Origin of the sequence: Methylobacter sp. Wu8 (assembly GCF_036440755.1) — a bacterium.
In the GTDB taxonomy this organism is placed as follows: domain Bacteria; phylum Pseudomonadota; class Gammaproteobacteria; order Methylococcales; family Methylomonadaceae; genus Methylobacter_A; species Methylobacter_A tundripaludum_A.
Genome location: NZ_JAZGVT010000038.1, coordinates 1 through 52,375, shown reverse-complemented (window position 1 = coordinate 52,375; position 52,375 = coordinate 1). Strand labels below are relative to the sequence as shown.

General features: G+C 50.7%; 43 protein-coding genes and 1 pseudogene. 17 read left to right on the top strand and 27 right to left on the bottom strand.

Features of this window, described 5'->3' with window-relative positions; genetic code table 11:
- Positions 1 to 633: 633 nt before the first annotated feature.
- Positions 634 to 1,311, top strand: a pseudogene (locus V3O24_RS03070) (IS1 family transposase).
- A gap of 21 nt (positions 1,312 to 1,332) precedes the next feature.
- Here the strand turns inward: V3O24_RS03070 and V3O24_RS03065 are convergent.
- The 7 genes from V3O24_RS03065 to V3O24_RS03035 form a co-directional block, all read right to left on the bottom strand.
- Positions 1,333 to 1,530: a (2Fe-2S)-binding protein gene (locus V3O24_RS03065; protein WP_104423438.1), complete on the bottom strand. Its 198-nt coding sequence runs from the start codon at positions 1,528 to 1,530 to the stop codon at positions 1,333 to 1,335.
- 156 nt (positions 1,531 to 1,686) lie between these two features.
- Positions 1,687 to 2,154 carry a bacterioferritin gene (gene bfr, locus V3O24_RS03060; RefSeq protein WP_331306147.1) on the bottom strand — a complete coding sequence of 156 codons (468 nt, stop codon included), beginning with the start codon at positions 2,152 to 2,154 and terminating at the stop codon, positions 1,687 to 1,689.
- 16 nt (positions 2,155 to 2,170) lie between these two features.
- Positions 2,171 to 2,650: a bacterioferritin gene (gene bfr, locus V3O24_RS03055; protein WP_331306146.1), complete on the bottom strand. Its 480-nt coding sequence runs from the start codon at positions 2,648 to 2,650 to the stop codon at positions 2,171 to 2,173.
- A gap of 352 nt (positions 2,651 to 3,002) precedes the next feature.
- Positions 3,003 to 3,863, bottom strand: coding sequence for an ion transporter (locus tag V3O24_RS03050; protein ID WP_331306145.1), 861 nt, complete (start codon positions 3,861 to 3,863; stop codon positions 3,003 to 3,005).
- 143 nt (positions 3,864 to 4,006) lie between these two features.
- A complete protein-coding gene (locus tag V3O24_RS03045) occupies positions 4,007 to 6,058 on the bottom strand; it encodes a C4-dicarboxylate ABC transporter (protein ID WP_331306144.1) in 2,052 nt (683 codons plus the stop codon).
- An 87-nt stretch (positions 6,059 to 6,145) separates the two neighbouring features.
- Positions 6,146 to 7,054: a cysteine synthase CysM gene (gene cysM, locus V3O24_RS03040; RefSeq protein WP_331306143.1), complete on the bottom strand. Its 909-nt coding sequence runs from the start codon at positions 7,052 to 7,054 to the stop codon at positions 6,146 to 6,148.
- 219 nt (positions 7,055 to 7,273) lie between these two features.
- Entirely contained in the window at positions 7,274 to 7,960 is a 687-nt protein-coding gene (locus V3O24_RS03035) for an HAD family hydrolase (protein ID WP_331306142.1), read from the bottom strand.
- A 161-nt stretch (positions 7,961 to 8,121) separates the two neighbouring features.
- On the opposite strand from V3O24_RS03035, the gene V3O24_RS03030 reads away from it, so the two are divergent.
- On the top strand, positions 8,122 to 8,670 hold the full coding sequence (locus V3O24_RS03030) for an RNA pyrophosphohydrolase (RefSeq protein ID WP_331306141.1): 549 nt from the start codon (positions 8,122 to 8,124) through the stop codon (positions 8,668 to 8,670).
- A 6-nt stretch (positions 8,671 to 8,676) separates the two neighbouring features.
- On the opposite strand, the gene V3O24_RS03025 is transcribed toward V3O24_RS03030, so the two are convergent.
- Entirely contained in the window at positions 8,677 to 9,552 is an 876-nt protein-coding gene (locus V3O24_RS03025) for a metallophosphoesterase (protein WP_331306140.1), read from the bottom strand.
- Between the two features lie 9 nt (positions 9,553 to 9,561).
- Positions 9,562 to 10,878 carry an amino-acid N-acetyltransferase gene (gene argA, locus V3O24_RS03020; protein WP_331306139.1) on the bottom strand — a complete coding sequence of 439 codons (1,317 nt, stop codon included), beginning with the start codon at positions 10,876 to 10,878 and terminating at the stop codon, positions 9,562 to 9,564.
- Between the two features lie 475 nt (positions 10,879 to 11,353).
- Between argA and V3O24_RS03015 the strand changes: the two genes are divergently transcribed.
- Positions 11,354 to 12,058 carry a Crp/Fnr family transcriptional regulator gene (locus V3O24_RS03015; RefSeq protein WP_331306138.1) on the top strand — a complete coding sequence of 235 codons (705 nt, stop codon included), beginning with the start codon at positions 11,354 to 11,356 and terminating at the stop codon, positions 12,056 to 12,058.
- A gap of 103 nt (positions 12,059 to 12,161) precedes the next feature.
- A complete protein-coding gene (locus V3O24_RS03010) occupies positions 12,162 to 12,575 on the top strand; it encodes a carboxypeptidase-like regulatory domain-containing protein (RefSeq protein WP_331306137.1) in 414 nt (137 codons plus the stop codon).
- Between the two features lie 36 nt (positions 12,576 to 12,611).
- Here V3O24_RS03010 and V3O24_RS03005 read toward each other — a convergent pair whose 3' ends face one another.
- The 3 genes from V3O24_RS03005 to V3O24_RS02995 form a co-directional block, all read right to left on the bottom strand.
- A complete protein-coding gene (locus tag V3O24_RS03005; protein ID WP_331306136.1) occupies positions 12,612 to 13,616 on the bottom strand; it encodes a DUF4105 domain-containing protein in 1,005 nt (334 codons plus the stop codon).
- A gap of 58 nt (positions 13,617 to 13,674) precedes the next feature.
- Positions 13,675 to 14,649: a hypothetical protein gene (locus tag V3O24_RS03000; protein ID WP_331306135.1), complete on the bottom strand. Its 975-nt coding sequence runs from the start codon at positions 14,647 to 14,649 to the stop codon at positions 13,675 to 13,677.
- Positions 14,650 to 14,936: 287 nt separating this feature from the next.
- Entirely contained in the window at positions 14,937 to 23,474 is an 8,538-nt protein-coding gene (locus V3O24_RS02995; RefSeq protein ID WP_331306133.1) for a glucoamylase family protein, read from the bottom strand.
- Positions 23,475 to 24,141: 667 nt separating this feature from the next.
- On the opposite strand from V3O24_RS02995, the gene V3O24_RS02990 reads away from it, so the two are divergent.
- From V3O24_RS02990 to V3O24_RS02970, 5 genes are read left to right on the top strand one after another with little or no spacing between them, the layout of a single operon-like run.
- A complete protein-coding gene (locus tag V3O24_RS02990; RefSeq protein ID WP_104423453.1) occupies positions 24,142 to 24,456 on the top strand; it encodes a BON domain-containing protein in 315 nt (104 codons plus the stop codon).
- 14 nt (positions 24,457 to 24,470) lie between these two features.
- Positions 24,471 to 24,713 carry a DUF883 domain-containing protein gene (locus V3O24_RS02985; protein WP_331306132.1) on the top strand — a complete coding sequence of 81 codons (243 nt, stop codon included), beginning with the start codon at positions 24,471 to 24,473 and terminating at the stop codon, positions 24,711 to 24,713.
- A gap of 30 nt (positions 24,714 to 24,743) precedes the next feature.
- Positions 24,744 to 24,974, top strand: a complete 231-nt coding sequence (locus tag V3O24_RS02980; protein WP_331306131.1) for a DUF883 domain-containing protein — start codon at positions 24,744 to 24,746, stop codon at positions 24,972 to 24,974.
- A 13-nt stretch (positions 24,975 to 24,987) separates the two neighbouring features.
- Positions 24,988 to 25,431 carry a phage holin family protein gene (locus tag V3O24_RS02975; protein ID WP_331306130.1) on the top strand — a complete coding sequence of 148 codons (444 nt, stop codon included), beginning with the start codon at positions 24,988 to 24,990 and terminating at the stop codon, positions 25,429 to 25,431.
- Positions 25,428 to 25,871, top strand: a complete 444-nt coding sequence (locus tag V3O24_RS02970; RefSeq protein ID WP_331306129.1) for a hypothetical protein — start codon at positions 25,428 to 25,430, stop codon at positions 25,869 to 25,871. Before V3O24_RS02975 ends, V3O24_RS02970 begins: the two co-directional genes overlap by 4 nt.
- Positions 25,872 to 26,361: 490 nt before the next feature.
- Here the strand turns inward: V3O24_RS02970 and V3O24_RS02965 are convergent, their stop codons facing one another.
- The 8 genes from V3O24_RS02965 to shc form a co-directional block, all read right to left on the bottom strand.
- Positions 26,362 to 26,583, bottom strand: coding sequence for a hypothetical protein (locus tag V3O24_RS02965; protein ID WP_331306128.1), 222 nt, complete (start codon positions 26,581 to 26,583; stop codon positions 26,362 to 26,364).
- 315 nt (positions 26,584 to 26,898) lie between these two features.
- Positions 26,899 to 27,048: a lmo0937 family membrane protein gene (locus tag V3O24_RS02960; RefSeq protein WP_104423459.1), complete on the bottom strand. Its 150-nt coding sequence runs from the start codon at positions 27,046 to 27,048 to the stop codon at positions 26,899 to 26,901.
- A gap of 190 nt (positions 27,049 to 27,238) precedes the next feature.
- The gene (locus V3O24_RS02955) at positions 27,239 to 27,421 is read right to left on the bottom strand and encodes a CsbD family protein (RefSeq protein ID WP_104423460.1); all 183 of its coding nucleotides are present in this window, start codon (positions 27,419 to 27,421) and stop codon (positions 27,239 to 27,241) included.
- 131 nt (positions 27,422 to 27,552) lie between these two features.
- Positions 27,553 to 27,705 carry a DUF3309 family protein gene (locus V3O24_RS02950; RefSeq protein ID WP_219820810.1) on the bottom strand — a complete coding sequence of 51 codons (153 nt, stop codon included), beginning with the start codon at positions 27,703 to 27,705 and terminating at the stop codon, positions 27,553 to 27,555.
- Positions 27,706 to 27,776: 71 nt separating this feature from the next.
- Positions 27,777 to 27,917 (bottom strand): DUF3096 domain-containing protein, encoded by a 141-nt coding sequence (locus tag V3O24_RS02945; protein WP_006889773.1) that lies wholly within the window; start codon positions 27,915 to 27,917, stop codon positions 27,777 to 27,779.
- A 105-nt stretch (positions 27,918 to 28,022) separates the two neighbouring features.
- Positions 28,023 to 28,913 carry an OmpA family protein gene (locus tag V3O24_RS02940; protein ID WP_104423462.1) on the bottom strand — a complete coding sequence of 297 codons (891 nt, stop codon included), beginning with the start codon at positions 28,911 to 28,913 and terminating at the stop codon, positions 28,023 to 28,025.
- Between the two features lie 18 nt (positions 28,914 to 28,931).
- A complete protein-coding gene (locus V3O24_RS02935; RefSeq protein ID WP_331306127.1) occupies positions 28,932 to 29,324 on the bottom strand; it encodes a DUF4398 domain-containing protein in 393 nt (130 codons plus the stop codon).
- Between the two features lie 229 nt (positions 29,325 to 29,553).
- Entirely contained in the window at positions 29,554 to 31,530 is a 1,977-nt protein-coding gene (gene shc, locus V3O24_RS02930) for a squalene--hopene cyclase (protein ID WP_331306126.1), read from the bottom strand.
- 546 nt (positions 31,531 to 32,076) lie between these two features.
- On the opposite strand from shc, the gene V3O24_RS02925 reads away from it, so the two are divergent.
- Positions 32,077 to 32,868, top strand: coding sequence for a Crp/Fnr family transcriptional regulator (locus V3O24_RS02925; protein ID WP_331306125.1), 792 nt, complete (start codon positions 32,077 to 32,079; stop codon positions 32,866 to 32,868).
- Between the two features lie 248 nt (positions 32,869 to 33,116).
- On the opposite strand, the gene V3O24_RS02920 is transcribed toward V3O24_RS02925, so the two are convergent.
- Both V3O24_RS02920 and V3O24_RS02915 read right to left on the bottom strand, forming a co-directional pair.
- Positions 33,117 to 35,765 carry an MMPL family transporter gene (locus V3O24_RS02920; RefSeq protein WP_331306124.1) on the bottom strand — a complete coding sequence of 883 codons (2,649 nt, stop codon included), beginning with the start codon at positions 35,763 to 35,765 and terminating at the stop codon, positions 33,117 to 33,119.
- Between the two features lie 17 nt (positions 35,766 to 35,782).
- Positions 35,783 to 36,838, bottom strand: coding sequence for an FAD:protein FMN transferase (locus V3O24_RS02915; protein WP_331306122.1), 1,056 nt, complete (start codon positions 36,836 to 36,838; stop codon positions 35,783 to 35,785).
- A 648-nt stretch (positions 36,839 to 37,486) separates the two neighbouring features.
- Here V3O24_RS02915 and V3O24_RS02910 point away from each other — a divergent pair.
- The 3 genes from V3O24_RS02910 to V3O24_RS02900 all read left to right on the top strand — a co-directional run bounded on the left by V3O24_RS02910 (position 37,487) and on the right by V3O24_RS02900 (position 40,428).
- Positions 37,487 to 37,909 (top strand): MarR family transcriptional regulator, encoded by a 423-nt coding sequence (locus V3O24_RS02910; protein ID WP_331306120.1) that lies wholly within the window; start codon positions 37,487 to 37,489, stop codon positions 37,907 to 37,909.
- 156 nt (positions 37,910 to 38,065) lie between these two features.
- Positions 38,066 to 39,559, top strand: a complete 1,494-nt coding sequence (locus V3O24_RS02905; protein WP_331306119.1) for a SulP family inorganic anion transporter — start codon at positions 38,066 to 38,068, stop codon at positions 39,557 to 39,559.
- Positions 39,559 to 40,428 (top strand): universal stress protein, encoded by an 870-nt coding sequence (locus V3O24_RS02900; protein ID WP_331306118.1) that lies wholly within the window; start codon positions 39,559 to 39,561, stop codon positions 40,426 to 40,428. Before V3O24_RS02905 ends, V3O24_RS02900 begins: the two co-directional genes overlap by 1 nt.
- A 58-nt stretch (positions 40,429 to 40,486) precedes the next feature.
- Here V3O24_RS02900 and V3O24_RS02895 read toward each other — a convergent pair whose 3' ends face one another.
- The 5 genes from V3O24_RS02895 to V3O24_RS02875 all read right to left on the bottom strand — a co-directional run bounded on the left by V3O24_RS02895 (position 40,487) and on the right by V3O24_RS02875 (position 47,321).
- Positions 40,487 to 40,618, bottom strand: a complete 132-nt coding sequence (locus V3O24_RS02895; RefSeq protein WP_331306116.1) for a hypothetical protein — start codon at positions 40,616 to 40,618, stop codon at positions 40,487 to 40,489.
- A 38-nt stretch (positions 40,619 to 40,656) separates the two neighbouring features.
- A complete protein-coding gene (locus V3O24_RS02890; RefSeq protein WP_104423470.1) occupies positions 40,657 to 41,427 on the bottom strand; it encodes a dihydrodipicolinate reductase C-terminal domain-containing protein in 771 nt (256 codons plus the stop codon).
- 482 nt (positions 41,428 to 41,909) lie between these two features.
- A complete protein-coding gene (locus V3O24_RS02885; protein WP_331306114.1) occupies positions 41,910 to 43,865 on the bottom strand; it encodes an alpha-amylase family glycosyl hydrolase in 1,956 nt (651 codons plus the stop codon).
- 462 nt (positions 43,866 to 44,327) lie between these two features.
- Positions 44,328 to 45,167 carry an HAD-IIB family hydrolase gene (locus V3O24_RS02880; protein WP_331306113.1) on the bottom strand — a complete coding sequence of 280 codons (840 nt, stop codon included), beginning with the start codon at positions 45,165 to 45,167 and terminating at the stop codon, positions 44,328 to 44,330.
- Positions 45,168 to 45,182: 15 nt separating this feature from the next.
- On the bottom strand, positions 45,183 to 47,321 hold the full coding sequence (locus V3O24_RS02875; protein WP_331306111.1) for an HAD-IIB family hydrolase: 2,139 nt from the start codon (positions 47,319 to 47,321) through the stop codon (positions 45,183 to 45,185).
- A 366-nt stretch (positions 47,322 to 47,687) separates the two neighbouring features.
- Between V3O24_RS02875 and V3O24_RS02870 the strand changes: the two genes are divergently transcribed.
- The 4 genes from V3O24_RS02870 to V3O24_RS02855 all read left to right on the top strand — a co-directional run bounded on the left by V3O24_RS02870 (position 47,688) and on the right by V3O24_RS02855 (position 52,155).
- Positions 47,688 to 48,863 (top strand): cation:proton antiporter, encoded by a 1,176-nt coding sequence (locus tag V3O24_RS02870; protein WP_331306110.1) that lies wholly within the window; start codon positions 47,688 to 47,690, stop codon positions 48,861 to 48,863.
- A gap of 54 nt (positions 48,864 to 48,917) precedes the next feature.
- Positions 48,918 to 50,204: a chloride channel protein gene (locus tag V3O24_RS02865; RefSeq protein WP_331306109.1), complete on the top strand. Its 1,287-nt coding sequence runs from the start codon at positions 48,918 to 48,920 to the stop codon at positions 50,202 to 50,204.
- Between the two features lie 31 nt (positions 50,205 to 50,235).
- A complete protein-coding gene (locus V3O24_RS02860) occupies positions 50,236 to 50,547 on the top strand; it encodes a DUF190 domain-containing protein (RefSeq protein ID WP_104423476.1) in 312 nt (103 codons plus the stop codon).
- A gap of 132 nt (positions 50,548 to 50,679) precedes the next feature.
- Positions 50,680 to 52,155 (top strand): cellulase family glycosylhydrolase, encoded by a 1,476-nt coding sequence (locus V3O24_RS02855; protein WP_331306107.1) that lies wholly within the window; start codon positions 50,680 to 50,682, stop codon positions 52,153 to 52,155.
- Positions 52,156 to 52,375: the final 220 nt, after the last annotated feature.

Below are 52,375 nucleotides of genomic sequence, written 5' to 3'. Positions count from 1 at the left end.
TCTTTGTTCTTGGCTTAGCTGTTTATAGTTTCTCATGCGCTTTCTCGTCTTTGGTCGGATTGAAAAAAGCGTGAAACTATATCAGCTAACCTTTTTCTTTTCCGATTAGTGCCGATTGCACTTATGAGTTAAATCTAAGTAGCAATAATATAGACAAATATTGCTATGGGATCGGATTGATCTTGTTTTTTCATTCACTGTTTCTCATTGGGCTTTCCATCATCGTTCAATCCTCATTCCGCATTCCTCATCGGTTTTGATTAATCAATTGGATTGATATTCTGTCCTGCATTGTTATATTTGGCTGCTCGCTGGTGTGGATATTGGTATTGCGGATTTCTGGCCTCTAAATCACTGGAAATTAATCTAGCTTTGCAAGTAAGCCGACTAAAGCGAGATTTTGCCTTCCAACATGTTCAATGTCCATGCCTTTGTAAGGGTAATCAAATTTTTGTGATAATAATCAGATTTTTAGTACCTCTATCCCGATATAGCCCGTAAACATAACTGCCATTAGATTGGAATCGAAAATGGCGTTTATTTACTAAAAAGACGCCATACCCAAAAGGAGATTGACATTGTTAAAATAATATAGTCTATACTTATTCAATTTACATTGAATGGGAGCTATGTATGAATTGCCCAAAATGTGGTTCAGTTGACTGTACTAAAGATGGCATTATAAAAGAAAGACAGCGGTATAAGTGCAAATCATGCGGCTATAGACATACTGTCAGCTATTTAGGAATCAGTCCTGCCATCAAACGGCAAGCTCTCCAGCTTTACCTTGAAGGGCTTGGTTTTCGTTCAATTGGCCGGTTTCTGAAATGCAGTCATGTTGCTGTATATAACTGGATCAAGGCGCACGGCGAGTCAATTGAGTCAATTCGCTCTGCTGCGGGTGTTGATGTCGTCGAAATGGATGAGATGCATGCCTACATTGGTTCCAAAAAAACTATTGCTGGATCTGGATTGCTGTTGATCGAAATGGGAAACGATTTCTCCACTGCGAAGTGGGTTCCCGCGACACAGAAACAGGGCGAAAGCTATGGGACGCCGTTAAAAATAAAGACATAACCCAGGTTATGAGTGACTACTGGAGCCCGTATGAGAATCGTTCCGAAGGAGTTGCATAGTCAATCAAAAGCCGAAACCTATACGGTAGAAGGATATAACAGCTTGTTCAGACATTTTCTTGCTCGGTTACGCCGAAAGTCTAAATGCTATAGCAAAAGCCAAGACATGCTGAAATATTCTGTCATGCTTTTGATGTTGAAATGGAATGGCGAACTGGACGCTATACTTAATTAACAATGCCCTTTTTCGATGGGGTTAATTGCCTTCTGTTTGCAGATTTTCCAGAAAATCCTCGTTGGCGGCTTTTAGACACTTGCGCGCGCAACTGGCGCAAAGGCCGCAGTCGATACTCACTCCCAAATCGCGGCGTAAATCCCTGAGTGTTTTGGCTCCGTTTTTGGCGGCTTGATGAATCTCCCGATCCGTCACTGCTTGGCAAACGCATATATACATGAAATGAACTCCTCTATAGTGCAACAACATGCAATTATCAAGAAGCATTCTCATTTAGTTCTCAGCGTCTGTCAATACCTCTTTTGTTTTAATGATAAAAACCGCAACATAGGTTGCGGCTATTAGGCATATCGCATTAATATCTACGTCACCCAGCTATATATGTGACTGTAAATAATTAGGCAGGGTGACATCCTTTATCAGCGATTTCTGGGTTTCCAGCCAATCGATGGCTTGTTCGCATTGTTCCAGTAATTCCGTCAGCAAATCGCGGCTGACGTAATCCTGCAATTCCTCGCATAATGCCACGGCTTCTACTAACAGCGGCCGCTGCACATTTTTTTCGTATTCCAAATCGCCGTTTAAACATTCGACGACATTTTCACCGATCAACAGCTTGCCGAGATTTTGCAGATTGGGCAGGCCTTCCAAAAACAGGATGCGCTCAATCAGTTCATCGGCTTCCTTCATCACTCGAATTGATTGCTTGTACTGATAGTCGTTAAGTTTTTCCAGCCCCCAGTTACGGAACATACGGGCATGCAGGAAATACTGGTTGATCGAGGTCAGCTCGTTTTTGAGCACCTTGTTGAGAATTTCGATGATTTTTTTATTGCCTTTCATGTTGCAGTCCTCGCTCTTAAATGCCCGGTTTCATTTGACTTTGCTGATAATTTTCCAGACCCACCAGGCTGATCAGCTGCAATTGCCGCTCTAACCAATAAGCATGATCCATTTCCGTATCGTCCAGTTGCACGACCAGCATCTCCCGGGTCACATAATCTCCGGCTTTTTCGCAAGCGGCGATGGCTTTCTTCAGTTCGCCAACGACATGATATTCAACGTCCAGATCGGCTTTCAGCATTTCCGGCACCGTGCCGCCGATAGTCAAAACCTCGCGTTTAACTAAGTTGGGCTTGCCTTCGAGAAACAGAATGCGTTGAATCAAGGCGCGGGCGTGCAGTCGTTCATGCTCCGACTCGTGCAGGCTTTTTTCGGACAAATGGTTTAGGCCGAAATCGGCGTACATCTCGCCATGGATCAGGTACTGATCTGATGCGCTCAGCTCTCCGGCGAGCAGGCCGTTGAGAATTTCCAGAATTTTCTTGTCGCCTTTCATAATAACCCCCCTCAATAAATTAAATGTAAACCCATCCGATAGCTTACGGCAAGTTGATAAGCCTTCACAGTGATTTTATCCCCTACAGCCTTGGCGTCAAACTAATCCTTACGATTGATAGTGATTTTTTTGAACACAGCTATTTGGAAGCTTGATTGCGCCGACTGAAAACAGGACGCGCCTGGAACATAATTTTGTCTACGCCAGACATCAAAAATATCTCGTTTAAATCAGAGTCTGTTTTGTAAAGAGAGTCTGATATTTCCTTAGCCCGTTCCAATAAAGTTAGTTGCGCGGCCGGGCAGCGCGCTTTTTTCCGCTGACGAAATAACCTGAGTAATATTATTTGCCGTCAAAAGTCATCCAACTGATGACCGCAATATTTGCAAAACGCCGCATCGAAATCGTGCCCGGTTTCTCCACAATCAGGGCAGGCATCGTTTCTTATTTTTCCCCGGCTATAGGTCTTAATCAATTCGGCGCTATAGATGCCGGTCGGCACGGCAATAATTCCGTAGCCGACAATCATGATGGTGGACGCCAGCAACTGGCCTAACGGCGTTTGCGGGGAAATGTCGCCATAACCGACCGTAGTCAAAGTCACAACGGCCCAATAAATCGACACCGGAATACTGGTGAAACCGGCCTCGCCGCTTTCGACCACATACATCAGCGAACCGAAAACAACCACCAACATTAAAATGGCATACAGAAACACTGTTATCTTGCGGGCGCTTTTGGTTAATGCCTCCACCATAATATGAGCTTCGGCTAAGTATTCCGATAATTTGAAAATACGAAAAATCCTAAGCAACCGCAGTACGCGTATGGCCATTAGCCCCTGTCCGCCGGGAATCAGGACAATCAAGTAAGTCGGTAAAATCGCCAACAAATCCACCATCCCGAAAAAACTTTTAGCATAGAGCCAGGGTCTTCGCACGCTGATCAGGCGCAGGCCGTATTCAACGGTAAATAACACGGTAAAAATCCATTCGGCGCTATCCAATATCCGGGTGTACTGCTGGTGTATCGCATCAATGCTCTCCAGCATCACGACCGACACGCTGAGTATAATGCAAACGCTCAAAACGGTATCGAACGCTTTTCCCTTGCGCGTTTCAGAACCAAAAATAATGTCATTCAGCGACTCCCGCCAGGGCGACAAGGATTCACCCTGGTTATAATGGGGCTTTATTTTTGCCGTTTTTCTCATGTTCATAACGCTATGACTTTATGTAGATATTCAAAGATCTTTTAACACGCAAGCAAATCGTTTCCCGTAGCACGTAGCTAACTGAGCAGCCGAAAATTTATTCGTGTCCTTCTTGATATTTTGCCGGGCTCAAATAACAGACCTTATTCAATGATGACTTCGTCCGATGACGAAATACGCTCTAATCGCTCCATCAACACGTTCCAGTCAACGCGGGAATTATAGCCGAGCACCTCGATCCTGGGCAGGCCGCCGCCGGTGATAATGGCATAGCCTGATTCCCTTGCCTCCACGCCCATCAACTGGCACACGCCGTCATGTAAATAACAGCCCAGACCCAGCTTGTCGTAGCCGAAAGTTTCAAAAAAACTTAAAAAGCTTCTGGACAGAATATCCGAGGCGCCACCGCCGCCGATACTGGCGATATTTTTGACCGCTTTTTGGCTGATCCTGTGCCGTGAATCATCGTTTTCCGGCGTACCCAGCCAAGCAAAAAAACTGACCGGATGCCAGTTTTCCATGTACAGCTGCCGGACGTATCCCGATAGCTTGCCGGTAATGCCGCCGAATTCAAATTTGCCGGTCAGCTGATCCAGATCCAGGTTGTTAATTTCCACATCGCAGAAAAACTTGGGGAAATCGGTAAACAATCCCGAAGAGGCCAGGTTACTGACCTTAACTTCACCGTCAAAAACCTTGACGATCAATTCGCCGCCCAGACTCAGGGTTTTATTGCTGTATTCGACTCGGGGAATGTGTCCGCTGATGGTACCCGACAAGGGCGTCCAGTTTAGGGCCAAGGACAGTTGTTCAAGCGATAAGCCGCTTGAATCGCCTTCAAACGACACCTCGGCTTCCTGTTGTTTTTTTGCCTGCCAACTGAATTGATTGATGGCGATTTCGCCGCCCAAAAAAGGCAGCTGGGTCTTTTTTAACAGCCGGATGCTGTCGCCCCGGCTCAGAAACGAGAGACTGGCCGGGCCTATCGGCAAGGCGCGCAGTTGCAAGTGTTTCCAGGCCAATTCCGATGGCTTGTTAAAGGCTTCGTCATTCGCCCAGTTAAGTGTGCCGACGCCGCCCTGAACCTCGCCACGCCCTGTAGCATCAATAATGTCGAGGCTATCAAAGCGTGCCGACAAGGCGGTTAAGGATTGTTGATTAATGGAAAAATCGGCTTTTAAACGGCCTGCGAGCGAGACGCCTTGCAGTACAGTCTGTTCAAAAAACGGTTTCAGGTAAATTGCGGACAAGTCCTGCAAGTTACCGCTGTTCAACGAGAGTTCGGCCTTTTCAATATTTACGCCGTTACCATACCGAACGATTGCGCTGCCGCTTAACATCCCGACTTTTTCATGCCGGTAACTGGCGACATCAATTCCGACGCGTTGCTTCGATGCGTCCCAATCGCCCTGCGCATCCAAAACTATAGTTTGTCCGGCCGCCTCCATATACAGGGGTTCGACATATAACGCACCGCCGTTCACATCGAAATGACTTTGCCATTGCCACAAGCCGTTATTGTTTTGAGCATTCAAAGTTGACTGCAATGCCAATGCCTCGGCGGCAAACTTCCCGTCTTTGGTCTGCCCGGTCAAATCCTTAAGTCCGGTTGTTAGGGTAAACTCATGCACCTGGGCATGACTGCCGGATGCATGTAACTTAATATCGACTTTACCGGTTTTCAGTTTGAACCGATCCTGCGGCAATAGCTGTTGAATCAACTTGCCGTCGACAGTTTTGGCGTCAATCTGCAACTGCCACAGCTCGCCCCGCTCTTCGCCATCAACCGCAACGGTTCCGCCGGCCAGATGCAAATCGCTTAACTTGAACGAACTGCGCTTTTCGGTGACATGAAAAGAAAAGTTGGCGGCCGGCGATTGCCAGCGTTTTGAACGCATCTGGGCTCTGCCTTGTTCGCACAACAGTTCCTTGTTTTGCCAGGTGAATGAAGTACAGCGGATATTGACCAGATTGAGGTCGTTGAAAGGCTTGGGCAGGGTTAACCGCTTGATCGTTAACGCCAGTTTTTGCGGGCTTTGCGGCAGGTCGGTCAAGGCGATATTGACGCCTTCCAATTGCCATTGATCGCCTGCGAGAGTGCCGACATTTAGCGATACGCTGTCCAGTGCGTAGGCAATCGGTGTTGTTGAAACAGCGATGATGACCCAGATCATCTTGGCAAAGCGCGCCCACATTAACTTGGCTCAACGCGGTGCTGGAGCGTCAAAGACTGCATTCCCACGACGGAGCGTGGGAATGATAATAAGGGCGACCGGCTTTCATTAGCCGGGAAAAATACCCGTAGACAAATACCGGTCGCCCCGATCGCAGATGATCACCACAATTACCGCATTCTCAACTTCTTCCGACAAGTTCAAGGCCGCATGAACAGCGCCGCCGGATGAAACACCGGCAAAAATGCCCTCTTTTGCGGCCAACGCGCGGGTGACGTTTTCAGCCGATTCCTGATCGACGTCGATAATCCGGTCAACCCGGTCAGCCATGTAGATTTTCGGCAAATATTCCTTAGGCCAGCGCCGGATGCCGGGGATCTTGGACTCGCCTTCCGGCTGCACGCCGATAATCTGGATACCGGCATTCTGTTCCTTCAGGAATTTTGAAGTCCCCATGATCGTGCCGGTCGTGCCCATGGAACTGACGAAATGGGTTATTTGTCCACGGGTATCGCGCCATATCTCAGGCCCGGTGCCTTCATAATGGGCGCGCGGATTATCGGGATTTGAAAACTGATCCAGCACCCTGCCCTGTCCCGCCGCTTCCATTTCCCTGGCCAGATCAATCGCCGCTTCCATGCTGCCTGCGGCAGGCGTCAGGATAATTTCGGCGCCATAGGCTTTCATCGAAGCCCGGCGTTCTTCGCTCATGTTATCCGGCATGATCAAGGTCATTTTATAGCCTTTGATCGCCGCCGCCATCGCCAACGCAATGCCGGTATTGCCGCTGGTCGCTTCAATCAGCCGGTCGCCGGGTTTGATCTCGCCTCTTAATTCTGCATGTTTAATCATGCTCAGTGCAGGCCGGTCTTTGACCGAACCGGCCGGGTTATTGCCTTCCAGCTTAACCAGGATGGTATTGCCGGTATTGCCGGTATTGCCGGGCAAACGTTGCAACCTGACCAGAGGTGTGTTGCCGACGAAAGATTCAATGGTTGGAAAAGTCATGGTAGTCATAGGCTCGGTTGTGGGTGACGAGTAAGTTTGCAAATTTCATAATAGAACACGGATAAGGCGGATTAACGAATATGCATAATTTAATATAAGCAATTACCACGAAGAGCATGAAGGACATGAAGACTTAAATCCTTCATGCTTTTCATGTTCTTCATGGTTTAAAAATAAAATCCGTTTAAATCCGTCTCATCTGCGTCATCCGTGTTCTATTTAACCTTCTTATTTATGAAAATGATGCGTCGGACATTGGCCGTTCCTAAGGCTGATGATCGGCCAATTGGCGGCACTCGCAAATTCGCTCAGTTTTTCATCGGGATCGACGGCGACGGGATTATCTACCAGCTTAAGCAGCGGCAGGTCGTTGTGGGAGTCGCTGTAAAACCAGCTGTCCTGCATGGTTTCGTTTGAATTTTCCAGCCATGCTTCAAGCAATTTAACCTTGCCTTCCCGAAAACAGGGAATGCCGTCAAATCCGCCGGTATAGCGTCCATCGATAAATTCCGGCGTGGTCGCCAGTAAATTTTCAATGCCGTACAGTTGAACGATCGGTTCGGTCACAAAGCGGTTGGTTGCGGTAATGACCAGCAAGGTATCGCCCCGGTCTCTATGTTTGTCGATCAGCTGTTGCGCCGGTTTTAACAACAAGGGCTTGATCGCTTGCTCTATAAATTGCGCCCGCCATTGATAGAGTTGCTCGGGGTCATTGTCCGCCAAAGGTTGCAGAGAAAAACGGAGAAATTCGACAATATCGAGCGTACCTTGTTTGTAGTCATCGTAGAATTTGGCGTTGGCACTTTCATAGCGATCTTTATCGACGATGCCCTGGTCGACAAGAAACTGCCCCCATAAGTAGTCGCTGTCATCGGCAATCAGGGTGTTATCTAAATCAAAAATCGCTAAGCTCACGGTTAGACCTGTCTCGAATAATTAAAAAGAACTGCGCCCTATGGCGTATGCACTTTATTTATGGAACAATGCAGTCATTAATTTAACTTACTGACCTATCTTTATAATTTTACCATCAGCGGGATTAAAGAACTAGGAAAGGTAAAGACACAGGTTTTAACATGATTGACTCTAAAGGATACCGGCCTAATGTCGGGATCATCCTTTGCAATGACGAGGGTCGCGTGTTTTGGGCAAAACGAATGGGTGTAAACTCATGGCAATTCCCGCAAGGCGGGATTAATCCGAATGAAGACCCAGAAGCCGCGATGTATCGGGAATTGTGCGAAGAAACCGGACTGCAGCAACAGCATGTCCAGGTGCTTGGCCGTACCCGCTATTGGCTCAGATACCAGCTGCCCGAGCGCTATATCCGCAAGAATTCCCTGCCCCTATGCATAGGCCAAAAGCAAATCTGGTACATGTTGCGCTTGATAACGCATGAATCCAATGTGCGTTTCGACCAGTGCGCCAAACCGGAATTTGACGACTGGCGCTGGGTGGATTACTGGGAACCGCTTAAAGACGTGGTATATTTCAAGCGCAAGGTTTATCTCAAAGCGATGAGCGAATTGGGCGCTATTCTAACCGCCGACAGCGTACCGGTTGATCCAGCCGGGTACTTGGCTAAGGAAATTGAAAAACCAAGAGGCAAAAGGCGCAAGCGGTAAGCGGCCTTAATAGCCGTGCGTATTTATTTGCAGCTCGGCTAACGGCTCCGGCAAACGAACAACCTCGGATTCAACCCGGCCGTCGGCATACAGCTCTATTAATCGATAACCCGGAGCCGTGTCGTTCACACCGAATTCGGTGCTTTCTGGCACAAATTGAAAGCAGGTTGAAGGTACGCCGAATACGCGGAAGCTTGCCGTCTTTATATCCATGACTTGATGAATATGGCCGGTGGTTATCGCCTTGACTTGCGGATATTTGCCTGCTATCGCCAACAACGCCTGCCTGTTTTCTATGATCATGGTGTCCATCCACGGGCTATTGGTCTCGAGACAATGATGATGGACGGCGATAAGTGCATGGTGATCCGGTTTTTCGGTTAGGCAGTTTTCAAGAAATCCCAACTCCTCATTCGACAAACGACCTCCCGGCTTTCCAGGTATCTGACTGTTCAGGCTTATCACCTGCCAGTTATCCAGTAAAACCTGTTTGCGGCAGTTAATCCTGTCGGTATTAAACACCTGCTGCATCAACTCATAATCATCATGATTGCCGGGCAAACAAACACATGACGTTTCATAGGCTTCAAGGCTGCTTAAGATGCGCCGGTAACTGGCAGGGCAAGGATCCTGCGCCAAATCGCCGGTCAGCAGAATCAAATCGAAATGCTGTTGTTCATCAAAAGCCTGTCGTGAGCTTTGTCGAACGACCTGTCGTGAGCCTGGCCGAACGGGCTGTCGTGAGCGGAGTCGAACCGCCTGCTCAAGACAGGCCTGAAAATAATGCTCGGTATTAATTCCCAGCATTTTATCTTGCGGTTCCGCCAGAATATGCAGGTCTGATAATTGCAGAATGGATATGCAGGCGGGACTATCGGTCATCGGCAAATACTATGTAAGGTCTTTACAGAGGACTTTAGAGTTACGTTGCGGGTTATACAACGCCTTGAGCGGATCGGGCAGATCAGCGATCGATGACGATAAAAATCCCCGGTCAATAAACCAATGCATGGTTTGCGTGGACAACACGAACAATTTTTTAAGCTTAAGTTCTCCGGCTTTACGATAGACATATTCAAGCATCCGATTGCCCCTGGCCGAACCTTGATAATCAGGATGCACCGCCAGACAGGCAATCGCGCCGAACCGGTTTTGCACATCGGGGTGCAGAGCGGTACAGCCGATAATCAGGCCGTCGCGCTCGATAACTATATAATCGGCTATTTCCATTTCAATTTTTTCCCTGGAGCGTTTGGCCAACTTGCCTTGCTGCTCCAGCGGCTTGATTAACTCCAGAATACCGCCGATGTCGTTCAGCGCGGCCGGGCGCAATTCTTCAAAAGCGGTTGAGCTGACCAGCGTACCGACGCCGTCACGGCTGAATAATTCAAGCAACAGCGCGCCGTCTATCGTTCTGTCGATCAAATGCACGCGGTCGATGCCGGATTGGCAGCTTTGCATCGCGGCTTTGAGCGGCAAACTGATGCTGGTGGATATGTCTGAATGTTGCTGCAAAAAGGCGCCCGCTTCAGCGGTGGTCATTTGCTGGATTTGTTCGCCGCTATCGGGATTGCGGCAACTTTGCTCGGTCAATAAAACCAGCTTTTCCGCTTTTAACGCAATCGAAACCGCCGTGGCGACTTGTTCGGCCGACAGATTAAAAACCTCCCCGCTCGGCGAATAACCGACCGGCGAAATCAACACCACATTGTTCTGATCGAGTTGCTGATGAATGGCCGCGCTGTCGATGCGGCGAACTTCGCCGGTGTGGCAATAGTCGATGCCGTCAATCACGCCTATCGGCTTGGCGACGACAAAATTGCCTGAAGCCACCTTGATTTTCGCCCCAGCCATCGGCGAGTTGGCCAGCCCCATCGATAACAAGGCTTCAATCTCCACGCGAACCAATCCGGCGGCCTCCTTGACGCATTGCAGCGCCACATCGTCGGTGATGCGGAGGTTATTGTGAAAGCGGGCCGGAACGTCGAGTTTGACGAGCCGCTGGTCAATCTGCGGGCGTATGCCGTGAACCAAAACCAGGCGTATGCCCAGACTGCTGAGCAAGGCGAAATCATGGACATGGTGTTCGAAATCGTCAGCCAGCACCGCTTCGCCGCCGAATGAGATAACGAAGGTTTTATTGCGGTGGGCATGGATGTAGGGAGATGAGTCCCTAAACCAGCTGACGAATGATTTTTGTGCTTCCATGATTATTTGATTAGTGTGCGATGGGTTTTCTTCGTCGGCCAATCCTACAGTACTTGCTATGTCCGAGATTGCCAATAATTTTTTCTTAAATGCATGATAGCAATTATTTCTAATTGGTCCGATTTTGTTCTACAAATAATCGCATAATGGAAATGCAGTAGCCTTAAATTCCGTTGTATGATTTTTCGTACCTTGGCCATATTTCATTTTGCCTCTCGATAAGATTTTCTATCTTAAGCCGTGGTCTGAAATAGGGAGAGTACTATACTAAAAACTTCGCTCCTCAATCCAGGCTTTCCCGGTCAAACGACTGTACGTGTGCTAACGCACAGACGACAGAAAGCGTCTGAGTTAGATTGGTTTCCCGATTAGTGGAGCCATCCTCCCTAGTCACCGCCGACTTCGCTATTACCATTGTCCTGAATTTTTGTACCGCCTGTCGGTTTCCACCAAATATCTCAGGAGAAGAGCATCCGTGTCCAACCAAGTTGCGCCTACTAATAATCGTCTTCTGGCTGCCCTGCCCCGCAAGGATAGAGAACAGCTGCTCGCACATTGCGAACAAATCGATCTCGTTTTTGCCGAGGAGCTCTACCTCGCGGGAGACATAATTCCGTATGTTTACTTTCCGACCGGAAGCTTCGTTTCCTTGATGGCTCCCCTCAATAGCGGCGAAAACTTGGAAATGGGGCTGATCGGGAATGAAGGCATGTTCGGAATTAGCCTGATGCTGGGAGTCGATGTTGCGCCGTTTCACGCTATGGTTCAGGGAGCCGGCCCAGCGCTACGCATAACGGCGACATCGTTTCTACGCGAACTCGAACAGAGCCCCGCGCTACAGCTAAAGTTGAAACATTATCTCTATGTATCGATGAGTCAACTCGCGCAAAGGGCCGTCTGTACCCGGTTCCATCTGGTGAAGGAGCGCCTCGCCCGCTGGCTGTTGATGGCTCAGGACAGAGTGCAATCCGACAGCTTCCATGCCACGCACACACTGATGGCCCATTTGCTGGGTGTACGGCGCGTCGGCATCACCAAAGCGGCAAACTCACTACAGAAGCAAAAGCTCATAAACTACCAACGTGGGGATATCACGATTCTCGACCGTGTCGGTCTGGAAGACGCTTCTTGCGAGTGTTATCGGATTAATAATGAAACCTACGAGCGTATTCTGGGCTAGGCTTAGGCTGCCGCCGATGCCGGTCATCCGTATAATGGCCCAGGCTGGGATACGCGCACTGTAAATATGTACTGAACCTTCCAACTTTCAAGGAAAATTATTTATGAAAAAATTACGCTATACATTGATCCTTCCATGTTTCCTGTTCAGCCTGCATGCCTTTGCCGATGAATATCCGCTCAACCCGCAGACACAAGGCGATGTTACATTCGTAAGCGGCGGCATTGGTGAGGACGAACGTAATGCCATGAAAACCATTAAAGGCGATTACAATTTGAACCTGTTGTTTGCCGCTAAAGGGTCAGGCGAATTTGCTGCCGGCCTCAATGTTCGAATTGCCGATGCAAAGGGTAACGTGCTTGTTGAAACCGTAACTGACGGACCTTATCTTTTTGCCCGGCTCAAACCAGGCAATTACATCGTTACCGCTGAGAAAGACGGGAAAGTCATGCGGCAAAAGGCCAGGATAGGCAATAACAGGGCAACCTCGCTGTCATTCTACTGGCCCCAGGAGTAACTCTTTGCTGCGTCGGCCTAAAGTCAAAAAACCTCGTTACTGGCGCGGCGTATGAATCAGGCGTATTCGCTCGGAAAAGTCAGTCGCCTGATCTGCTGCCTGAGCCAAGCGGTTGATATAAGCCTGCCGCTGCAATTCAGATAAAGGAAGCTGCTGCTCAAGCAGCTTCGACTCATAGAGATATTCCGGCAGGTAGCCGCTCAGCAGAATTTTCCAGGAAAAGGGTAAATGTTCAGTGGTGACCGATGAACGAACCCAAATCGCCGTGGTGCAATTATCCAGCAAGCTATTATAAAACCGAGGCTTTTCGTGCAATTCGTTGATCTTTTTCAGGTAATCCAAAAACAAGCGTTGCCCGTCTTTCTGCGAGCCTTTTATTCGGTAAAGATACCCCGCTTCGGGAGTATTCTTGCGATAGTTGCTGCGCAAGCGGATGACATCGCGCTCGTCGGCTGCGACGTAAATAAGCTCGTATTGGCGGAAAAATCCCTTAATTGTCGAATATTCCTCATTCAGCTCTTTGCGGGTTTCAATCGAAACAGCCAGATGACCCTGCTCACCGAAATTAAAACTTATGATCGTATGCGCAATGGCAGGCCCCATCCAATAAAAGGCGAATAGATCCACGCCATCAAGCTTGCTTACATCATAGGATTTATCGTAATAAGCCGGTTGATAATCAAATTCAGTCCGGTAATTAAAGTTGCGAATATTGTGTACCGTGACGATGTCCCGATCAAAAGTGGCGTAGGGAAGTTGACTGACATCCTTTTGCCAAACTCGATCATTCGAAGGCGTAATCCCTAACCACCAAACCAGGATGCCGATAAACACGACTAGATGTCCCGTAACCCATTGAATGCGCCAACGAAACCATAAAACCCCTGTTAATACCGCAAAGCCAAACAGACCGAATGCCGCAGCCACACAGGTTTGGGCCAACCCTGTCCGGGAGTCGCCGTAATATACAGCCAACACGCCCCAGACCGTTGTTCCGATCAGCATCGATGCCAGGAAAAATCCTTTGATGCGTTTATTCATAATTCCGCCCAAAACTTGGCGTGCAACCTCTCGCACCGGAATCGGTGGCTTTCTAAGATTACTTAGCTCCAGAAGGAGCGACGATGCATAAATTGCGTTGCGGGCGGCCGGTTTCAAACATGATAATTCGATTTACAATGTCGTCGGCGCTGCTTTGCCCTATCGGGCCGGCGGTAAGCCGATCGGTCACTGCACTAATCAAATGCACGTAACTCTTGTGCGGCCCGCCACCCAGAGTCGAGTTGATCAACAACTCGGTTTTATCCGGCTCCAGTGCTTTTTCCGGCGCCGCACTGCCCGGATTGCAGGAACCGAAAAAAATCAGGCCGTCTGCCGTTACCAGAGAACTCAGGGATTTTGTGAAATGAAAGAACCGTTCCGGGGATATTTCAACAGATGTCTTTTGATCGAACAGAGGTTCGCGGCAAACTTGTTCGCAGAGCTCAAGCCGGTATCCGCGCTGCTCTTCCGGGCTTGTAGCCAGTCGCTCCGGCGAGCAATAAAGTTGAAAACAGGCGTTATCCAGCGGCTGTATCTGTTTTTCCAGCCCTTTAAGCTGGCGCAGGATGTCGGACGATTTCATCGGCGCCAACTCCGGCCAGCGCGTGACCATATAGTTGCTGAATACGCGGTTTTTTTCGACATCGTAGGTGATGGACAACTCATTCTCAAGTCCCGGTTGCGCCTCGGAAAGCTGAACTAACTCACCTTTGTTCCCCGTTACTTTAAAGTTTTGCCAAAACACGGCATTTTTGAGCACCGGACCGTCGAAACCGCCGTGACTGATGAACATAACCCGGTCGAAAGGCGGCGAATGCCTCACTATTTGATCGACCTGTTGAAAATAATCCGTCCAGCTCCAGACGTCGCGCAGTTGCGTAACGTTGGCATTGAACCGGTTCCGGTAAAACGCTTCCAGAGTGCGGGCAGGCTGTTCGGACCACCTTGGACTTTCAGTCGTGTGCGGATCCCGGCTCAGTAAAGGCACAAGCAGCACCCGCCTTGGCGGCCGCTGCAAGTTCAAGTCGTTCAATGTTCTATAGAAGGATCCGCACGATATTAGATGACTCGCATCACTGTAAACATCGGCTGCACACATCCACAGCAGTAACAAAGAAACTAAAAAGCGGACGCTTGCGATATTTTTCAAAGTAAAAACCATTACGCGTTGGAATCAAAATTAAGTACAAATTCAGCTTATCAGCAGCCCCAATAAACGATATTCAGTCTATCAAAATGGGGTGCTGTTAGTATCCATCACTGCGAAGCATTAATTCAAGATAAATTCCCTCGTCGCCACGCTGTGCGCGGTAACGAGAACTAGCCCATGACCACCAACACCTGATGATTTTGTCCGTCGTGCAACAGCGGAATACCGTCACTCGCTGTTTGCGCAACGCCGTCCAACTCGATCAATACGATACCCTTCGATACGCCGTCAGGATTGTTGACGGTAATGTCGTAATGAGTTTCTTCGTGTTGATAACTTAAGCTGTAACTGCGCCAGTCACGCGGAATGCAAGGATTGAAATGCATTTTGCCGGCGCGGATATTCAAACCCAACAGCCATTCAATACCCGCACGGTAAAACCATCCCGCAGCGCCGGTGTACCAGGTCCAACCGCCGCGCCGCACATGCGGAGGTACGGCATAAATATCCGCCGCTATCACATAAGGCTCGACTTTGTAGGCATAGACGCCGGCCCGGTTAGCGGTGCGATTGATAGGGTTCAGCATATGCAGAAGATCGACTGCCTGATCGCCGTCTCCGAGCATCGCATAGGCGATAACGCACCAGACCGCCGCATGGGTGTATTGCCCGCCGTTTTCCCGTACCCCCGGCAAATAGCCTTTGATGTAACCGGGATCCAGCAGGGTTTTATCGAAGGGCGGCGTAAACAGCAACACCAGGTCGTCGCCATACCGTATCAGATACTCCCTGGCCGAATTCATCGCTTGCCGCGCCCGCTCTGGGTCGGCGGCGCCGGAAATAACCCCCCAACTTTGAGCCAGCGAATCGATGCGGCACTCGGCGTTGGCAGCGGACCCAAGCGGCGTCCCGTCATCGTAATAGGCGCGCCGGTACCAGGACACATCCCAGCCTTCAGCTTCGACGGCGATTTTTAGCTTGATTACGTGTTCGCGCCAACGTACCGCGCGCTCGGCATCTCCGCGCAATTCCGCCACATCGGCAAATTCCGACAACGTAGCGATCAGGAACCAGGCAAGCCAAACGCTCTCGCCTTTGCCCAAATGCCCCACCCGGTTCATGCCGTCGTTCCAGTCGCCGCTGCCCATCAACGGCAAGCCATGTGCGCCGGTTTTTAAACTTAAATCCAGCGTTCGCGCACAGTGCTCAAACAGGCTGGCTTGTTGCTCCGATGGAGTCGGCTCGAAATAGGCGTCTTCCTGTTCCGGTTCAAGCACAGGCCCTGCCAGGAACGGCGTTATTTCGTCGAGCACAGCCCTGTCGCCGCTCACTTTGACATAGTGGGACACCACATACGGCAGCCAGATAAGGTCATCGGAAAAATGGGTGCGCACGCCGCGATTGGAAGGCGGGTGCCACCAATGCTGCACATCGCCCTCGACAAACTGATGCGTCGCCGCACGGAGGATATGAGCGCGGGCAAGATCGGGCCGGGCTACCGCAAGCGCCATGCAGTCCTGTAATTGATCGCGAAAACCGAAAGCTCCACCCGCCTGATAAAATGCGGCTCGCGCCCACATTCGACAGCTCAGGGTTTGATACAGCAGCCAACCGTTCAACATCAAGTCCAGACCTCTGTCCGGTGTTTTCACCTGAATCTTCCTGAGCGTCTTGTCCCAAGATTGTTTCACGCCGGTGAAGGTTTGTTGAATGTCAGCAGCCCGATAACGTTTGACCAACTCACCGGCATGTTCGCGGTCGCTGCCCTGCCCGAACAGGAACACAATCTCGATGCTTTGATCGATTGCAAGTTCTACCTGTGCCGTCATTGCGGCGCAAGGATCAAGCCCCGCTCCAACGCGATTTTTAAGCGGCCTGGACCGAGTCAAGGCTACCGGCGCATCCAAGCTGCCGTTACGGCCGATAAATTCAGTCCGATTACAAGTCCAGGCCGTTTGTAGGCCGGCAAGGTCGACAAAAGCAATGCGCCGACCGAAATCCATATCCAAATGGTTGTAAGCAAACAAGGCTCCGGTCGCCTGATCCAACTCGGTCACAATATAAGGCGCAGTGTTGGTGCGGGATGCGCCTAGCACCCATTCAACATAGGCTGTAACCGACAGTTTGCGCGGGCGGCCTGAATTGTTTTTCAAGGTTAACGTTGAAATCTTGACCGGATCGTCCGAGCTTACAAATTGCAGCAGCTCACTGTGAATCCCGTGAGAAGCATGCTCGAAACGGCTGTAACCCTGGCCGTGCCGAATCACATAGCCGGCGTTATCGACTCGAATCGGCAACGCCGTCGGCGTCCACAAATCGCCTGTCTCGTCGTCCTGTATATAAAATACTTCGCCGGGAGGATCGCTGACCGGATCGTTCGACCAAGGCGTCAACTGGTTCATGCGGCTGTTCAGGCTCCAGGTGCAACCGCCGCCCAGTTCAGAAACAGTAAACCCGAATTCAGCATTGGCGATCACGTTAATCCAGGGCGCCGGCGTCCATTGCCCTTTGCCCAGCACGATCACATATTCGCGCCCGTCGTCGGCAAATCCGCCCAAGCCGTTGAAATATTCGAGATCCGCAGTGGCGATTAACGGCTCATTCCTGTCAACATCGGGCGCAGACAAGACTTTGGCTTGGATAAAATCCGGCGTAGGCTTCGGATGCCGCGTCAATTGCTCAGCCAAGGTGCCGCGAGTGCTCAACAGCACGGCGCGGGCCGAGGTTTGCAACAGCACGCTCTCCTCCTCCGTGAGCTGATCGGCGCGCAGCACAAAAATATCGCCATACCCACCGTACTCGTGAAGCGCTGTAAAGGCTTGATTTTCCCGAACCATGCCTTCCAATAAGGTCTGCAACTCATTGCTATAGGTAATTTCTTTTTCATTCAAAATCACCAAATCGACGGACAGACATTTCATGCGCCAATATTCATGGGCGCGCAATAACTGATCGGCAATAGCCCTGTCTTCTATCGACGCTAACCGCAGCAATACAATCGGACGATCACCGGAAATACTAAGCCGCCATAAACCGGTAACATTTAATGTGTTCAGTTGCATCAGCTTGCCGCTCGCCCGCAGTGAAGAATCGGCGTAGAGCAATCGATTAGCCAAGGATTGAAATAACTGGGCCTCATCAGGCTTGATGCGTAGATGACGTAATTGGATTTGCGCATGCGTCCAGGCAAGATCGGAAACCCGGTTAAACGTAGCCGCGTTGTGATACTTATCGGCTAAATCTTCAACCACCTCCCGCGACGGGGCGACCAAGGTGGTAAATGTCAGATGAACCGTCGCGCCCGGTTCGATGCCGACCCGTGTACGCAGACTGAAAATCGGATCGAGCACCGCGCCGACCGTATTGCTGAGCGGGCGGCCATCAACCACCGCGGCAGGCGCGCGTAGCGTTTGCCCGCGGCCGCAAAATTTTACCCGGTCGGTTTCATATTGCAATCCTGCACCGAGGTCGTTACACGCCAGCACATGAGCCGCCCAAATTCGCGGATCGTTGCCTGCCCGAGGCCGCCGTTGCGCGATCAATCCGCATGCCTGCGGCAGAAATTCGGTCTGTATGAATAAATTTGAAAATGCGGGATGAGCGCTATCAGCCGTAGGCGGCGCCAATACAATTTCCGAATAGGAGGTCACCTCTATTTCCTGTGTATGCGAGCCGTTATTGGTCAAACTCAAACACCTGATTTCCGCGTCATCTTCCGGTGACACAATGATTTCCAGGTGACTGGCTATAGTCCCGTCTTCGCGGGAGATGCGCACCCGGTCTTCGAGAAAAACCACTTCGTATCGATCGGGAACCGCAGCCGTCGGCTGGTATCCTGCCGACCAAACCCTGCCGTCTGCCAAATTGCGCAAATAGATATAACTGCCCCAACAGTCGCGGGTCACATCTTCACGCCAGCGGGTTACCGCCAGCTTTTCACAAACACTGTAACCCGATCCGGCGGCGGTGATCATCACCGCGTACCGGCCATTGGAAAGTAACTGCGCCGAGGGTACAAGAGACATCGGCGAAGGTTCTCGGCGCACTGCGGGCTGGACTATTTCTTTTACTTCGGCTTCGGCTTGGGTGAAGTCAGGAATGGCGCTGTCAGCACCTTGAGGAACCCGCTCCTGCAGCAGCATTTCGGCTCCCTGAATGATCGGTGTGCTATGGAATCGGCGGCGCATGACGCCATCGTATACGACATTAGCCAAAGCCACCAACGACATGCCTTGATGATGCGCCATATAGCAGCGCACAAACGCCACTTTTTGATGTTCGGCAAGCCGGATCGGGGTGAAATCGAGCGCTTCGAAAAAGCCGTAACGACCCAATGCGCCAAGTTTTTCCAGGCTTTCAAAATTTACCGTAGCAGCATGAGTGTGGTACATCGCCGCCAAAGCGGTGGCATAAGGAGCGATAACCAAATCGAAGGCGAGTCCCCGCTTCATGCCCAGACCGGGTACGCCGAATGCGGAGTACTGATAAGTAAACCAACGATCGCGGCCGTTAAACGCCGATTCGGAAACACCCCACGGCACCTTGCGTTCCTTGCCGTATTCAATCTGGCTTTGCACGGACAGGCGGCAAGTCTGGTCGAGCAGGCTGTAGCGCGGCGTATACGTCACCAGCGACGGCATCAGGTATTCAAACATCGAGCCGGACCAGGACAACAACACCGTGCCGTTCGCGGTGCGTGTCACCCGACGTCCTAAGTGAAACCAGTGCGTGCTCGGCACTTCCCGCTTGGCGATGGCGATTAAGCTGGTCAGGCGCGCTTCCGAGGCGAGCAGATCGTAATAGCTGTCATCGATAATACCGTCGTCAACGCGGTATCCCAATGAAAACAAATGCCGGTTCAGATCATAGAGGAAACGGAAATCCATCTCGACAAATAATTGATGCGCCTGTTCCGCCAACGCATCCAGCCGACGGGTCAATACTGTCCAGCATTGGGCTTCGGCTTGCGCAGGGTCGCCAAGGGGAAGCCGAAAATGTATCGACGAGCCTAAGTTTTCGATGTCGCGCTCGTGAGAATGAATGTCAGCGTGCAGCAGCGTAGCCCAAGCCAACACTTCGCTGTCATCCATCAGTTCGCCGCGCTCGGCAGCGTAAGTCCGCGCCAGATCCAACAGGCCGTCGGCGCACAGGGTAATTTGCCGCCACAAACGCAGCCAGTCTTCATGGTTGTCAGGGTTACACGCCAACAAACCGCCCAGTTTGTCCGCAGTTTTCTGTAGATCCTCCTGTGTCACTATCAGCATGCGCCGGTCATCGTTGATTTTGGCCAGCGCCGACAACAGCAGTCTGTGTGTATCGGCAATTCCGTCTAACACGACGGAAACCGCATGCGGATGTTGCGTCAGCTCCTTACATCCCTGGATAAGCACCAGTAAATGTCCCGCCAAATTGCCGCTATCTACGGTCGATACATATCGGGGTTCCAGAGGGTGCAGAGTCTGCGTGTCATACCAGTTGTAAAAATGTCCATGCAGTCGCGACATCTTGTTCAGCGTGTTCAAGGTCGCTTCCAGCCGGTCAACCGTATCGATCAGACCCAGCCAGCCGAAATCATGCGCGGCAAGCACGGACAATAGATAGAGGCCGAAATTTGTCGGCGAACTGCGATGGGCAATCACCGGAGCGGGATCTTCCTGAAAATTATCCGGCGGCAGATAATTTTCCCGCTCCGTTACGAAGGTGGTAAAAAATCGCCAGGTACGCCTGGCGACTTGGCGTAACTGCAACGCATCGTCAGGCAGTAATGACTCAGCCGGGTCCAGTCTCGGCGGCAAACTCAGGATATGGGCAATGACAGGAGACAGTAACCACAACAACAAAAATGGCGCGGCAACCGCTATCGAAGCGGAATTGAACAGCAGCACTAACGTAGCGGCGCAAACGACCACGATAGTCACGCTAGCCAGCGGCCTAATAAGGTTCCCCAAAGCATGCCCGGCCAATGTCTTCGCTTGCAGCGCAGTGACCCACCTGAGCAATTTCCGCCGGGTGATAAACAGCCGTACCAAGGTGCTTACGATCGCGTCGGTCATCAACCAAGACTGTTGAGCCAGCATGGCTAACGTAATCAGGCTATGACTCAAGCCCATAAATACATTTTCTGCCGTGACGCGCAACTGGTTACGCAGCGGAATATCGGTGCGAAGCCGCATTCCGGCAGCGATAGCCAGTAAGGCGGGAACGGCTAAGGCTATCAACACTATTCCGATCAACATCCCTTGCGGCGCATTCGGAATAGTCCATGCCGCCAACAGGGTAAGAAATGCGCCCGGCGCTGAAAAAGTCCGGCGTAAATTATCCAGCATTTTCCAGCGTCCAATCATCGGCATGCCTTTGCCGAGAGGACCAAAAATCCAGGGCAATAGCTGCCAATCGCCGCGCGCCCAGCGGTGTGAGCGAGACGCGGCGACTTCCGTATGGGATGGAAATTCTTCATACAACTCAATATCGCTGACAAACGCACAGCGGGCGAACACACTCTCGAACAAATCATGACTGAGCAAGGTGTTTTCAGGAACGCGCCCGGCCAAAGCGGCTTCAAATGTGTCGACCTCATACAAACCCTTGCCGCTGTACGACCCCAGCTCAAACAGATCCTGATAGACTTCGGACACGGAGGTCGAATAGGCGTCCATGCCGCACGCGCCGGAAAAAAGCTGGTGAAACAACGAGTGTTCCCGTCTTTGCGGCAGGGTCGGCGTGACTCTAGGCTGGAGAATGCTGTAGCCTCTGACGACGCAACGCGTAACCGGGTCCAGAACCGGCCAATTGAGCGGATGGGCGGCCGTACCCACCAATTGCCGAATGGAGTCGATAGGCAGTTTGGTGTCGGCATCCAGCGTAATAACATAACGGACATCCGGCGGAGCAAACGCAGGCTGTCCATGAGTCGGCATAAAGGACGTATCCTGTGCTCCGCGCAGCAGACGATTAAACTCATGCAGCTTGCCGCGCTTGCGTTCCCAGCCCATCCATGTGTTCTCGCCTGGATTCCAGACACGTTTGCGGTGATACAGGAAAAAACGCTGCTCCCCGTACTTGGCGTTAAGTGCGTCCACCCCGTCAATGGCGACGCGGAGCAGCAAAGCCTCTTCCGGCAGGGTTTCCTGATCCGCATCCACCCAATCGGATAACAGGGCAAAACGGGCATCGCCGGCCGGGTTGGACAAATAGTGAACCTCCATTTCATCGATTTGTTTTTTCACGTTCTGCTCGCTGACAAACATCGTCGGCACCACCACAAAAGTGCGTAACGTATCGGGGATGCCGTCCTTCAGTTCAAGTCTGGGTAAATGGCGTGGCGGCACCACGGCAATGACCAATCGATTGACCAAGCCCGTAGCAATGTCCGAAGCGGGAAATAAAGCCAGCAGTGTAATCAGGGCGATAGAGAAACCGCCCAGTTCAGCCTCGAAAGCGGCGCCCAAAGGCAGCGCCAACAAGATCAGCGTACACAGCCCGAGGCTGCCAAGATAAGCAAAAGTCGCATGTTTGATATAAGCACGCAGGAGCTTTTGATAGAAAGTAGGATTAAAGCCGACCTCTTGTTCGAACTCGCCCCGACCGGGACCGATCAAGTAGTAGCCTGGTTCATGTATTTTCTGGTCAGCGCCGGATTCTTTACCGGCACGATCAAGCTTGTCGATAACTTTAGCCGCTATTTCCACCTCGGAATAAGGCGAACGTTTGGCAAGATCTTCAATCGCATGACGGTAACGGTCACGGGTGAGAAAATCCATTGCGCTGTAAACCGGATGAGTGCTCAGGCATTTATCCACCAGACTCGAATCTTCGACGAATTGCGGCCAGTCAAACGCGGAGATGGTGCGCATACTGGTAATAATATTGCGTACAGTCAGGTTTGCAGCAATCTGGACGGCGTGTTCACGATGCACGACTTCATCCAGCGTGACGCCCTGTTCACCCAGCCATCGATTCAAAAAATCGAGTGCAGGCGGCGTCCCCGGATGCGGCTCATGCAAGCGTTGTACCAGCTGCACCGCAAAGGCCTGGCGCAAAGGCTCGGCGGGCAAAACCTCTGTCCGCGGCGAAAAATCGGGCTGATCGGCCTGGTCAATAAACTCATCAGCCAACTGCCGACCTGCTTGTGAACGCATGATTTTCAACGCCAGTCGACGCAAATTCTCGATCATCACTATGCGTAGCGAGATCGGCAGCGCCCAAAGCTCGCCGATGCTGAGCGGTTGAACTTGCTGATACGCACGCATGAAACAAGCCAGCTGCTCAGGAGAAAATCGGCTATCGGTATGAGCGACCAGAGCCCAGGCAATGCCGTAGACGCGCGGATAACCGGCAAGAAAGCCGTCGGTCAACTTGGGTAATTGTTTGTAAAATTTTTCGGGCAGATAGAGATTAATGTCATTGATCTGCTCTTCAATCACATGAAAATTGTCTAACAGCCATTCTGCGGCCGGTGTAATAGCCCGATGTTCGCGCGCCGCCTTGCCTATAGTTTGATAAGCATCAAACAGCACCCTGGAATTCTCTCGCACCCTGGGCATCAGCTTGAGTCCGTCAGGATGAACTTCGGCTTTTTGCGCTTTCGCTAAACTAACGGCATGCTGTTCCAGACGTTCGTTGCTAAATAACTCAAACCGGATGGGTTCATCCTCACCGCCCGGAGCGGCAAGCCTGGGTTTCTGTCTATGTCCGCGTAATTTAATCATCTGTACTCCCTTGTTTTGACCACGCTCGGTCAAGCTTTACTCCTTTTTTGCAGTCCGCTCGGCTACGAAAACAATGAACGATAATTGGGCGGGAAGTGCATATGCCATACATCGGCAGGAAATTGAGTACAGCCTGACAGAACTAAAATAAACCCGAAGACTAAATGACGATGAAATCGACAAAGAATCTGTTTTGTGACAAGTCAGTTGCTCGTCGTTTCAGTCACTAAGCAGCAGTCTACTCGCAACATTTAACGCCGTCGGTACGGTAACGCACATAAAACCGCTCGCTGCCAGGCTGCCATGACCTTGCCACTTGCTTGCCTTACTGCGGCTTATGGGGGCAATTGATGATCTGGACCATTTCAATTCTAAAGACGAATACCCCCCTGATTTCCGAATTGAAGGAATATAGTTTCCCTATTACAGCGTGGTATCCACAGTTCCGGTATGTGCTCTACCGTACCGACTACAGCAAATTTCTCGGCTAAAGTATCTTTAAGGTTTCTGTCGAGCATTCGGCACGAGGCCTGTAATCGGTTGCCGAAGCGGCATCTGATCGTAAGTAAAGCTTATCTCGGCAGACCGTTTGCCCCTGAAGCCTTTCGATGATTTTCATCGGGCTGCTTCAGCCTACTGAAATTATCAATTAACCGGAGATTCAATCATGAAATACCTAATTAAATTTTTTTCCGCATTTCTTTTGGCCTTGACGTTACTGACTGCCGCAGGTTGCGCATCGACGGAAAAGCATGAGGGAACCGGAGAATATGTTGACGACAGCGTCATCACCACCAAGGTCAAAGCAATGTTATTTGATGAGCCCAACCTGAGATCGGGTGAGATCAATGTTGAAACCTTCAAAGGCGTCGTTCAATTGAGCGGCTTCGTGAACTCCAAAGCCGATATTAACAAAGCGGTCGAAATTGCCCGTAGCGTCAAAGGCGTGGAATCCGTCAAGAATGACATGCGTCTCAAATAAATCAGGAAACCATCATGGAAATCACCGACAAAGCAGCTAATCTGGCACATGAAACTTTCGATAATATTGCTAACGCAACCCATCAGGCCGTCGAAGCACTGGGCGAAAAAGGTGAGCAACTGCAAAATGCCGAGCAGCACTTGATGAAAAATTGCCGCGGTTATGTCCGCGACAACCCCATCTCCTCAATAGGTATCGCCGTAGCGGGCGGTTTTCTGCTGAGCCGTCTGTTAAACAATCGCCGTAAACCCGAATGACAAGCCGTTCAAAACTGAGAGGAAGACATCATGGAAACTATAGACAAAGCATCCAATTCCGCACATGAGGTTGTCGATAAGATAGCCGGTGCGACTAGCCAGGCAGTAGAAGCACTGGGCGAAAAAACTGAGCAACTGAAAAATGCCGAGCAGCAAATGATGAACGATTGCCGCAGTTATATTCAAAACAACCCGGTAACGTCAATGGGTATCGCAGTAGCGGCAGGCTTTCTGTTGAGCCGACTGCTAAGCGGTCGTTAGACCGGCAAACATTATGGGTACGAATGCCGTAAATAATGATACTCCGGGACAAACTACAACCTGCGCCGACCCGAGGAAAGATTCCGGTGTGCTGGAAGATGCCCAGTCGTTATGGCAGGAGTTACTTGGGCTAAGCCATGATCGCTTCCGGCTCGCCGCTCTGGAAACGCGGCGGGCCGGGGAAAGCGTGGTGGCTATGATAGTAGCGGGGATCATCGTCGCCCTCTTGCTGAGCAGCGCGTGGCTGGGACTCCTCGCGGCCGCCGTGTTGTGGCTAATCGAGCATGGCGGTGTGGCGGCGGGTAGCGCGATACTGCTTGCCGTCGCTTTCAATTTACTGCTAGCACTGCTTCTATGCGGCGTGATACGCCGCAAAAGCCATTATCTACAATTTCCCGCAACTCTCCGCAGTCTTAGGCTCTTATCCCCAGAGCCGCATGACAAGGAAAAATCATGAAGGCGGCCTACCTTTTAAACCGGAGTAAATCCAAGTCTTTGACGGCTCAAATCAAGGATGCCGAACGACAGGTGTTGGATCGTCAACAAAAGATCGGTATCCGCACCACTATATTGATTCGGAAGATACATCAACAGATGACCGCTCCAGCTACTTTGCTGCTGGCGGGCGGCATAGGATTTATTATTGGCGAACTCACCAAGCGTCGGACATCCAAAGTCCGCGGCACTATCAATAAGCTTGATGCGACCGAAACTACACCCTTGAAAATCGCACTGAACCTTGTAACTTCGGCTCGAACTTTATACACGGCTTTGCCGCTGGCCTGGATAATCAAATCCTACTTTCAGCCCGGTGTAGCAGGTCAAGCGCCCGAATATCAATCCCATCCGATGGCGGCTTCCAATGCAACGGGTGTGTGCCGAAGATCGAGGCAATAGCATTGCTTTTCAACCTCCCTCATTGTATTGCCTGTTTCGGTATCCGAATCAATTCTCCACAGCCCGCAACACAGCTAATCAATTGGACAAAAAAAATGCCCTCCTGATCTTTAATGGGGGCATCATAGAGTTCCTAATGGAGGAGGATAGTTAAATCTTTCAACGCTTTCGTAAAACGGCTCACCTGGAACCCAGATGCTATTATTGAATAGCTACTATTTTTAGTCAGTTAATAATATAAAATTGCCAATATTTTTCTGTACGTTGCCGTACATAACCGTAACTTTTTGTCTGGAGTTAAGTTGAACAACGCTGTTCACGCTGGTTTCACCAGCACATCGACATGACTTAAAGAGCGATGATGATCTGTCGGCATCTAACGTGGTCTTGCCATATCTGAGATCATTGAACGGCGGGCTATATTTGCCGCCGCCCCTTGTGACGCTAAAGTTATTGCGCGGCTTTCAGATGTGTTACAGCCTCTTCAGCTCTAGCTCTTCCTGCTCGCAAAAAGCAGGAGTGCGCCGCCTGCCGCTACCGCCGTCACACCGGCCCAGACCTGAACATTGACTGTCTCAGTGTCTTTAACCGTCAGCTCTAACGGGCCTAACTTGGCTTCCTGCGTTTCCCGTGTGTAGCTGAATTGACCGTACACCAGCCCTAACAGGCCGGCTATAATCAGTACGATTGCCATAATCTTGACTGCGCCCATCTTGTCTCTCCTAAATATATATGATGCCCTTAAGTAAGCGGCGCTTACTATAAAACCGGTTGCTTCCAATGTGCCGGTTCCCAAACTGAAGAGAGTGTCAAAGTGTTAAGAATGTGGAGTGCAAACCTGGATTTGCACTCCATCGCTTCTTTAAAAAGCAATCCATAAAAAAATATAAAAATATTTTTGAGTCGGTTTACACGATACTTTCACACTCTCTGAAGCATGGGAACGGTTTGATGCGTACTCCAGACCGTCTGAGCCTAGCGGAATCGCTCAGGCCGACACCATGCGGCATAAATTCATCCAGTATGGTTACAGGACACGTCGGCCTTGAATGACGCGCAACACGATCACGATAATCGCGATAACCAACAGAATGTGAATAAATCCCCCCAGTGTGTATGAGGAGACCAAACCCAGTATCCAGAGGATGACTAAGAGGATTGCAAGAGTTTCTAACATTTGTTCTTCTCCGTAAGAGGCCGTCAATTGACGGCGATATAACGCACAGACAAACAGATGAAGTATTGCCGAAAGTCAAAGCGATGCTCGCCCAATCAACGGCAAGTTCAAGTTCATCTCCTATTAAAATAGCATCCCGTTGCAGTCGTACAGCAGTCCAACTTGGCTGTACAACGCAGCAGCTCTCGTATTAATCGTCAAGTTTATCCTTGATATCTTCCTTGAGATCACCAAAGCCCTTCTGGACCTTGCCGACGACCTTTTGGATATTTCCTTCCACCTCCATACCCTCGTCGTCCAGCAACACGCCGGCGGCTTCCTTGACTTTACCTTTAGCTTCTTCGACTCGGCCTTTTATTTGATCTTTGTTCATGACTGTCTCCTGATGTGTTAGTTCAAATTGAAACGTGGAATGATGTTTTCCAACGCTCCATTAAAACAATACATGTAAAACTGAATGGGGTCGGTACGGCAGCGCACATAGATTAAGTATTTTCTCAGGGGCTAGATGATGCCCAATAACACCAACACCAGTAAGATGATCAGCACCAGCCCAAATCCACCGGTGGGACCATAACCCCACTGCCGGCTATGTGGCCAGGTTGGCAGGACGCCAACAAGCATAAGAATAAGAATGATGAGTAAGATTGTGCCAATTGACATGATAGTGCTCCTGTTTGAAAAAGAACGTGACTAAACGGCGCGGCCTGAGACCGTGAGATCACCATTCACGTAAGGGTATGGTGCGTTAACCCCAAAATACCTACAACGATTAAATACACGGCTACGAAATAATTTAAAAACCTCGGAACCAGCAAAATTAATATGCCTATTACCAATGCCAGTAAGGGTTCGATTGCAATATTCATCGGAGTTATCCTTCAAGTTAAATCAAATAAAAGTTTATGGGCAAGATTGAACAAAGTCTGTACGGTATCGAACACAAAAACGTCATCGCCGGATGGTCAATATACCTAACGTGGGACAATGTCGCCGTTTGCGTCGGAGAGGATTATTTCCACGCGGCGGTTCAATTGCCGACCGGCCGCCGTGTTGTTGCCCGCAACCGGATACGCATCGGCATAACCGCGCGTCCTGATGCGGTCACCGCTGATCCCCATGTCGTTCAAAGCCGTCCGCACGGCATAGGCGCGTCGGTCAGACAGCGCCTGATTGGCGCTGTTACTGCCGATGCTATCGGTGTGACCTTCAACCAACACCTTGTATTGCGGGTATTGATTGAGGAAGTCAGCCAATTTTTGCACATTACGCAGACCGCCTGCTTGCAGCTGCGCCTTGTTGGTGCGAAACAATACGTCGCCGCTTAGCGTAATCACCAGGCCGCGCTCGGTTTTCTTGGCATTCAACTCTTTGAGCAGCATTTCCTGTTGAGCAATAATGGCTTGGTCACGCTCCGAATTGGCGCCGGCAACCGCCAATTCGGTAGCTTGACGGTCGACGGTTTGCTGCGCATAGGCCGCCTGCTGTTTAGCCGCATCGGCTTCAGCCGTTCTCGCATCAAGGCGGACCGCGTTGCGTTTGGCGGCGGCGTTGGCGACCGCTGATTCAGCGGCTTTCCGCTTGGCGGTTTCCTCGGCGATTGCCACTTGCTGCTTGGCTAAGTAGGCCAGATGCTCAACGGTATCATCGCTTTCACCTTCGCTTAAGGCATAATCCGCCTTGTTCAGGGAATCGTCGGCTGTTTTCAATTCGACCGCTGCCAGATTCGTGACTTCGGGATTGGTTCGTGCATTGTTGTAACTGTTATGCGCTTCGGTGAGGGATGAGTTTTTCGGCATCGAACTGCAACCGGAAACAATCGCGACAGCGATCAGGGTCATGGGGAAATATTTATTATTTTGCATAATGAGCTCCATTGATGATTATTGGGCGTTACGTTCGATTTCTTGTTGCAGCACGCGGTTACCTTCCTGCAATTCTTGCGCTGCTTTCTGTGCCTTGGCTGAACGCGCCGTTACCGCAGCCAGTTGAGCATCGACCTGAGCTTGTTCCGCCAATTGCCGGGCGCGCAAATAATCTTGCTCCGTCATGGCCCGCTCGGCAGCATCCATTTTTTCCATCGCGGATTTAAGCGCCTGAGGTGCAAACTCATTGCCTCCAGCACTGGTTGCATTGCTGACTGCGACCTTGGAAACGGCCATCTGTTCTGTGGGTGCGGGAATGCTCGCACAACCGGCTATAAAGATTGCAACAGCCGCGCTTACACCGATGCCGCGCATCATTTGAAACGATCTGAGGAGGTCTGTTTTTTTCATGATTTGTTATCCTTTGAGTTAAATGCCGAACACAATCGTTACAATGAATTAGGTATTACATTGCAGCGACTTCCACTTTCTATACCGAAATCCGGGTGAGTCTATTGGGGAGGGGAAACAGCCGATTCTGAGAGCCATCGGCGTTAATTAGATACCTTTCCGCAGACGCGCACAGTGCGCTAGCGTACATAAGCGCTACACCGCTGGAATTGAATGATGCCGACCGGATCTAGTTACACTCGGCGAGGCGCTCATTACGGTAGCGGCCTAACGCCCAGAGCGGGAAGAATTTATCGTAACCGTGGTATTTCAGATAAAACACCTTGGGGAAGCCGGGCGCATTGAAGCTTTCGTCACTCCAAAACCCGTCAGACTGCTGGTTTTTCAGCAGATAATTGACCCCGGCTTCGACTTCAGGACTGCCGGCTTCACCAGCCGACAATAATGCCAACAATGCCAGCGCGGTATGGAATGATGTGCCGGTATGGAATTCACCGCGATTCCTGGTGTCGTAATAGCTGTCATTGTCCTCTCCCCACCCGCCGTCGTTGCGTTGTTTGGATTTAAGCCAAGCAACGGCTTTGCGAATGCAAGGATCATGCTTGGGAACACCTGCGGCTTCAAAACCGGTCAATACAGACCAGGTGCCGTAAATGTAATTGGTGCCCCAGCGGCCGAACCAACAGCCATCCGTTTCCTGCTCATTGCGCAAGTAATTAATACAATTGTCGATGACCGCCTTGTATTCGGGATGACGGTTGACAAGCTTGCCCAGCAACATAATGCAGCGGGCGCTGACGTCAGCTGTTGGCGGGTCAATCAGGGCTCCGTGGTCGGAAAACGGAATGTGGTTCAGATAGTGACAGGTATTGTCGACATCAAAAGCGCCATAGCCGCCATTGCTCGACTGCATTCCGGCAATCCAGACGCCTGCCCGTTCGATAGATTCGGCAAACTGTTGTTCGTCGGCCTGAACCATCGCATATGCGACCACCGCGGTATCGTCGACATCGGGGTAATAGCTGTTGCCGAACTGGAAGGCCCAGCCGCCGCCCGGCAGATTGGGGCGCCGGTTCCGCCAGTCGCCCGGCTCGTCCTTCAACTGCTTAGCCGCCAGCCAATTCAACGCAGAGTTGAGAGCTTGCCGGGTGTGCGAATCGCGTTGGCGACGGTCTGTTTCCTGCAATGTCAGAGCAACCAAACCGGTGTCCCAGATCGGGGAAACGCAAGGTTGGCAGTAGGCCATATCACCTTTGATAACCAGCAGGCGGTCGATAGACTCCCTCGCGATCCGCCGCTGTTCATTGTCGGCAGGGATACCCAGACAGTCCATGGCTTCATACGCATTGACCATGGCCGTGAAAATAGCCCCCAGACCATCGTAGCCATTCAATCTTGCCATGAACCAGTCGCGCGCCTTGGCGGTAGCCTTCCGGCGGACAACACCGGGAATCAGCGGTTCCATCAGCCGACCCAATCGATCAAGCACCAGTATGGCCTTGCCTAAGGGCGTTTTGACATGGGAGAAGTAATTCTTTTCTTTATCCGGCGGAGTCACGAACAGTTCAGCGATACCCATTTTCTGGGGATTACGGGCCTTGACCTTGTAAGTGCAGAGAATGAACATGGGAACCATAACGGTACGCGACCAGTAGGATACCTTGTCCAGATGAAACGGGAACCACTTGGGTAACAGCATGATTTCCACCGGAATGAAAGGCACGCCGCGCCAGGGAATCTGCTCGAACGTAGCCAGCGTGATGCGAGTCAGCACATTGGCCTTGGCCGCGCCGCCCTGGGCCAGTATCCACGCGCGGGCCTTGAGCATATGCGCCGCATCGGTAGAATCGCCGGCCAATTTCATCGCGTAATAAGCCTTAACTGTGCAACTGATGTCGCCAGGACCGCCTTTAAAAAGAGGATAACTGCCGTCCACGCTTTGTTGTGCGCGAAGAAAATTGGCGATCTTGGCCTGGAGTGCTTGGTTAATTTCATCCATGTAATGCATCATCAGGATGTATTCGGCGGGGATAGTGCAATCCGCTTCGAGTTCGAATACCCAATAACCTTCCTCGTTTTGCAGACCGAGGAGTTGCACCCTGGCTCGGTCAATAGCGGTGTCCAACGTTGTTGGAGAAGTTAAAAAATGGGCGGGGCTGGTGTAATCGGAATCTGGACTGCTATGTAAAATAGTCTCTGTTAGCATGGTTTGGTTTTCTCTGATTTTTACTTCCCTGTTAAGGGCGTGCGAGTGGCGCATGGGGGTGATATTAAAAACATTTTTATCGGCGGCCGGTTAAAAGAGAACCGCAGCAAGATATTGCTGCGGCGAACGAGGTGCGCGCTCATGATGCTCGCCTGATCTTAACGCTTTGTGGCTCGATCTGATCCATTAACGAACAGACTAACCGCTACAGCAAGTTCGGTCTGTACGGTACCGAACATAAAACCACTGTCGCTTCTAGTTTCAGCCCGCGACAACAAGGCCGCCATTCAATCAGGGAAACCGATCTGTTAGATAACGAATCTAATATCACAAACATCAGGTGCTTCAAATCAGCGTTCGCGGTTCAAGAAAGTTACCGCTCATGGCGCTGATAAAACTGATGTAAGGATTCACTGATAGTAATGCCACCTATTGATTGAAGAAACTGAACTCTTTATTCTATAGACAGTCACACGCACAACACCAACCGATTTTTTAAGTTAATAGCGCTATTCAATCTTAACCCACAAATAGGGACGTTGTTTTATGACCGACCTTCAAAGCCCCTGGCACAACCATCTTCTTGGCTCCCTGCCTACTGACGAATACGAACGCCTTTCCTATCACCTGGAACCAGTCGAAATCAGACTCGGTGATGTTCTTTGCGAACCCGGAAAAGATTTACGTTACGCTTATTTCCCGACGACCTGCATCGTATCGCTGCTTTATGTAATGCAGAATGGTGCGCCCGGCGAAGTCGCCATGGTCGGCAACGATGGCATGATCGGCGTTTCCCTGTTCATGGGCGGTGGGTCTATGCCATATCGAGCCGTTGTGCGCAGCACCGGTTTAGCTTACCGGCTACGGGCGCATCAATTTATGAAGGAATTCAACTATTCCGAGGAATGTGACGGCGGAACACTGCACGAGTTGCTGCTGCGTTATACCCAGGGGCTGATGACCCAGATTGCACAGACATCGGCCTGCAATCGGCATCATTTAGTGGATCAGCAACTTTGCCGCTGGCTGTTGCTAAACCTTGACCGGCTCCCTTCGAACGAGTTGATGACGACTCAGGAATTGATCGCCAATATGCTCGGAGTGCGCCGCGAAGGCGTCACAGAGGCGGCCGGTAAATTGCAGCAAGCCGGATTGATTGAGTACCGCCGGGGACGCATCACGATACTGGATAGGCGGGGATTGCAGACACGGGCCTGTGAATGCTACGAAGTGGTCAAAGCAGAGCTTGATCGCCTGCTCTTCTCTCCCCGGCGCACACCATTAACCTCGTATAATCCTTTACAAAAAAGAGTGAACGGCTTAGAAGCGAATCATTAAGCAGCCGTCAAATTAGGTAATGTCGCCGTATTCAGGATGTTTGACATATTTACCCGGCTATTCAACGCTGTCAATTTCATCGTAAATATCTTCGGAGATTTCCGCGTATTGCTCCGTGGATATTGTCCCGCCTCAGCAATCGTTCCTGCATCCATGCAAGTCGTTCGCGGCAGATACTATATCCCCGATAAGGCAGGGTATCTGTTCGTTTCGGATTGATGCTGTGAACTATGTTTGTTGCATCCCGCCTATTTATCTTCAACTCTCAACACCAATTTACTCAGCGCCGGAAGAATAATAAACGTACAAACCATAATCCAGAATATGCCCATGGTGATAATCAAACCCATGCTGGCGATGCCCTGATGCGGCGAGAACGCCAATCCGGCGAAACTGGAGGCGGTGGTCAACGCGCCGTAAAACATGGCCCTGGCCGTGCTGGATTGATAGATATTCTGCTCTTCGGACATAGAATGATGCAGCTTCTCAACCATATGGATGCCGTTATCGACGCCTAGCCCCAGTAACAGCGGCAAGGCGATGATGTTGGCGAAATTAATCGGCGTATTAGTCAGAACCGCACTCGCCATCGTAAACAGCCCGGCCAATATCAGCGGCGTCATGACCAACGCGGTATCGAGAACATTGCGCCTGATCGCAAACAACAGCAGCGCGATAGTGACCAGCGCAATCACAATGGCTTCCTGGAAAGCGGAGATAACTTCCTTCATCGATTCCCAATACATGATCGGCAAGTCGGTGGTCTCAGGCGCGACGGATTGCACTTCGGTAATAAACTCTTCCAGGCTGGTTAAATCGTTCAGGTCTTTCTTGGGAAATATCTGGATACGGTACGAGCCGTTCTTGCTCAGCCATTTGTCCTTGATGTCGGCAGGCAGGTCGGCCAGAGTGACTTCCTTGGCATTGAAGCTGGCCGATAGTTCGTTCATGAGACTCGGCAAGGTACCGAGCAGCGTGGTCTGGATTTTGTCAATGAACAGGCGTCGACTGGTTTGCTGCCGCGCATCAAGTTCGATCAAAATATCCTGCAATTCTTTTTTAAAATTGCTTAACGCGGTGCGTTCACGGGCATCGGTTTTTTGAGGCAGGATAGTGTCGACCGCTTTTATCAGGCGCTTAATGCCGGGTACAGGATCGGTATCGTTTTTGAGCGCGGGAAAATTTTGCGTTTGCGCCCCCAGCATCAAGCCCATTTCCTCTATCACGGCCAGTTTGTCGCCCTGCCCGGTGGGTTCAAAATCGAAAAGACTGACGGTTTTATCGACCGAAGCCAAGGCCGAAAGCTTTTGCTCCAAGGCTTTGGCGTTGTTCTCATCCTTGGCCAGAACGGTCAAGGTCATCGGCGTGGTTTCCTTGTCTTTCATCAGATTTTTAAACGCAATAACCGATTCGGTGTTAGGGTCGCGAAGGTTAATCGGATTGAAGTCAGTCTTCACGTTGAAGGTCAAAACGATGGAAATAACGGCGATGGCAAAGGTTGCGATGGAAATCGGTTTGGCATAATGCAGCGGCAAGATCGCCAGTTTTTTCGACAATTTCTCAAGTCCGTTCCGCGTTCCGTTAATCTGGGACTTTGCCGGAGCAGGCATGATTTTCAACAGCGCCGGCAGGACAATCAAGGTAATTAACAGGCAGATAAACAGACTGGTGCCCGCCAGCAGGCCAAGTTCGGATACGCCTTTGTAATCGGTCGGTATAAAAGCATAAAGCCCGATCGACGTGGTTCCCGCACACAGTAATAACGATGGCGCCGTGCTCATTAATGTGCTGCGTAGCGCCAGCTCTTTATGAATGTGATGAATCAGATTGTCGCGATAGCGCAGACAAAAATGGATCGCATATTCCACGCCCAAGCCGATATTGGATACCGCAAAAGCCACTGAAATCAGGTTTAATTCTTTTACCGAAAAAGCCGCGAACGCTCCGCAAAAAAGCATGCCCAAAGCCAGCGTCATCAACGTGGCCAAGGTGAGCAAAATGGAACGATAGGCGACCAACAATATAAACAACACCAACACAATGGAGAAAATGCTGGCGGTAAATGTGCCGGTACTCATGCCTGACAACTCATCGTCTTCAAGACCGACTTCGCCGGTAACCCAAACTTTAACCGCAGGCAGGTTGGGGTCCTGGATTTGGTCAACCGCTTTACGGATCGAATCAATCGCATTTTCCGCTGGACGGATTTGCGTAAAATCAAACTTGGGCGCGACGATAATAAAGCCGCTGTTGGAATCGGTTTTCTTTTCCGCAATCATCGACTCCCATGACATCAACGCGTTTTCGCCATTGATCGTTTTATGCAAGGCCAGCGCCACCTTATCAACTAGCGAAATGAAATCAATAGGCACATCCTGAGTCTTGTCGGTGTTGGTCAGGGCGTCTTCAAAAATCGAGAAAAAGCCGGTCAGATTCGGTTCCTGGGCAATTCTGCCGATAAACGGCTGGGCCAGCGACAGATTGTTGGATAAGTTATGCAGTTCGTCGGTATCGAGATAAAGCAGGCCGTTCTGACGGAAAAATTCGTTGTCGTTGGGAATATAGGCCGAATTAAAATGCTCTTTGTTGGCGCTGAGCAAGCGCAGCAATCGTTTAGTAGCCGATTTGGTCAATTCCGGCGTATCCGATTCAACCACCAGCAACAGCGTGTGCAAGTCCTGCGAAAAGGCTTTTTCAAAATTGCGGCGGTTTTGCTGGAAAGGCGCATCGGGCGCGACCAGTTCGGCGGTATCGGTATTAATGCTTAAGTGGCCGGCCGTGTATTCCAAGGCCAAAATGCTGAGCAAAACCACTATGGACAGAACCATGAACGGCCTGCCTAGCGTCAAACTTGCCCAACGTGAAAAAATACTGTGACTGCGGGTTTGAAATGTCATAACTCAGGATTCGGGCATTAATGTAGGGTGAGAGTGTTCAAAGTGTTTAACGCGTCACTTCGGGATTCAATAAGTTCGCTGCCCTGCAATTCGATGAACAGGGCGGGGATTTTAGCCATATTGGCCGCCGCCATGCCGTCTTTCGCTCCCAGGCACAACAGCGCGGTGGACCAGGCATCGGCAACCGTCGGATCAGCGATCAGGACGGTGGCGGAAACCAGGTTATGGCCGACCGGTCTTCCGTTACGGGCATCGAGAATGTGGCTGTAACGCCGGCCTTGGTCATCGAAATAATGCCGGTAAGTACCGGACGTCATCACCGCCATCGGCGAATCCTTGGGCATGGTAACGACTTTATGCATCGTCCGTTCTTCCGGCAACGGCCTTTCCACGGCGATACGCCAAGGTTGAAGGCCGGGTTTGTAGCCATTGGTTTTCAGCTCGCCGCCTATTTCGACCAGATAATTGCTTATGCTTTTTTGCTCCAGCACCTTGCTGATCCGCTCCACGCTATAGCCTTGAGCAATCGACGACAAATCGACTTTCAGGTCGGCCTGTTTTTTGCGCAGATGCGTGTCATCGACGATTTCCAGTTTTTCCATGCCGATTTGCTTCAGCGTGGCAAGAATAGTCGAGTCTTTAGGAATCGTCAGCGCATTGCCCTTAAAGCCCCATAAATCGAACAACGGCTTAATGGTTAAATCGTAGCAGCCTTGGCTGGCCTGGTTTACAACTTGCGCGATTTTAACCAAGGACACGATTTCGCCGCCGACTTCCTGGCTATCGGTATTCTCTATGCTGTTGAATGTTTCTATAGTCGAATCGGGCCGGTAATTGGACAGCAGCTTATCGATGGCCGCGAATTCGTTTTCGACGGCGTCTTTAACGGCTTTATCATCCACCGACGATTCGGACCAATAGCTGATATGGTAAGTCGTACCCTGAGCAGGGCCTTCAAGCTTTTGAATGGTCGGTTCCGAGCAGCCTGCCAACATGACTAAAAACATGCAGGCAATAAAATGATGCGGGAAAGCGCCGGATAATGCCGTTTTTATAGTTCGTGGGTTAGTCATCCATGTCTGCCGTTTCTTTATCATCACAAATTATCGGTAATAAACTTCATAAAACGCGCAATATGCGTTAACAAACGTGATTTTGCGCCCTAGCTGCGCTCGCGTGTGCCGTCTTTAGAGCGCTCTTTATTATAATCCGAAAGACACTAAAGCTTTTTAAAAAATAAGTTTTCCCTTTGCGGCCCCTGTAGAACAGACATGCAAACCGTTCTGGCTGCATTTTTGCCTGTCTCGGAGTCCTACACTATGAATACTCCCCAAATCAGTCATCTGTCTGTTAACGGTAACGCCAGGGAAAATAAGTTCTTTATATTTCAGTTTATCAGCTTAATCCGCGTCATCCGTGTTCCATTTCTCTATGCACTGAGTAGTCGCCATAATGTTTACCGTATTCCCACGCACTACGTCACTGCCATTAAATTAATGACAGCGTATTTCCATTTGAACTTAACTTAATGGCAGCAGCGCACTACAGCTAAGGCGCGAGTCAAAATCAGCCTCTGCCGAGGAGGTATCACGTTATTTGTTGCGCATGATGTGCGTAGATTGCAGGAAAGACACTTGTTCTATATAATACCTGTTGCTTATTATATCTATTATTTTCTTTCCCTTGGCGCTTTTTACGAGCTTCTACGCTTTCAATTGTTTATGCATTCAAAATTCGGTTTTCTGAGTTACGAAATCAGTCACGTTATCCGTCAACGTTTTAACAAGGAAGCCGAAAATATCGGCTTTACTCATGCCCAATGGAGAGCCTTGGTGCATTTGTCTGAAAATGAAAATTGCCGCCAAATCGACTTGGCTGAAATTCTGGAAATCAAACCGATTACGCTGGCAAGGCAGATCGACTTGCTTGAGGAATCGGGTCTGGTTCGGCGCAATAAAGACGTTGAAGACCGGCGCGCTTACCGCCTGGAACTCACGCCTAAAGCGCAGTCCATCATGCAGGAACTTTGGGAGATTGCCGATGCGGTGGAAGCGGAGGTTCTTAAAACCTTAACGCAACAAGAACGAGAACAGATGACCGCACTGCTGGAACGCATTAAAACCAGCCTGGGTGAAGCTATCTGAATTAATGGGCTTGGGCATTGAAAAGTATGCATAAAACTGAGCGGATAATCTGTTTTTTCACCAAGCTGACCGACTTAGTACCCCTCACATCTTTGAATAACTTTTTATGCTCTCTGGCTGTGTTCCCACATAGCCTTTTTAATTTATAGGACTGAAATGCTCTTTTTATCGAAAAAACAGGACTGGCTCGGCAACATCCGAGGCGATGTGTTGGCCGGTCTGGTCGTTGCCCTTGCGCTGATTCCCGAAGCCATTGCCTTTTCCATCATCGCCGGGGTCGATCCCAAAGTCGGGCTCTATGCCTCGTTCTGCATTGCGGTGGTGACCGCGTTTGTCGGCGGCAGGCCGGGCATGATTTCTGCGGCGACCGGGGCGATGGCGTTGCTGATGGTGACGCTGGTCAAGGATCATGGCCTGCAATATTTATTGGCGGCAACGCTGCTGACCGGCGTTTTGCAAATCATCTCCGGCTACCTGAAGCTCGGCAGCCTGATGAGTTTCGTGTCGCGTTCGGTGGTGACCGGTTTCGTCAATGCGCTGGCGATTTTGATCTTCATGGCGCAGCTGCCGGAACTTACCCACGTCACTTGGCATGTTTACGCAATGACCGCAGGCGGACTGGCGATCATTTACCTGTTTCCGTATCTCCCGGTGATCGGCAAATCCCTGCCCTCGCCGCTGGTCTGCATTATCGTTTTGACTGGCATCGCCATTTATTGGCAGCTGGACATCCGCACAGTCGGCGACATGGGCGAGTTGCCCGATACGCTGCCTATTTTTCTCTGGCCCGAGGTGCCGTTGACATGGGACACCTTAAAAATTATTGCGCCTTATTCTTTGCCAATGGCCGTAGTCGGTCTGCTGGAATCATTGATGACCGCCACCATCATTGATGATTTAACCGACACGCCCAGCGACAAAAACCGCGAATGCAAAGGCCAGGGCCTCGCCAATATCGGTGCCGGATTGCTCGGCGGTATGGCCGGTTGCGCGATGATCGGCCAGTCCGTTATCAATATCAAATCCGGCGGGCGCGGGCGCTTGTCCACCTTAATTGCAGGGAGCTTTCTGTTGATCATGGTGGTGTTCCTGGACGAATGGATTTCCAAAATCCCGATGGCCGCGTTGGTCTCGGTGATGATCATGGTCTCGATCGGTACCTTCAGCTGGAGTTCCATCGTCAACCTCAAACAACACCCGGTGTCCACCAATGTGGTGATGGTGGCGACCGTGATTGTCGTGGTCTGGACGCATAACCTGGCGTTCGGCGTTTTCGTCGGCGTGTTGCTGGCGTCGTTATTCTTCGCCAACAAAATCAGCCATTTCATGTATGTCGAATCGGAACTGGATGAAGCGAACAGCATTCGGACTTATCGCGTTATCGGGCAAATCTTCTTTAATTCGTCGGGCAAGTTCATCGAGGCCTTCGATTTCAAGGAAGCCGTCGATAAAGTGGTCATCGATTTACACCGCGCGCATTTCTGGGATATAACCTCGGTGTCTGCATTGGACAAGGCCGTCATCAAGTTCCGCCGCGAAGGCGCGGATGTGGAGTTGATCGGCATGAACGAAGCCACCGCCACCATCGTCGACCGCTTCGGCATCCACGATAAACCGGAAGAAATTGAAAAAGTCATCGGAGGCCATTAATGAACACAAATACCAATAGAGTGCTGGCATGTATCGACGGCTCATCATTGACCGAAGCGGTCTGCGATTACGCCGCCTGGATAGCCCAACGCGTCGATGCGCCATTAAAGCTGCTGCATGTCATTGATCACCATCCCGAGACGGCCGTAACCCTGGACTTGTCCGGCAATATCGGCTTGGGCAGTCAGGAACATTTGCTTGAAGAACTGACCGCCGTCGAACAGCAGCGCAGCAAGTTGCGACTACAGCAAGGCAAGCTGTTGCTACAGGCGGCCAAAGATCGGGTCATCCAGGCTGGCATCGCCAACCCCGACAGCAACCAGCGCCACGGTAGCTTGGTTGAATCGCTAATCGAGCTTGAAGAAAGCATCCGGGTTCTGGTCATCGGCATCCGTGGCAAAGTGCATGAAAACCGGCCGGACAAAATAGGCGCAAAACTTGAGTCCATCATCCGCTCGTTGCATAAGCCTATTTTGGTAGTCAACGACACGTTCAAAGCGCCGCAGCACATCATGATTGCCTATGATGGCAGCAAGGCGACAGAAAAAGCCATCGACATGGTTGCCATCAGCCCGCTTTATAAAGGCCTCACTTGCCATCTGGTTAACGTCAGCAAAGATGACGCAGCGACCGAACAATTGCTTGAAGCGGCTGTCAGCAAACTGAAAAATGCCGGCGGCATTGAAGTGACCACGAAAAAATTACAAGGCAAGCCCGACCAAGCGCTTTGTGAATATCAGGACAAACATGATATTGATATGATCGTGATGGGCGCATTCAGCCACACCCGCCTTCATGACCTGCTGCTGGGCAGCTTTACCGCCAAGATGCTGATGAATGCCAAAAAGCCGCTGCTGTTGCTGCGCTGATTGGCCGGAACGTAACAGGCGCTCAGCAAATTTGTTCCCATGCGCTACGCCACGGCCATTAAGTTAAGTACAACAGCAGCGTAGGAGCGGGCAGCGCCCGCGATATTTCGGTAGAGCGATACAGCGTTGTAGCGCCTTCATCGCGGGCATGGCCCGCTCCTACAACGCGTAATGGCAGTGCTGCGCTCATTGTTATACGACAGCTTCACACCTCGCCACCCGGCTGGTCTACGATGAAAAATCCGGGATTTGACCCTTTAAATCACGTGCCGCATGTATCAGCAAGTCTTCGAAAGTGTAAAAGCCTATATCGCAGATTGCCAAATGCGATAGCGCAAAAGCCGCGCCCGTGCCGAATGCCTCGCGTCTGATTGACGAGTGAACCAGACGGACTGTTTGGTGCGGAAAGCCGAAAATAACTTCATGCTCACCGATAATTCCGCCGAGCCGTAACGAAGTGATTTGATCGTCATCCACGCCTAATTTTTCCGCGATCTTTAATGCCGTGCCTGAAACCTCCGGTTTTTCCTTAAAATGTTGCTCAAGGATTTCCACATCGGCAAAAGGCGCTATTTTGCGCAACAGATTGGCCGCCGTCATCAGGAAATTGACGCCCAAGGTAATATTGGGCGAACACATGACACGCGTATTTCGCCCAAGACTGCGGACATAATCCAAATCGCTTTCCGAATAAGCGGAAATCGCGCTGACCAACATAATTCGGTGTTTACGAACCGTTTCTCCATAGCGATGGACGGCTTCCGGTGAAGAAAAATCAACTACCGCATCAACCGGCTGCCGGTCGAATAATGCCTCGAACGATTGTTGCGCCATCCCAATAATCGGAATGGCAGTATCAGGATGCGTTTGAGCGTTGTCACTCACGGTGCGGCGGGCAATCCAGCACAGTTCAAAGCGTGAATCGGTGCTCAGTACATTGGCGACGGCTTTGCCCGTTTTGCCGTAGCCGATAAGGCCGATACTTATTTTGTGGTTCAATGGTAATCTCCTTTGATACATTCACTGGCAGAACTACGTTTACCCCAACCGCAAAAATGCAATGAGCAAATAAGTTTTGCGGAAAAGCATTTTGTATCAACTGTCATTTAAAATAAAAACATTAACGAAATCATGCTTATAGTGACTAATTTATACCTCTCAGGCCCATGCGGGCATAGCTATCTACACAACTTTTCGCGCGCGTTCCCAGGCCTTGCACCACTGCCATTAAGTTAAGACTTGTTCCGTTCGCCCTGAGCCTGTCGAAGGGTGAGCGGAACAAGTCGTTAAGCCATTCATGGTTCGACAAGGCTCTCCTGAGTTTATCGAAGCCTGTCATGAGCTTGTCGAATGGGGCTCACCACGAACGGCTTAACTTAATGCCAGTGAGGCCTTGCACTCCAACCGCTGGAAATACGCAACCATTAACTTGATAGTAATAACCTGACGCGTGGGGACGAAACAAATCCGGGCCAATCAGCTCATATTTCCGTTAACCAATAAAATTGATAAGCCTGCAAAACGATCCGGCGATCGAACTGGGCGGGACTTCTGCCGCTGTATAAATCGACGAACCGGCCGTAAAGATTAATGCCCCGACCGCTGATGACATCCAGGTCGAGATACTGGGGATTGGCGTCGAAATTGGCGACCACCAGGACCCGTTCCGACGGCCGCAAATGATTGAAGCGGATAAAACAGAGCAAATGCTCATTATCGACGTCCAGCAGTTCGCGGTTGTTGAAATCGGCGAACGCAGTCGTTTCCTTGCGGATGGCGATCATTTTTTTCAATGCGCTGAACAGGCTGTATTCCACCGTGCCTTGTCTTTTTCGCAATTCGGCTCTTTCCCAATTGATCTTGGGCCGGTGAATCCAGCGGTTGTCGCCGCTTTTACCGGGGTCATCGAGATAACTGTAGTCGTTGACGACGCCCAGCGCATCGCCGTTGTAAAGCAGCGGAATGCCGCCGAAAGACAGGATCACGCTATGCAGTAGCAGGATTTTATTGACCGCAGCTAATATCAGGGCCGAATCGCCGCTTTCCGCTGCCGCTTCCAATCCCGCCAGCGATGCCAGCGAGCCGCAAATGCGCGCGTCGCCGGTCTCGTCATTGCGCATAAACACCATGCCTCTGGCCGGCGAAGCTTCGAATTGACCGCTGAAATAATCGACCAGAAATTTTCGGTGCGCGAAAGGTTCGTAATCGGCCGCCCGGACATCGTTGTCGTCGAAACCGAAGCCGATGTCGTCATGGCAGCGCACATAATTCAGCCAGGTTGCCCGTTCCAGTTTGGCGGGCAGATTTTGCAGTCCTTGATAAAGCAGTTTGGCATTTTTGGTGGCAATGCCGTCCCACAGCAATGCCATTAACGTGGCGTTGTAGGCGATTTCGCATTCCTTGGCGATAATCGCGTCTTCGCCGAAATACTTGATGACCTCAACCGGCGCGACGATCGCTTCGGCAATAAACAACACGCCGGGAGCGCTCACTTGACAGCAGTCCTTCATCAATTGGAGAATCAGATGCGCATTGCGCTCGTTCTGGCAGGAGCTGCCGATTTTTTTCCACAGGAAAGCGACGGCGTCGAGACGCAGCACATCAACCCCCTGATTGGCCCAAAACAGGATAATGTCGAGCATTTCAATGAACACCTCGGGATTGCTGTAATTCAAATCCCATTGGTAATCATGGAAGACGGTCATCACCCATTTTTGCAGGTCGGCATTCCAGGTGAAATTGCCCGGATCGCTTTCGGGAAAAATTTCCGGCATGCTGCGCTCGAACATATCGGGAATTTCCCGGTTATCGAACATGAAATAATAATCCTGGTAGCGGCGCTCCCCCGTGACCGCCTTTTGGGCCCATTCATGCTCGTCGGAGGTATGATTGAGCACTATGTCTAAGACCAGTAGAATATCGCGCTTCCTGAATTCCCCGGCAACGCGGCGTAAATCGTTAATGTCGCCGAGCCTGTCGTCGATTTTCCGGAAATCGCTGACCGCATAACCGCCGTCGCTTTTACCGGCCGGGCACATCAAAATCGGCATGATATGCACCATGTTGATACCCAGCTCCTGGAAATACGGGGTCTTGTCGGCCAAATCGTCCAGGTTTTCGGCAAAACCGTTGGTGTATAGCGCCATGCCGACCCATTTTTGCGACAGGAACCAGTTATGATCCCGTTCGCGCAGGATGTCGACGCTTTCCAGTTCCGTGGAGCGGTTGATATAGCCTTTAGCCATGGTTTCCACCAGGCGCTGCATTTGCGGCTTAAAGTCCTTGCGCTGTCCGTAGAGGTTAAAAAACAGCGAATAAATGGCGTAAAAATTAGCGCCCAGCCGGGTATAAAAATGCCGCAAATCCTGCCTGCTGATTTCCGGTTTTAAATCGTCCAGAATGGCGTTCAATAGCGAGTGGGAAACTTGTTCGTACATAGCGTTATCCTGACGGAACTAAAATTAAGTGACTATTCGCGCGTGATGGAACACGGATGACACTGATAAGACGGATTTAAAAAAACCTCAAGCCGGACGGGGCATGTTGCCCCGTTCGAAACATTTTACGACTGTCAATATAGCCACTTAGCTCTAATGCCACAAAAACGTTAGGGACGGGGTTGCAAACCCCGTCTCGCTTGTGGAATCCGTCAAATCCGCGTTCTATTGACATGCTCCGTCGCGCTCCAATCTATATTTCTTCGTGGTGAATAAAAAATAGCACATACGCTAGTTCCCAAGCTCTCCAGCTTGGGAATTCAGTGTAGGAAGCTCCAGCTTCCCGTCTCGCAAAGCTGGAGCTTTGCTCACTGGGTTCCCAAGCAGGAGCTTGGGAACCAGCAAAAAGAGCTTGGGGACCAGCAAAGACACGAAATATATTCATTATGCTCAATTGCAAAGTCATTCCATCCAAATCTGCGTGCCGGGATGATAATGGGCAACGCCCTCCAGTATCCCGGCGCTGTAATTGCCGTTCATGCCTAAAAAACCGCCTTGCGCCAAATAAAACGCCGCCATCATTCCCTGTTTCCGGGCTTGTGCTTTGGCTTGCCCGACAACATCAAGATCGGCGTTGGCGACCAATACCGACTGAATCGCGCTGGCGAGCACCGGCAAATCGTTACCGCTGTCGCCGGCGAAAACCGTGTTGGCGTAATCGAAGCTCTGATGTTGCATTAAAAACTCCACGGCATGGAGTTTCGTCGCATGCGCGGGCAATACATCCAGCAGTCCCGTCGATGTCGCTTCGTCGACACTGTAGATCAAGCCGGCCGCCACTTGCCGGGTTTCCAGCCGCCGCAGCATTTCCCGTTGCAGCGCGTCGATGTCAGCCTGCAACGGCAGGTAATAGCTGAGTTTGTAACGGTTTTGCTTGGCTTCTTCCTGTAGGCGCAAAAACGGTAAATCGGCAAACAAGGGACGTAAAGCGTTCGCCGTCAAGCCCCGCCAATCGGCGGCGATGTCCCGCTCCCATTCAGGCCAATGCCGCCATTCTCCGGTACCTACTTGGTAAATAGTCGTGCCGACATCGCCGATAACCCAATCGGGCAACGGCAGTTCGTATTCCCGGATGGCGTCTTCAACCAGCTCGCGGTGCCGGCCGCTGACATAAGCCAGGGTCACCTCCGGGCGCGAAACCAGTCGGCTAAAAGCCGCCCGCGCACCGGGCGATTCGGGCTGTCTGCCGTTCGGCAGCAGGGTGCGGTCAAGATCGGTACAAATCAGGATGCGTTTGTTCATGGGCTTTGGACTCTGTTAGCGATTGAAAAAATCGTAATGTTCGATGGCCTCCAATATGCCCCAGGCATGCGAACCCTCGGCGAAATAGACCTGCTCGGTATCGCCCAGAATGGACAGCTCCTCGCAATGACGGTTGGCGACCACGACCCCGAGGGTGTTGCCGCGCAACATATCCTCGTCGCCACCGGAACCGCCCGTAGCCAGGATACGCTCCAGCGGAATATTCCATTGCCGGGCGACATAGCGCAATGCCTGGCCTTTGGAGGCCCTGGCCGGAACAAAGTCCAAAAACTGTCCGAACGAGAGCGTCGTATTGACCGACAATTCGTGCTGCCGCAGTAGCGTAAGGATTTCTTCCATCGGCGGCGCGCTATTGCTGTCGTAAAGATAGGAAAGCTTAAACCGGCTCTGTTCGCTTTTGGCTTGCAGCGTCAGGCCCGGCAAGCCGCTGATGACGCGCCGCAGCACGTTAGGCGTCCACAAATGATCGATATGATAGGTCCAGGCAATATCGGCGATCAGTTGCGGCGCATAGTAGATTTCAGTGCCGAGACTGGTGATTAAAATATCCGGCATCGGAATCTTGTGTTTTTTAAAGACCGCCAGAACCGCATCCAGCCGCCGCCCGGTGGCGATGCCGAATAGAAGCTTCTTACGTTTTTCGCGAATCAGTTTTACAAATTGCTCCAAGCCTTCGGCGTCGCCCAACAAAGTATTATCGATAGCGCTAAAAATGGCTTGTTTTCGGAAGCGGCCGGTTTTGGCGAGCGGCGGGGCTTTCGGGAGTGAGCCCGCTTGCTGCGGTAGCGCCTGAATCTTTCGCAAATAGGCTTGCGTATGGGAGTCCCAGGAATAATACCGGGCGACGTTTTGCAAGCCATTTGCGGAAAATTCCCGCCAAAGCTCCCGATTTTCGAGAATAGTCAACAAGGCTTCAGCCATCGCCGTCTTGTCCACCGGGTCGACCAGCAAGCCGTTGCGGCAATTGCCGATGATGTCCACCGGACCGCCGTTTTCGGTGGCGACCAGCGGCAGGCCGCTGGCGGCCGCTTCCAGCAGCGTCAAGCCGAACGGTTCGGTCAGGGCCGGATTGATGAACACGCCTCCGGATGCCGCCGCAAGACGGTAAATGTCGGCGACCTCGTCAGCCGCGTGGTGTTTCGGCAGCGCGACCCGACCGTAGAGATCGTAATAATCGGCAACCAATAACAGCTCCGTCAACACCCCTTGCGGGCCTTCGCTCAACTCCCGGATGTCTTCGCGATTACCGGCGACGATCACCAGATTGGCCAACTGCTGCAAACGCGGCGATTCCCCGTAAGCCTCCAACAGTCCGACGATATTTTTCCGTTGGTCGGGACGGGACATCGCCAATATCACCGGCTTATCCGGTTCATGCAGCGGCATCTTGAGGTTTTTTGCAAAAGCAATGCTTTCGCCGGCGGAAGCGGGCGGATGAAACATGTCGAGATCGGTTCCCGGCGGTATGATTGCCATCTTGTCCGGCGTGTAGCAATCGTAAAGCTCGTATTGCTCTTCGATTTCATTGCGGGTGCTGGTAATCACCAGATCGGCGTTGGTCAGCGTCTCCTCTTCGGCGCCGATACGGCGCGACATATGATAACGCTGCTCGATCGCCTCCATCGGCAAGCCCATCGCGAGCAGCCTGCGGCATTTGTCGCGTCCCAAAGAATGGCCGGTATGAATCAACGGCAACCCGGTCCAATGCGCAAGGCGGACGCCGACATAACCGGCGTCGGCATAATGGCTGTGCAGAATATCCGGCCAGCGCGGTTGGCGGTGCAGCCAACTCAGTAAATTATCGGCGAAACTATCCAGATGATCCCAGAGCTCTTCTTTGCGAATATACGCTTCGGGACCCGCTTCGATACGGACTATTTGTGCATTTTCCGACAGCGGTTCGACGGGCTCTGCGTAATCGGGGCCGACTTCGCTGTCGATTATCCGCCGCGTTACCAAATCCACCCGCCCGACATTCGGCTGTTTTGCCAGCGCCTTGGCCAGCTCAACGACATATTTGGTTTGACCGCCGGTATCCGCGTCGCGTCCCAGTTCCAGGTCACAGCCTCTAATCAAGCCGTGAACGCTGATTAACAGGATATACAGCGGTTCGGTATTAGTGTTCTCAATCATTGCAGATAGACTCTTTAATTACCGGTGTATTTAAAAATACGCTCCGGTCATAAATTCCGGATTTTTAGCTTCAGTAATTCCGAACCGTTTTTCCATGTCCCTAACCGTCTGTAAACCAGTTCGTGTTGCAGCAGATCAGTCCCAGTGAATCTAAGGAATTTATTAATTATAGGATTGCACACATTAATCCTTTCTTAAGGTTCGAGACTCATCCGGGCCTTCATGGTACAAACGAGACTGCAAATGCGTTGTCGAAACGGGAAGCCTGGCTTTCACAGGCTCAAATAAACAATGGTCTGCACCGGGTAACTTGTTACAATCGAATTCAGCTCTACTCTGTCATTTAACATCTACCGGAGTCCATACATGGAAGCTTATCCTTCTGAACTTCTGCTTATCACATTCGTTGCGATGCTGGCTCCGCTCCTTGCCGAGTTGCCGGGCAGTGTGCGCTTTCCTGTCGTGGTGCTTGAAGTCGTTTTGGGGATACTGATAGGCCCTCATGTCTTTCATCTGGCTAATCCTGACGGCATGATCGCCATGTTAGGGCAACTCGGTTTAACTTTTCTGCTGTTCTTGGTCGGACTTGAGATAGATTTCGACAAGATTCGCGGCAAACCCTTGTCATTAGCGGTAGGCAGTTGGTTTATTACCTTCCTGTCGGCGATAGTTTGTATGTTTTTCTTCAATGTCATCGGACTTATCCAGAGCCCGCCTTTATTGGCCGCAACCGCCTTATCCACCACCGCCTTGGGCATACTGGCCCCTATTCTGCGCGACCGTGGCGAACTGAACACCGATTTCGGCAAGTACATCGTGGCAACAGCGGCTGTCGGTGAGTTTGGCCCCTTGGTGATTATTTCGCTGTTGCTGATCACTACCCATGACACTTTTTTACACACGCTGTTTGTCGTGACCTTTATTATCATCTCCTTGGCCGTGGCGAATGTTGCCCTGCACATGCGCTCCTCGCCATTACTTGAAAAGCTGGCGCACACCATGCAGAGCAGCGGCCAGCTTCCGGTGCGAATTTGTATCTTGTTGCAAGTCTTGTTAGCCACGCTCGCCGCTAAATTCGGCCTGAATATCGTGCTGGGAGCATTTACTGCGGGCATGGTGGTCAGACTCGCCATTAAAGGCACAGAGGGCGAGCTGTTGCAGCATAAGTTGGACGCAATCGGTTATGGCTTCCTGATACCCATCTTCTTTATCGTCGCAGGCATGAAGTTCGAACTCAGTGCGCTATGGTCTACGCCTCTCGCTCCGATACAAATCGCTCTGTTGTCGGGTTTGTTGGTTCTGGTTCGAAGCGTTCCGTTGTTTTTTTACAAGCATGAGCTGACTGCCGAAGAAAAAATACCTTTCATGTTTTATTCGGCCACAGGTCTTCCGCTGATCGTTATCATCAGTGAAATCGGCGTTTCCTCTGGATTAATGCCGCCGGACAGGGCGTCAATCCTGGTCAGCGCGGGTATGGTTTCGGTGTTATTGTTCCCCGTGTTGGCGGTAAAACTACGCGGTAAATTCGTTTTGCCTTGGTGATGTTTACGAAAAAATTACATTTATCGACCTTATCCTTGAGATAGAATTTTCATTTTGAAACCATTTCTTCATCTATTTTCGTATATCGCCTGGAAACAACGTCTGGTATTCTGGCTGGGCGCAATTATGGTCGGCCTGGTTATCGTCATGATAACTATGCTCAGCGAATGGGCCGCGCAAACCTACCGCGTTCTTGCGCTGCAATACCCCTGGTTTCATTTTGTCATTCCGCCAGTCGGACTGGGCTTTACTGCATGGCTCACTTTTCGTTTCTTTCCCGGCAGCGAACGCAGCGGCATTCCACAGGTTAAAACAGCCTTGGAATTTGCTGACAACTTTAAAGAAACAGCCAAATTGATTTCCTTAAGAATTGCCATCGGGAAAATGTTCCTGCCGATTATGGGTCTGCTTTCCGGGGCCTCAGTCGGTTTCGGCGGCCCTGCCGTGCATGTCGGCGCATCGGTGATGTTGTCACTCGGTAAAGTGATTAAATTTCCGCCTCATTATTTAGAGAAAGGTTTAATTCTGGCAGGCAGCGCGGCCGGTTTTGCCGCAATGTTCAGCACCCCGTTGGCGGGCATTATTTTTGCTGTTGAAGAAATGGGCCGAACCTTGGAAGAACGGATCAGCAGTCTGGTATTAACCGCCATTATTTTTTCCGGCGTGACCGCCTATGCGTTATTAAACAGCTACATTTATTTTGAAGATGAATCGCTGATCATGCCAATAGGACAAAGCTGGTTTGCTATCCCGTTATGCGGGATTATCGGCGGGTTTTTGGGAGGCTTGTTTAGCAAAATCACTATTTTCGGCAGCCGACTCCTCAAGCGAACCGGCATCTCGATGGTTGTGATCGCTATAGCGTGCGGCGGAATCATCGCTACAGTGAATTATTTCTCCAATGGTGCGACCGTGGGCACAGGTTATCAACAAACCAAAGCCATATTACACAGCGCTCAAGCGATGGAACCTTCTTATCCGTTCCTGAAAATGCTCGCTACGTGCGCCACTTTCTTTAGCGGCATACCCAGCGGTATTTTTGTCCCATCACTGGCAACAGGGGCTGGAATTGGTGTCGACTTGGCTAACTGGTTTCCGATTGCGCCCGCTTCAGCGATGATTTTACTGAGCATGACCGCTTATTTCTCGGGTATGCTGCAAACACCGCTCACCTCGTTCGTGATTGTTATGGAAATGACTAATAGCCATGAAATTATGATTCCGCTGATGGCGACCGCTTTTTTGGCCAGCGGGACATCTAAATTAATACATTCGGTACCGTTGTACCTTGTTTTATGTGAAGCCTATCGATTGCCGTCAATGTGTTCGGCACGACGGTAATTCGATTAAATACATTATTTAAGAATTAGTTATGGCAACTCAATCTATTACGATAGCGCGGATTTATCTTCGGGAAGACGAACATCTGCTTGGTAGTATCTTCGATTTTTTGCACGACGAAGAAAAAGTCTTAGGCATCACGGTATTCCAAGGGATTATGGGGTTTGGCCCGGACGGAATAATTCGTACCAGCCATCTACTAACCTTGTCTCTGGATTTGCCGCTGGTCATCGAATTCTACGACTTACCTGAACGGGTTGAGAGCGTAATCAACCATCTTCAAACCCAGATGGGCTTATCTCATATAGTGAGTTGGCCGGCAATTAGCCATATCAGAGATTGATCTTGCTCCGATCTAGCGGACACTCGGCTAAGAGCGTAATCCCTGACTCCGAGGTCAAAAATGAAAACCAAAAAAGAACCAACCTCCCCAACAATACGCAACAAATATACAGCTCAGTTTAAGGAGTAGGCGTTGGAACGTGCAGACCGTGACGGCATTCCCAAGGCGGCCAAAGATTTAGGCTTGCCGAATCGATATTGTATAATTGGCGAGCCAAACGTCGCCAAACCGGTTAGTCTTTTGAAGATAGCCCTATTGATATTTATGAAACTGAAATCTGTTTTTCTCTCAAATTTACCTGGAATACCCATCTTCATTTGGACGCTGACGATAACGTTACCTTTATATTGTTCCGCTTCGGATTTTCTTAAAGTGGATGGAACGGAGATCAGGGACAATTACGGCGTGGGTAAAGATGTTCATCTTTACGGCACCAACCTGGGAGGCTGGAGGGTGCATGAACCCTGGATGTCGCCATTAGCCGGGGCATCAAACGAGTGGGATGCGCGACATATTCTTACCGAACGTTTTGGTAAAGAGGCTGTCTGGGATCTCTACAACGCTTACTGGGATTCCTGGATCACGGAAACCGATTTCAAGAATATCGCCGAAGCCGGTCTCAACTGTATCCGTTTGCCGATATATGCGCTTAACCATATGGATGATGAGGGTAACTGGAGACTGGACGATACCGGCGCCATTGATTTATCCCGGATTGAATGGACCGTAAACAAAGCGTTGGAATATGGGCTCTACACTATCCTTGATATGCATGGCGCGCCGGGGTCACAAAACGGAGCCCATCATTCAGGCCGGCAAAACGGCGCTCTGCTTTATTCAACCCCGCTCTATCAGAATCAACTGGTAGAGCTTTGGGAAACTCTCGCCACGCGTTTTAAAGACAATGCCGCCGTGGCCGGTTATGACCTGTTGAATGAACCCTCCGAGACCTTTCCCGGAGGGATGGGTTCCGAGGTGGTTAATCTTTACGACCGCCTATATCACGCTATCCGAACGATTGATCCCGACCATATCATCATTATGGAAGCTACCTGGTGGTGGAATACACTTCCGAATCCCCAAGAGAAAAACTGGGAGAATGTCGTCTATTCGTTGCACTATTACCAATGGCAAAACAATGAAGACTTCACGGTGATGAAAAATTCTGTGGATGGGTGGATACAGGACGCTCAAAAATGGGGTTCAAAATATAACGTACCGCATTTTATAGGGGAATTCACGCTGTTCGGAAATGCCGAATCCTGGAATTACGGACTTCAGCAATTTACAGAAACCGGCAGCCACTGGACAACTTGGTCTTATAAGGTGTTGGGCCGCAATAACTGGGGCATGTACAACACAGCAGAGCAAAACAGCAATATTGCCGATATTGCTACGGATGATTTAAACACTATCAAATACAAATGGAGTCAGTGGAACACGCCGGAATATTTTTCACCCAACCCTACAGTTATCAACGCCATGCAAAAAGCAACCTTAGGCCGAAAACTGAAGCGGCCTACTCAAGCCTTTACCGCTAAATCAGAAAAAGGCGGAACAAAAAACTTAGTGAGCTGGCCGGCGATCAGCCATATCAGGGATCTTTGAGCGCGCAACTGACTTTCTTAACGCGATAGACGTTATGGCCTACCTCAGTGGCACCCCCTAATACTGCTCAATATGACCTCATTGCAACCCCATCAATTTTGTTAGGAACGTGCATGAAATAACTTGAGCAAGTTTTATTTTTCATTTTTTAACCATGAAGGACATGAAAGGTTTAAGTCTTCATGTCCTTCATGGTAATTGCCTAAATTAATTTATGCAC

Bases quoted from the DNA above. Each gene is read 5' to 3' on its own strand.
- V3O24_RS02945 (WP_006889773.1), bottom strand. From the start codon at position 27,917: ATGAATATTGCAATCGAACCCTTACTGGCATTGGTAATAGGCATATTA.
- V3O24_RS02880 (WP_331306113.1), bottom strand. From the start codon at position 45,167: ATGAACAAACGCATCCTGATTTGTACCGATCTTGACCGCACCCTGCTG.
- V3O24_RS02985 (WP_331306132.1), top strand. From the start codon at position 24,471: ATGGAAATCACCGACAAAGCAGCTAATCTGGCACATGAAACTTTCGAT.
- V3O24_RS02975 (WP_331306130.1), top strand. From the start codon at position 24,988: ATGGGTACGAATGCCGTAAATAATGATACTCCGGGACAAACTACAACC.
- argA (WP_331306139.1), bottom strand. From the start codon at position 10,878: ATGGAAGCACAAAAATCATTCGTCAGCTGGTTTAGGGACTCATCTCCC.
- V3O24_RS03065 (WP_104423438.1), bottom strand. From the start codon at position 1,530: ATGTATATATGCGTTTGCCAAGCAGTGACGGATCGGGAGATTCATCAA.
- bfr (WP_331306147.1), bottom strand. From the start codon at position 2,154: ATGAAAGGCAATAAAAAAATCATCGAAATTCTCAACAAGGTGCTCAAA.
- V3O24_RS02995 (WP_331306133.1), bottom strand. From the start codon at position 23,474: ATGATTAAATTACGCGGACATAGACAGAAACCCAGGCTTGCCGCTCCG.
- V3O24_RS02960 (WP_104423459.1), bottom strand. From the start codon at position 27,048: ATGTTAGAAACTCTTGCAATCCTCTTAGTCATCCTCTGGATACTGGGT.
- V3O24_RS02895 (WP_331306116.1), bottom strand. From the start codon at position 40,618: ATGAGCGCAGCACTGCCATTACGCGTTGTAGGAGCGGGCCATGCCCGC.
- shc (WP_331306126.1), bottom strand. From the start codon at position 31,530: ATGCTAACAGAGACTATTTTACATAGCAGTCCAGATTCCGATTACACC.
- V3O24_RS02905 (WP_331306119.1), top strand. From the start codon at position 38,066: ATGCTCTTTTTATCGAAAAAACAGGACTGGCTCGGCAACATCCGAGGC.
- V3O24_RS02900 (WP_331306118.1), top strand. From the start codon at position 39,559: ATGAACACAAATACCAATAGAGTGCTGGCATGTATCGACGGCTCATCA.
- V3O24_RS02935 (WP_331306127.1), bottom strand. From the start codon at position 29,324: ATGAAAAAAACAGACCTCCTCAGATCGTTTCAAATGATGCGCGGCATC.
- V3O24_RS02970 (WP_331306129.1), top strand. From the start codon at position 25,428: ATGAAGGCGGCCTACCTTTTAAACCGGAGTAAATCCAAGTCTTTGACG.
- V3O24_RS02875 (WP_331306111.1), bottom strand. From the start codon at position 47,321: ATGATTGAGAACACTAATACCGAACCGCTGTATATCCTGTTAATCAGC.
- V3O24_RS02990 (WP_104423453.1), top strand. From the start codon at position 24,142: ATGAAATACCTAATTAAATTTTTTTCCGCATTTCTTTTGGCCTTGACG.
- V3O24_RS02925 (WP_331306125.1), top strand. From the start codon at position 32,077: ATGACCGACCTTCAAAGCCCCTGGCACAACCATCTTCTTGGCTCCCTG.
- V3O24_RS02860 (WP_104423476.1), top strand. From the start codon at position 50,236: ATGGCAACTCAATCTATTACGATAGCGCGGATTTATCTTCGGGAAGAC.
- V3O24_RS02915 (WP_331306122.1), bottom strand. From the start codon at position 36,838: ATGACTAACCCACGAACTATAAAAACGGCATTATCCGGCGCTTTCCCG.
- V3O24_RS03045 (WP_331306144.1), bottom strand. From the start codon at position 6,058: ATGTGGGCGCGCTTTGCCAAGATGATCTGGGTCATCATCGCTGTTTCA.
- V3O24_RS03010 (WP_331306137.1), top strand. From the start codon at position 12,162: ATGAAAAAATTACGCTATACATTGATCCTTCCATGTTTCCTGTTCAGC.
- V3O24_RS02870 (WP_331306110.1), top strand. From the start codon at position 47,688: ATGGAAGCTTATCCTTCTGAACTTCTGCTTATCACATTCGTTGCGATG.
- V3O24_RS02965 (WP_331306128.1), bottom strand. From the start codon at position 26,583: ATGGGCGCAGTCAAGATTATGGCAATCGTACTGATTATAGCCGGCCTG.
- V3O24_RS03030 (WP_331306141.1), top strand. From the start codon at position 8,122: ATGATTGACTCTAAAGGATACCGGCCTAATGTCGGGATCATCCTTTGC.
- V3O24_RS03025 (WP_331306140.1), bottom strand. From the start codon at position 9,552: ATGACCGATAGTCCCGCCTGCATATCCATTCTGCAATTATCAGACCTG.
- V3O24_RS03050 (WP_331306145.1), bottom strand. From the start codon at position 3,863: ATGAGAAAAACGGCAAAAATAAAGCCCCATTATAACCAGGGTGAATCC.
- V3O24_RS02920 (WP_331306124.1), bottom strand. From the start codon at position 35,765: ATGACATTTCAAACCCGCAGTCACAGTATTTTTTCACGTTGGGCAAGT.
- V3O24_RS02940 (WP_104423462.1), bottom strand. From the start codon at position 28,913: ATGCAAAATAATAAATATTTCCCCATGACCCTGATCGCTGTCGCGATT.
- V3O24_RS03005 (WP_331306136.1), bottom strand. From the start codon at position 13,616: ATGAATAAACGCATCAAAGGATTTTTCCTGGCATCGATGCTGATCGGA.
- V3O24_RS02910 (WP_331306120.1), top strand. From the start codon at position 37,487: ATGCATTCAAAATTCGGTTTTCTGAGTTACGAAATCAGTCACGTTATC.
- cysM (WP_331306143.1), bottom strand. From the start codon at position 7,054: ATGACTACCATGACTTTTCCAACCATTGAATCTTTCGTCGGCAACACA.
- V3O24_RS02955 (WP_104423460.1), bottom strand. From the start codon at position 27,421: ATGAACAAAGATCAAATAAAAGGCCGAGTCGAAGAAGCTAAAGGTAAA.
- V3O24_RS02885 (WP_331306114.1), bottom strand. From the start codon at position 43,865: ATGTACGAACAAGTTTCCCACTCGCTATTGAACGCCATTCTGGACGAT.
- V3O24_RS02980 (WP_331306131.1), top strand. From the start codon at position 24,744: ATGGAAACTATAGACAAAGCATCCAATTCCGCACATGAGGTTGTCGAT.
- bfr (WP_331306146.1), bottom strand. From the start codon at position 2,650: ATGAAAGGCGACAAGAAAATTCTGGAAATTCTCAACGGCCTGCTCGCC.